The organism is Psychromonas sp. SP041 (assembly GCF_000470315.2).
In the GTDB taxonomy this organism is placed as follows: Bacteria; Pseudomonadota; Gammaproteobacteria; order Enterobacterales; family Psychromonadaceae; genus Psychromonas.
The window spans coordinates 1-52,197 of record NZ_CBRF02000033.1; the positions used below are offsets into that span (position 1 = coordinate 1).

The following is a 52,197-nucleotide window of genomic DNA, read 5'->3' on the forward strand; positions in this document are numbered from 1 at the left end:
CAACAAGTGCTCACACAGATTGTTTGATTAAATTGTTAAAGAGCGTGCCTTTCGGCTAGGCGGCGTATATTACGCGCCTTTCGAACAATGTCAACGTCTTATTTTAACTTAATTTCAAACCGAAGTTTGAATCGTTAAAGCGTTTCTTTTATTCTCAGTCTTAGTTAGTGGCTTGCGCCTCCGTCCTTGTCTGTGCGGCGTATTATAGGGATCGCGAAACTATTCGCAAGCGTTTTATTACTATTAATTACAACAAAAGTACCAAGTGATTAATTAAACAACAATACGAGGGGTTTTCAATCAATAATGGGAGGTTTTAATCGTTTAAAATGAGATCTAGTACGTAGTTAATATCGATATCAACGATCCTTAATCATTCATTAAACATAAATTCGTTAATTTAGAGGTCGTAGATCTTAAATTACTACTGATTATTTATAAAAATCGTTTATTCACCTTTCATAATTTGTAGCCTTTCATTTTTGAAAGGCTACATAGTTATTTGTTGCTCTATTATTTGTAGATCTGTTATTTATTGATCTAAGGTTAATTGGTAAAAACTAACTTTTGCGTAATCCCCTGCTGCAATACCATTATTTGAACATTCTGAAGATCCGACATTACATTGGTTGTAGTTACCTGCCTTAAAGTACATCCAATCATTAGCATAACCTTCGTCGTACTCATTTTCTTGGTAATGTGCTTTTGATAAATCTACTGCAAATGTTTTAACAACTTCATTTGTCTCGCCAATATTCTTTTTGAAGGTTAAATGCATAATGCTTTCTTCGACATTTACATCGTATGAGAATACTTCTCCTAATTTGATACCTTCAACGGGATCATCCGATCCTTTACGAAGATCATAAGCGCCTAGTACATTATGGTAGATATCTTTGCGCTTTGAATAATTATCACCTGTCGCATTTATTTCATATCTCCAATATAGCGAACCATATTCATGTCCAGGTAGTTTACGATAGACAATCTTAAGCGGTTCGTTCTTTGATGCATGTATTTGACCGATAACAGTTGAGAAAGCACCGTTCTTTTTATCATTACCGCTGGTACTTACCCAATCAACCGATAAAGTGGCAGATAACTCACCACCAATTGAACCATAAGTTTCCGCTTTTGGATTAGCAGCTAATGCGAAGTTATTTTTTGGATCTTTATAAGAATCTGCCAACATTGCACGTAATTCACTACGAGCATTTTTACTATTTGGTGTTGTCATCGCTTTATTAGGTGTAGCGAAGACCATTGCCCCTGTACTTTTATCTGTATAGAACCAATCAGGGTGTGAATATGGATTAACTTGATCACCTAGCTCTTGAGCAGAAATCTCCATCACTTTACCTGCACGACCTGGTTTATCGTCTTCCATTGGTATATTGATTTTCCATTTCGTTAAATCAAAGTTTTGAGAGGGTGCTTTAGTAGGATCAAGTTTTGCTATTAATGCGAGAGTATTAGTCGTTGGCGGCATTGCTTTTGACACAACGGCTTCACTTTTGAGATTGTCATTACTTACACAACCAGTCAGAAGACTTGCCACGACGACACCTAAATATAATTTTTTCATTCTATTACCTGCTTCATCTATATTAAGAAAATAATCCAACAGGTAATTTATAATACTATTGTATGATTATTTGTGACCATCTTAGAAAATATCAATAATCTACAGCTAACTCGAAGAACATCATTAAGTTTTGTTAACTAGATAACATTAGACAACCTATTATAGTATTCGCTTTATATAATAGGACTCTATTCCTTCCCAATTGCTTTTAAATTCAGACACAAAAATTGATAATGCTGAGGTAGATAGAATTGAAGTAAATAATGTTGAGATAGATAGGGTTGAGGTAAATAGGGTTTAAGTATATTGATTAGCGGTAAGGATTAAGCCGTCTTTTAATTACAGCTTCATATTGTATTGAGTTGAGTTGAGTTGAGTCACTCTGAATTAAAGCTTATTCAATGAAAAAGAATTTTCCCAAAACAGTAAATAAAATTGAAATTGATTATCTTTAAAAACTAAAAAAGGAGCCTTAGCTCCTTATAATGACTTTATAGAGTCACTTTAATCCTAACTCTTTATTTTTTATAAAGACATAGGTATGCAGTTTGTACTACTACTTTTACATCAAAGCTTGAATTTGCTTCAACTTCAAATGTTTCACCTGCGTTATATGTTTTCCATTCTGTTGTATCAACAAGTTTAACCGTTAAGCTACCGCTAACAACAGTCATGTATTCGTATGCTTCAGTCCCGAATGTGTATTCACCCACTTCCATTACGCCAACTGTTGCAGGTAATGTTGCAGTTTGGAATGCGATCGATTTTACATTACCGTCGAAATATTCATTTGCTTGAAAACTCATTTTAATCCCTTTTTATGTATAAACAGATATAACATTGTGCGGTGATTATGGCGAAGCTAAAATTAAAACTCAAGTAAAGCCTTTTATCTCTTACTTTTATTCCTATGATTCAGTACTTATTCAGGACAAATCAACTTGTCTTTTTTATCCTATTGTAATCAAAGTAACAGGATAAATATTCGCTATGATGCCTATCAACGTTGATGATAATGTTAGTAGATATATTAGCTAAAACTAAAGAGCAGTTTAGATCTAGCGCAACTTACAATAACTATTATTTATGTATTTAAGTTAAGACGTTTTAATAAACGGTGTAAATTAGCTGGATACATACCCAATTGTTTTGCAGTAGTAGATAGTTTCTTATTATTCTCTAGATAGACCTGCTCTACGACTTTATATTGAAATTGATCCATCATTTCTTTTAATGTGCCACCACCCTTCCCAAAATTATCTAACCCATTATGTTGTAACTCAGTAATAACTTGCTCCTGCTTCGTCGGGGATAGTGTTGAAATTGAAACTAATGGAACTTCGCTTTGATGTGACTCTTTTTGAAGATGGAAGTGATTAGGGCGAATACTAATATGTGTTTCATTCGACTCTGATTTTGCAATAACAGCTGCACGATATATGGCATGCTCTAACTCTCTTACATTTCCTTCCCACGCATGCGCATGAAGTAACGGCAAGACGCTATTATCAATTTGGATACTGGCGACGTTAAGCTTATGAGAGCAACGCTCTGCAAAAAAACCAGCTAATAAAATAACATCATCACCACGCTCTCTTAAAGGTGGAACAAAAACAGGAAAGACACTCAAGCGATGATATAAATCAGATCGCATATTGCCTTTTTTTACTTCCTCATGCATTACTCTATTGGTTGCCGCAATGATCCGAACATCGACTTTAATATTACTATCTTCACCAACACGTTGAATATCACCATATTGTAACGCGCGTAATAGTTTTGCTTGTAAAGTTAAAGAGAGCTCACCAATTTCATCTAAAAAAAGCGTACCTTTATTAGCTAACTCAAATTTACCTTTTCGATTGCTGATTGCACCGGTAAAAGCGCCTTTAATATGCCCAAATAATTCACTTTCAGCGACTGACTCTGGTAACGCAGCACAATTTAAATAAACAAATGGCTGTTTACTTCTTTGCGATTGCCTAAAAATAGAGTGAGCCACCAGCTCTTTACCCACACCTGTTTCTCCCATAATTAAAACAGATAAATCAGTCGAAGCTACTGCGTCAATATGAGATTTCAAAGTTAAAATACTTTGAGATTGGCCAATCATATCTTGCTTGCTTAAGTTTAATGACGATGATCTTGATGTATTCGAAGGTAAACTCGAGTTACGCTCAAGTTTTTCCATTAATAATGCAGTGTTTAAACTGTTAGAAGCTAATGCGCTAACCAAGCGTAAATAATCGTTATCAAATTGTTCAAATTGCGTAGGATTAAATGCATCGATAGTCAAAGCCCCAATTAAACGACCTTCGTACAATAAAGGTAGGCCAATACAAGCGTGCACTTCTAAATATCCTTGATGATTTGGAATTAATCCATCATAGGGATCGGGTAAGTCACTATCGCTCGGAAAACGCACTATGTCACCGGCACGTGCAATCGCTTCGAATCGAGGGTGCTGATCAATAACAAAACGACGCCCTAACACATCGGCACTAAGCCCATTAATGGCCAAGGGAATAAAATGCTGATTTTTATATAGAAGGAGCGCTGAAGCATCGCATTTTAATATATTACGCAGCGTTATTAATAAACGTTCAAAGCGATCCTGCTCAGAAATACTCGAGGTAATATCCACTGCAACTTGTAACCATTCATTATTTCTTTTTGTCATTTTATTTTAACTCGCTTTATTTCATTGAAAATATCATGGTCACATAAACCTGATTATGTCAGTCAATTCACTATCGTCATGCTTCGTAGGGCTGCACAAACATTATCATTCAGATAAATTATTATCTTGATGACAAACAATAAATTATCAGAAAGATAAATTAAAATGTTACTGAATTAAAAAAACATTAAATAACAATAGCTTAAAATAAACCATAAATTGGCACGCTGTCTGCAATGTACTTGATAACTTTATATAACTTACTTATTTCAGAGAGAAACCAATATGACAATTCATGTAAAAAATAATATTCACTGGGTCGGGCAACGTGATTGGGAAATCGAGAATTTCCACGGTACTGAATATAAAATGACGAAAGGAACAAGTTATAACAGCTACTTAATTCGAGAAGAAAAAACTGTATTGATAGATACCGTTGATCATCGTTTTAGTCATCAGTTTATTCAAAACCTAGAAATGGAAATTGACCTCGAGAGTATCGACTATATTGTTATTAACCATGCAGAAGAAGATCATGCAGGCGCTTTGTCAGCATTAATGGAACGTATTCCAAACACCCCTATTTATTGCACAAACGCAGCTATTGATTCGATTGTTGGACATCATCATCACCCAGAATGGAATTTTAAAACGATTAAAACCGGCGATAGTCTTGATATTGGTAACGGTAAACAACTTGTTTTTGTTGAAGCGCCGATGCTGCACTGGCCAGATAGCATGATGACTTATATTACAGGTGATGCAGTCTTGTTTAGTAATGATGCTTTTGGGCAACATTACTGCGATGAACGTTTATTTAACGATGAAGTTGATCAAACGGAGTTAATGGATCAATGCCTACGTTATTATGCCAATATTTTAACGCCATTTAGTGCGTTGGTTATTGCCAAAATTAAAGAAGTATTAAGCTTCAATTTACCCGTCGATATGATTGCAACAGCACACGGTATTGTATGGCGTGATAACCCAATTCAAATCATTGAAAAGTACTTAGAATGGGCGGGCGATTACCAAGAAGATCGTATTACTATTTTCTATGACACCATGTCTAACAATACCCGAATGATGGCTGATGCGATTGCACAAGGGATTCACGATATCGCCCCTAAAGTAGCCGTTAAGGTATTTAATATTGCACGCCAAGATAAAAACGACATTCTGTCGAGCCTATTTCGCTCTAAAGGCGTTTTGGTCGGTTCTTCAACAATGAATAATGTCATGATGCCTAAAGTGGCAGGTATGTTAGAAGAGATAACGGGGCTTAAATTTAAACAGAAAAAAGCCGGTGCTTTTGGTAGCTCAGGTTGGAATGGTGGTGCCATTGACCGTATTAATAAACGCTTAATCGAAGCAGGTTTTGAAATGGCAGATAGCCTACATACAAAATGGCGACCAGATGGCAAAGCAATGCGCTTATGTCGTGAACACGGTCAACGTATTGCAAAAGAATGGGCATTAGATCAAAGCAATATACAACCAATGATAACGAATGCAACAGAAAACCAACCAGTAAAAGCAACCACAGCTGAGCAACATCAAGAACATGGGCCAGATTGCCAATGCATGATTTGCACCGTATGTAACTGGATCTACGATCCTAAAATAGGCGAACCAAGTCAAGATGTTGCAGCAGGCACGGTTTGGAATGATGTACCTGAATACTTCCTTTGCCCTGATTGTAACTTAGGTAAAGACGTTTTCATTCCCCACTCTGCCGAAGAGGTTGCATAATGACACTGCCCATTGTGATTATAGGCAGCGGTTTTGCTGCCTATCAATTAGTGAAAGCTTTACGCCGCCAAAATAATGAAATTGATATTTGTATCATAACCGCAGATTCTGGAGATGATTATAATAAGCCAGATTTAAGCCATGTATTTTCCAAGAAGCAATCTGTTGCTGATGTTATCAATACAACTGCAGCTGAATTTGCAGAACAATATAAGGTCCGCTTAATCACGAAAACTCGCGTGAATGAAATTGATGGATTTAATAAGTTTATTATTGCTGGTGAACACAAAATAAGTTATTCGAAACTAGTACTCGCAACTGGTGCGACTCCTTTTATCCCAGCCATTAAAGGTAATGCTGCACAGAGATTATTGACGTTAAATAGCTTACAAGAATTCGCTGCCTGCCAAGAACAAATTACCTCTGCTGAGTCTGTGCTAGTCATTGGAGGCGGCTTAATTGGTGTCGAGATAGCACTAGATCTTGCTAATGCGGGTAAACAAGTCACCTTAGTTGAACCTTCACCACAATTAATGTCCAGACAATTGCCTGAATATGTGGCGCTTGAACTTCAAAAGAACCTTGTACAACATAATATTGAGATTAAAACAGCTTGTACGGTGAGTGCTATTGAGTTGGAGGCAGCATTAGACATCAACGACACAACCACTAAGCATGGTCAAATGTTAGCGCTATTAAGTAATAATGATCATTTACAAGTTGATCAAGTTATTGTTTGTGCAGGGTTAAAACCGAATACGCAGCTTGCAGATCAATCCAATATTAAAACTGAGCATGGTATTTGTGTCGATGCACATTTACAAACTTCTATTAAAGATATTTATTCATTAGGTGATTGTGCGCAATTTGAAGGGTTGGTTCGCGCTTACCTACAACCAATATTGATTAGTGCAAATGCATTAGCCAAAACTTTATTAGATGCACCTTCAGCAGTCAATTTACCTAATATTATGATTAAGGTAAAAACACCGACTTACCCTATTCAAATTGGCGGAGTGACTTGTTCAAATGAAATTAACCGTTGGATATTTGATGTGCAAACAGAGGGGATAATTGCTAAAGCTTACAATGAACAACAAAAGCTAATTGGTTTTGTGGTGACCGCAGAGAAAACAGCACAAGCATTTCCTTTGCTAAGAGAGTTATCGCAGGCTTAGCTTACGATACAGACACGACAAGTTATTAAATAACGATGCGCTGCTGATAAAGAAAAGTTGTTCAGGTTTTCTTTATCAGCAGCGCATCTATTTTCGACTTCATTTATAAATTTTGGCGTTTCACTTATAATTTGAAGATTTACTTATAAAAGGCTCAATATAAATTATTCGCTTTCGGCTTGTAATAATTCAATTTGTTCTTGAGCATCCATCCATAACATTTCAGCTTCTTCTAACTGCTCTTTTACTTCACCTTGCTCTTTTAATAGATCCGTTAATTTCTTTTTATTTTCTTGCTCATAAAGCGAACTGTCACTTAACTGTTCTTCAATCTCAGCCACACGAGCAGAATAAGTATCCATTTGCTTTTCTGCGCTGGTTAACTGCTTTTTAAAAGGCGTTAACTTTTTACGAAATTCCGCTTCTAATCTTTTTTGATCTTTACGGTTTGCACTCACCGAGACCACTTTATCTTCACTTTGAGCCGCTTGCTTCTCAATACGTTGTTGATCAGACAACCATTGATGATAATCATCTAAATCACCAGCAAAGGGTTCTACTTTTTTATCGTGTACTAAATATAGGTCATCGATAGTCGTACGAAGTAAATGGCGATCATGCGATACCACTACCATTGCGCCTTCAAATGCTTGTAAAGCGACGGTCAAAGCATGACGCATTTCTAAATCAAGATGATTGGTTGGTTCATCGAGTAATAGTAAGTTAGGTTTTTGCCACACTAATAATGCTAAAACCAAACGCGCTTTTTCTCCACCAGAAAACGGCGCGACAATATCAAAAGCTTTGTCACCTTGAAAACCAAAACTACCTAAGAAATTACGCAGAGGCAGTTCTTTCTCATCGGGTGCTAAACGCATTAAATGCTGCATTGGGCTTTCGTCTAAATGTAAAAACTCTAATTGATGCTGTGCAAAGTAACCAATTTTTGCATTTGTGTTTATTTCAATCTTGCCTGATTTAGGCTGAAGCTGATTTGACAGTAATTTAACTAAGGTTGATTTACCTGCGCCATTACGCCCTAATAAACCGATACGACTACCAGGGACTAAGTTTAATTTTATTTCATCAAGAATTAATAGATCCTCGTACCCTGCACTCACTTTTTCCAATGTTAATAATGGCATTGGTAGTGCTTCAGGTTCTCGGAATGAAAAACTAAATTGATTATCGAGATGGGCTGGTAAGAGCGCTTCCATCTTTTCAAGTGCTTTAATACGGCTTTGCGCTTGCTTTGCTTTATTGGCTTTATAACGAAAGCGATCAATATAGCTTTGCATATGATCCATTTGCACTTGTTGTTTCTCGTAAGAAGATTGTTGCTGCATTAGTTTTTCAGCGCGTTGACGCTCAAAGCTAGTGTAGTTACCGGTATATTCAAATAATTTATTTTGTTCAATATGAATAATTTTATCGACAATGCTATCAATAAAATCACGGTCATGAGAAATCAGTATTAATGTACCTTGATATTGATGTAACCATTTTTCAAGCCAAATAACCGCATCTAAGTCGAGGTGATTGGTAGGCTCATCCAGTAAAAGTAGATCAGATGGGCAAAGCAGCGCTTGCGCTAAGTTTAAACGCATACGCCAACCACCAGAAAAATCACTAACCGCTCGTCCTTGCGCTTGTTCACTAAAACCTAAACCAGCTAATAACTCGGCAGCGCGAGATTCAATTGTATAACCACCAGCATTATCCAATAAAATATGCATTTCAGCGATTTTAGTACCGTTATCTTCTATTTCAGCCTGTTTTAGTTTTGCTTGTAATGTACGAAATTCAATATCGCCATCAATAACATATTGCAACGCATTGGTATCTAAAGCAGGCGTTTCTTGAGCAACACTCGCTAATCGCCAATGATGTGGAATTGTTAGGTCACCAGCATCCACTTGAGACTCTTGTTTTAATAAAGTAAAGAAGCTCGATTTACCACAACCATTGGCACCGACTAAACCTACTTTTTGTTTTGGATTGATGGTTGCACTGGCATTTTCAAGTAAGGCTTTTCCACCTCGGATAAATTCGATATTAGTTGCAACGATCATAAATTCAGAGTCTCAATGTAAATCAGGTAAATTAAAGCAAGATAATAACGAACTTTACAAACTTGAGCCATAACTACTGAAAATGAGTGCTAATTTGTTTATCATTACGTACTTTTTGTCATTTGTGATTTGTATATGCCTGTATCTAAGAATAAAAAACGCTTCATCGCTGGAGCAGAATGCCCACAATGTAAGACTATTGACAGTATTGCTTTGACACTGGAAAATGCAGTTGAGACTTTAACCTGCGTGTCTTGTGATTACACACAAACACAAACACCTAATCAGGCTAAATCAGCAACACGTCAATTTGAACAAATAATTGGTGTTTTTGATCCCTCAGAACCCGATAAAGAATAGAGAGAAATAACAATGAAAATTGAAAAAAATTCAGTAGTAGCAATCCACTTTGGTGTTGCAGAAGTTGACGGTAATGCCCTTGATAGTACAGAAAACGGTAGCCCTCTTGAATTTATTCAAGGTGCACAATATTTAGTACCTGGTTTAGAGAAAGAATTAGAAGGCAAAGAAGCTGGTTACAAATTTGATGTTAAATTAGAAGCAGAAGAAGCTTACGGTCCTTTCCAAGAAGAATTAGTTCAAGAAGTACCTCGTACTTTATTTGAAGGCGTTGATGAAATTGAAGTCGGTATGTCATTTCAAGCAGAAACTGAGCAAGGTCCTCGTACTGTAGAAGTCACTGGCGTCACTGAAGAAAATGTAAGTATCGATGCAAACCATCCTCTAGCAGGTATGGCATTACAATTTGTAGGTGAAGTTGTATCTGTTCGAGCAGCGACTGATGAAGAAATGTCACATGGTCATATCCATTCAGCTGAAGGCTGTGGGCATTCTCACTAAATTTAATGTCACTTTTGATGATTAATAAGCGTCTTATTAGATAGCCTTTATTAAATCACTTTAAAGTAACATGCAAAAGCCGCCAATCTATCTAGATTGGCGGCTTTTTTATACACTGCAAGATAGTCGATTACGACTTAAATACTCAATATTATACGATTCATACGTCGCGATTATACCGATTATATTAAATAAGTAATCTAAATTTTGCGCAGGAAAAATGATTTAGTTTAAGGCGTAAATTGAGCTAAATGGTTGTTCCATTTGCGAAATTTACAACGAAGAAATAAGTTATTTTAACCAGTAAAATAGATCAGTTAATTAGTGTGATTGGTATTAAATACTGTAACTCACCACCGGCTCAGGTATTGGTAAAACGGCATTAGCATATTTAGCCTGAATCACTGACATCACTTGTTTATAATCAGATATTCCACTCAACTCAACAGATAACGTATCCAACTCATGAGATGAAAGTTTTAATTTACTAGCAAAGAAAAAATGACGTCTTTGGTTAGAGTTCGTTGACTGATCTTGTTGTTGAGAACCTTTATGGTTATCTTGAATTATTTGTGACGATTGGTGGGCCACTTGTTCACGCTCTTGTTGATCTCGCATTTTAGCGTAAGCGTGTGCTTCTTCTGTTTTAGGAATAGCAGATTGTAAATGATTTTCTTGACGCAGCCCCTCGGCAGCTTGTGGAAAAGGGGCTGCTGCAATAGGGGGAAGTTGAACATTTACGTTAACCATAATGGTTTCAGTTAAACGGACACATCGATAAGTGAACCAACCATTTCGTCAGCCGTCATAATTACTTTCACAGAAGCTTGAGCTTGTATTTCTGCTAATTTCATATTAATGACTTCCGCTGTGACAGGCCCAGAAACATAACTGTTCGCAGTTGGCGCTTCAGGCGTTACATTTTGTTCTGTATTTTGGCTTATCGGATTAGCAATACGTTGACTAGACTCAGTCATTTGTTGAGACGCATTATTCAAACCATTAACACCCGATGAGAATGCTGAATTTATTTCCATAAAGGACTCCTAATAAATAATAGCTATTACATTATGGCTATTATTTAAACAAAAATAAAGCTTAACTGTAAAACCTATCACTCAATAAAACCAATTAAAGTCGCTTTAAACAGATTGGATTCGCTGATAAATGGCATGTGAGAAGACCTCTCAAAAATAACCTGTTGATTAGATGGATTTAACTCAAGTAAAGTAGCCGCGTTATCCATTGGCACTAAACTATCTTTTTCACCAAAAATACTTAAACATGGCATTGTTAATTCACTAAACTCCGTTCGTAAATCCACTTCATTTAATAAATCTAAACCTGCAATTAATGCAGATTTTTTCGGCTCAGCCTGATCCACTAATAGGCTTTTGATCGTAGCAATATCAGTTTTAACGGAATCACTGCCCATCGATTGCAAAGACAAAAATCGATTAAGCGTTTTTTTAGGTTGTTTAGTTACCCCTACCTTAAATGCTTCAAATACTTCTTTTTTTACACCAGACCATTGCCCTTGCTCTACAAACTTTAATGATGCACAAACTTGAATTAATTTTTCAACACGTTCGGGGAAATGCGAAGCAACATAAGTTGCTATTAACCCACCTAAAGACCAACCGCACCAAACGGCATTTTGAGGTAACTTAGCTAATAAGGTTTCAGCAATAGAAGCTAAGGAATAATCAGACAATTCAGACTGTTCACCAAATCCAGGTAAATCAACTAAATGCACACAATAATACTGACTTAATTGTTCAATAATAGGCTGCCAAACCGCACTATTAACGCCCCATCCATGTATTAATACAAGATTTTTACCAGAACCGACTGCTTTATATGTTAGTTGCTGATCCACCTGCTCATGATTTTTGTGTTCTATACTCACTATCACCTCACTCAACTATCATTTTATTTAAAGGGCTGATTTGCGATATTTTCTACGACATGTCTATCAACAGAGTCAAAATCTATTTGAAGCTTGTTTACCAAGTCGTTGTCTGTTGTGTCATTTATCGAGTCACCAAGCGCTTATTTGCCAGTTTTGTTATAAGGCTATATTAACAGAGAGGCCTTGTTGTTTACATTGTGGTTGTGGATTAACCAACTCACAAGATTTTTGTGGGGAGTGTTTAAGGCATCCTTTTTATTTCCAACAACTGCACGCTATCGCGAGTTATCAATCCCCTTTTCCAGAATTGATAAAACAATTAAAATATAACAACCAATTATTATATGCGGATTTATTGGGTTTACTACTCGCCAGTAGTATCAAACAACGCTATACAGCTCAGCAACTTCAGGACATTGATTTTCTAATTCCTGTTCCTTTACATATTACAAAACATAGAAAGCGTGGTTTCAATCAAGCACAGCTAATTAGTGATGCCTTAATCAAACACCTACCTTTACCTACAATGATTAATTCCCCACTTATTCGTAATAAGTTTACTCATGCCCAAGAAGGCTTGAATCGAAAGCAACGTACCTCTAATTTAAAGCATGCTTTTTCGCTACATGAACAATCTTCAATGTCGTTAAAAGGGAAATATGTTGTATTAATTGACGACGTAGTGACAACAGGCGCAACTATTAATAGCTTATGTCAGTGTTTATTAGCAGCTGAAGTTAGCAGAATTGATGTGTGGTGTATTTGTCGAACAGAGCTAGGTTAATGGCACTAATACATTGTATTAATGGGAAATATCTCCTATAAAACGCATTAATAATCACTCGAAAAACGATTCTTAATTTTATTATTTATTGCAATTTCACTCTTTGCTTTCTTATTGCATTCAATTCTCGTTATAATGACCTAGTAAATTACTCAAGCATAAAGGTTTAACATGATCGAAATTACTCCAGTTGCACAGGCACACTTCGCAAAATTACTAGAGCCACAAAAAGAAGGCACTAACATCCGTGTGTTTGTTATCAATCCGGGCACACCAAAAGCAGAATGTGGTGTATCTTACTGCCCACCAGAAGCAGTTGAAAGTAGTGATACACGTTTGAGCTTTGAAAGTTTTGATGCATTAATTGATGAAGTTAGTTTGCCATTCTTAGATGATGCATTTGTTGACCTAGTAGAAGAAGACACAGGTACACAACTAACATTAAAAGCACCTAATGCAAAAATGCGCAAAGTAAAATCAGATGCGCCATTATTAGAACGTGTTGAATACGTTATTCAAATACAAATCAACCCACAGTTAGCAAGCCACGGTGGTTTTATTAAGCTCATTGAGATTACTGAAGACAATGTAGCTGTTATTGAATTTGGTGGTGGCTGTAATGGTTGTTCACAAGTTGATTTAACGTTGAAAGAAGGCATTGAGAAAGAGCTACTTGAAGAGTTTTCAGGCGAGCTAAATGCAGTACGTGACGTAACTGAACATGCTCAAGGCGATCACTCTTTCTATAAGTAATCCCTTAGCTTGTTTTAATGCGGTTATTTGATTTATAAATAGCCGCATAATATATTGCTAATACAGACACTAATATCAGTGCAAATATCATCTCTTTTCCTAACGCTACAAATAACACTAAGCAAGTGATACTCGCAATAACAGCCATCCACTTTCCTCTTCCTTTTAATAATACGACACCAGCAATACCCGCGGCTAAATAAATTAAAATAAACAAACCGTTAGCATAAGCAATTAAGTTTTCTAATGGGACATCCAGAGATTGGCTAACCAACAAAACGATACAACAAAGAGTCACTGAAAAACCTAACCCCCAATAAGCAACATTATGTTTATTTACACGACTAAGATTAGAATGAATTTGCTGCTGTTTGGCCATGCTTTGTAATAAACGAGAGAAACCAACAAAGTATAAGCTAATAGAAATAAAACACGTACAGAAGCCCACTAAGTTCACTAGGATATATCCTTTATTACCTAAGCTCGCTTCAACTAAATGTACGACAGAATTAAGATTTTTCTCTTGATCTCCATAAAATCCCATTTGTAATAAACTAAGACTGATCAACCCATAAACAACTAAGGTAATCGTAATACCGATAAAAATAGTTAATGGAAAATCTCGCTCAGGGTGTTCAAAGTCATTTGCAATATGCGTAATAGCTTCAATACCTAAAAAGCACCAAAGGATAAAAGTCGCGGCTAATGCAATATCACTTATATTAAATAGAGTGTCAGGTAACTGTAATGAATGAGTAAATTGAGTATCAATAGAAGAAAACAACAAGGTGCTAACAATAACGACACTGAGTACAGATTGAATAATCGCCGCCGTTTTTAGTCCCAACAGATTAATCATTAATACTAAAGACAAAATGGCAACCGCAATAATCAACCTAAAATCGGTTCCAATCGATATTAGCCCTACTTCTATTAACGCATTCTGTAAAAAATTAGCCGCGGTCATGGTTATTACCGGGGTACCTAAGGCGACCACCCAAATAAATAACCAGCTAACTAATCTTGCACTACGCTCACCAAATGCTTGTTGCACAAAATAAGCAGTACCACCTGCATTGGGATAAAACTTACCTAACTGCGCGAAAGTAAAAACAATCGGTACAATGAGAACACCCATGATTGCCCATGCTAATAAAGACCAACTTCCTGCAATTTGTGCAGCAATGGCAGGAATAATAAATACACCTGAGCCTAATAATGCAGAAACCAGCATAGCAACACCTTGTGCTATCGATAACTTATGTGATGCTAATGCCACTTTTTCACCTATCCGTATGATTTAAAACGTCGTCTTTATAACCTACTTTGATGGCAAATTAAATAAAAGAAAAATCAAGTACACCTCTAAATATAAAAACCACAATAAAATTATTGTATTTAATACCCCTATACAGCAGTTAATTCATAAAAAACGTGCGGTTTGTCAAAATAAAGCGAGCATTTTATACACAAATACAGTAGAATGCGCCTCCCTCGCACACGGATCCATCTAAAGCGAAGCATAATATTCAGAGTAAACCTACTACGCGATTGATTTCGCAATAAATTAATGGACATGTTTAACGACATTTAACTTGTTAAACTGATGTAGGTATAGGCTGAATTTAACGCACATTCGAGTAATGTGCAGCATTTTATAAACTCATGAGGCCACTATGTCAGAGTCAGAAAACACACAAGTAGTAGAAGAAATAGCAGGACCAACCTTTAAAGAATTAAACTTACCAGAAGCATTAGTGCAAGTTGTATCAGAAATGGGTTACGAAACACCATCTCCTATTCAAGCACAATGTATCCCACACCTATTAAGAGGTGAAGATGTTTTAGGTCTAGCTCAAACGGGTACTGGTAAAACAGGCGCATTTGCACTGCCTTTATTAGCAAACATTGATATCAGCAAGAACCACCCACAAGTATTGGTATTAGCACCAACACGTGAATTAGCGATTCAAGTAGCAGAAGCATTTCAATCGTATTCTCGTCACATGCGTGGTTTCCACGTTATGCCTATTTACGGTGGTCAAAGCTACAACATTCAATTCAAGCAATTAACACGTGGTCCACACGTTGTTGTTGGTACTCCTGGTCGTATCATGGACCACTTGAAACGTAAAACATTAGATTTATCAAACCTAAAAACATTAGTACTTGATGAAGCAGATGAAATGTTACGCATGGGTTTCATTGATGATGTTGAAACGATCATGAAAGAAATGCCTGAAAAGCACCAAACTGCGCTTTTCTCAGCAACAATGCCTGATCAAATTAAACGCATTACTAAGCGTTACATGAACAACCCAACAGAAGTTAAGATCAAAGCGAAAACATCTACTGTTTCAAACATTGAACAAAAATGTTGGATCGTACGTGGTGTTAACAAGCTAGATGCATTAACACGTATGTTAGAAACTGAAGAGTTTGATGGCGTAATCATCTTTGCTCGTACTAAAACAGCAACAGTTGAATTAGCAGAACGTTTAGAAGCACGTGGTTACCGCAGTGCAGCACTAAACGGTGATATGAATCAACAAACACGTGAACGTACTATCGCACGCCTTAAATCAGGTGGCTTAGATATCTTAGTAGCAACAGATGTTGCTGCACGTGGTCTAGACGTTGAACGTATTAGCTTAGTAGTTAACTACGACATCCCAACAGATACTGAATCTTATGTTCACCGTATCGGTCGTACTGGTCGTGCTGGCCGTACTGGTAAAGCAATCTTATTTGCAGCACCACGCGAGCGTCGTTTATTACAAGCAATTGAACGTGCTACTCGCCAACCAATTACTATAATGGACTTACCTACACGTGACGAAGTAACACAAACACGTATTAGCAACTTTGAAAAGCAAATTGCAGCCGTTTGTGAAAGCGAAGATCTTACTTTCTACCGTACTTTACTTTCACAAATAGAAAATAATTCAGAAATTGAAGAGCAAGATTTACTAGCAGCGCTTCTATACATGGCACAAAAAGACAAACCATTACAACCTGTTGAAGAAAAGTTTGTAGAGCCGCGTAGCAATGACCGTAACGAACGCAGTGATCGCCCACGTCGTGACCGCAACGACCGTAATGATCGTAATGACCGCCCTCGTGGTGACCGTCCTGACCGTCCACGTAACGATCGCAACGAATCTCGTGGCGATGATAAACCGCGTGGTCGTGGACGTCCTACTGACGTTGAACTTGAAATGTTCCGTTTAGATGTTGGTCGTGAGCACGGTGTTCAAGTTAAAAACATCGTAGGTGCAATTGCAAATGAAGCAAATATCAATAGTCGCTTCATTGGTGATATCCGTCTAAATGACGATCACTCAACAATTGAATTACCAAAAGGTATGCCGGAAAACACATTAGCGCATCTTCGCAGTGTGCAAGTATGTAAACGTCCGTTAAATCTTAAAAAAGTCTAATTTAATTAGACTTTAGATGAAGGAGGCCTCGGCCTCCTTTTTTTATATCTATTATTTAAGCCCTACTACTTTTTTGATGCCACGCTCTACAACACCTGCACTTCAAAACACTATTAAAAACAATGGATATTTATTTCATATAGCTCCCTTCTCTGAACTTTAAACAGAAGAAAATCAAGACTAAAACAATGTAATCGATTATTTTATAAAATAATTTACAACAAAGAAGTGAACGGGTAACTAGCAAAATAGCTGAGATATTTACTGTGATTGATATGGCTACGACTGTATAAACACATCAAAAGACAAAGCATTAATAATCGTCATTAATTGGTTCAATGACTAAGTCATCAAAAGTACACAGGAGTATTGTTCAGCAATAAAAAAGGCCGATAACCTAAGTTACCGACCTGCTAAATATCTTACTAAAAAATTAAGTTTTATTTTTTCTTAACTGGACGCGTCCAACCTTCAACATTACGTTGCTTAGTACGTGACACACATAATGTATTATCAGGTACATCCGTTACAATTGTTGTTCCTGCACCTGTTGTTGCACCATTACCAATCGTCACAGGCGCGATAATTTGGCAATCACTCCCCAAAAACACATCATTACCAATAATGGTTTGATGCTTGTTAACACCATCGTAATTGCATGTGATCACACCAGCACCAATATTAACGCCACTACCCACTTGGCTATCGCCAATATAACTTAAGTGTCCGCATTTAGTGCCAACGCCTAACGTTGATTTTTTCACTTCAACAAAATTACCAATATGCACTTCGTTAGCAATAACAGTATCAGGGCGAAGTCGTGCGAAAGGACCTATCGAAGCGTTTTCACCAATACTGGCACCTTCAATAATAGAGTTTGCTTTAATTTCAGTATTATCAGCAATATCACAGTTCTTTAGAATGCAACCTGCACCAATTTTAACGCCATAACCTAACGTCACTTTACCTTCGATAATAACGTTGATATCGATATCAACATCTTGACCACACGTTAATTCACCACGTAAATCAAAGCGAGTTGGGTCACGTAACATCACGCCATCTAATAATAAATTATTAGCATTTTGTAACTGGAAAGCGCGTTCTAAATTAGCAAGTTGTAAACGGTTATTCACACCTTCAACTTCAAACGTATTTTCAGGCTGAACCGTTTCAATAGAACAACCCGCTTCATGTGCCATTTTAATAATGTCAGTAATATAGTATTCACCAGCCGCATTATCATTAGATAGCGCAGGTAACCAACGGTTTAAATCGTTAGCATTTGCCACAAGAATACCAGTGTTCACTTCTTTAATCGCTAACTGCGCTGAGTTTGAATCTTTCTGTTCAACAATGCCCACGACTTTACCGTCAAGACGTTCTATACGACCATAACCTGTAGGATCGTCTAACGTAATGGTTAACAATCCAATACCACCTTCTGGTTGTACTGCAATTAACTTCTCTAACGTAGTCGCTGATAATAAAGGGACATCACCGTAAACCATTAAGATTTTTTCATCTGCTTTAAAGTGAGGTTGTGCAATTTGCATTGCATGTCCAGTACCCAATTGTTCAGTTTGCTCAATCCAATTTAAGCGATTATCTGCAATATTTTGCTTCATGATGTCGCCACCATGTCCGTAAATTAAGTGGATGTTGTCAGCGCCAATCCCTTTCACAGTATCGATAACATGTTGCACCATCGGCTTATCTGCAATTTTATGTAGCACCTTAGGTAAAAGAGAACGCATACGAGTACCTTTACCAGCAGCAAGAATAACAACACTTAAAGACATAATTGGAACCTTAATATAATTAATATAAAGAAATCAGGTGATCATTTTAACGGAGTTTGTAGCGAGATCGTATAATAAAATAAGCCTTAAAGTACTTTAATGAAAAGCCATTAGTATTATACCTAAATGTAGACACTCTAAAATGAGTACGTTATCAATATTCAAGGAAGTCATTATTTGTTCATTAAGCACCGAATACTATCGAGTAAAATACCCTGAAAAAGGAATTATTCATTCATCGTAAAAGATCATCGTGTTGATGAGTGATAAAAGAAAAAATGCAGCTATTTAATATTATTGTACGACTTTAAATCAATTTTTATTTTCCTGAAAACCTAAAATACAGTATTAAACAACAAATCAAAATTGTGACATTGACATTAAAATTGCACCAAAATAGTGAAGTTGCACTTTTTTGGTGCTTACAATGTGATCTATAGGCGATTTTTAGGCCTATTTTTAATTGCCTCGGTTTCAATCTTATTTAAGTATAGAAAAATCATCCTTTAATATTTTAATATTTAAGTATGACATTAAGTAAAAATTGTTTAATTTAAAAGGAATTTTCATGCAATTAAAAACACAACTTAAATATACAGCTGCAATTGTTGCAGCTGTATTATCAATGTCCACAATATCACTAGCTAACGCCGCCTCAGTGAGCATCTCTAATCCAGGCTTTGAAAGTAGCTTTGATAACTGGGAAGACACTGAGCCTTCAGCTATTTCAAGCGATGAATACACAGGTTCAAAAGCAGCTAAAATCACAGGATCTTCTGGTAAATTTCAACAAGATATAACCGTAGATACCAATACTGATTACCAATTAACGGCTTATATTTCAGGCCATGGTAAAATTGGCGCAACGATAGATGACACTAGTTACACAAGTAGCAGCAGTGGCAATGATGATTACGAGTTAGTAACTCTTTCTTTTAATTCTGGCTCAAAAACTTCTGTGACTATTTTTGGTAGTTACGATGGTGATGAAGGTCGCTTTGATGACTTTGCATTAGAAAGTACTGGTACTTCGACTAGTAGTGGTACCAGTTCAAATAGTGATGAATTAGAAATTGATAATGCATTTGATGATGGTACGAGTCACTCTAATTACCCTCCTGAAAATGCTATAGATGAGAGTACAGCTTGGACATCGCGCTGGGCTGCTGAAGCAGGTGGTGATGCCGTTAATTTAACAATGCAATTGAAAGAAAACAGCGATGTAACTAAGGTTGGTATTGCATGGGGGCAAGGCGAGTCTCGCACACATACCTTTGAAATTTATGCACGTTCAGGCACAAGCGGTAGCTGGACAAAAGTGTTTGATGATGTCAGTAGTGGTAGTAGTACAGATTTAGAAGTATATGACGTGACTGATATATCAGCACAACAAATTCGGGTTAAAGCACAACAAAATAGTGCTGGCAGCGATTGGATGAATATTACCGAAGTTAAAATTTACGGCGGTGACGCAGTTGAAAGTGAAGAAACTGAAGAAGAAGTAACTGAGGAGGAAGTTGTTTCTACCGGTAGTTGCAATATCGACATGTCTATTTGGGGTTACACTACAGGCGACGGTACTTCGATGAATGACGTTGACGATATCCAAGACTTAGTTGATAACAAAACATTAGGCTCTAACGGTGAAGAAGAAATTATATTTAACAATGGCTGTGTAACATTTACTGTTGCAAATGATGCAGCAAGTTCAGGTGGTTCTACATACCCACGTTCTGAATTACGAGAACTAATGGCGCGTTATACAGACGGTGGTGATGCCAATGTCAAAGGTATCACTAAAAATAACTGGGTAACAAGTGAAGCCTCTTCATCTAACCAATCTGATGCGGGCGGTGTTGACGGCAACTTAAAAGCCACTTTAATTGTTAACACAGTATCTGTGGATGCAACAAGTGAAGATCAAATTGGTCGTATCATTGTTGGTCAAATCCATGGAGAAGATCATGAACCAGTTAAAATTTACTACCGCAAACTACCAGAGCACGATAAAGGTTCTGTGTTCTTTACTGTAGATGATTCAAGCGGAGATCCGGGTGATCGCATTAATATCATCGGTTTCACTGATAAAAATGATACAGATGAAGATGCAAGTGGTGACCCAGTTGAACCTTCAAATGGTATTGCATTAGGTGATGAGTGGAGTTATGAAATTGACCTTTCTGGTGACCAATTACAAGTTACTGTATGGCTTGACGGTTACACGTACACAACTGAAGATTCAATTACCTACACTAAAACTCGCTCTAAACAGTTGATCCGCAATTCAAGTGATACTAGCGCCATTACGATTGATGACTTCTATGCTTCAGATTACATGTACTTTAAGGCTGGTCTTTATAACCAAAATAAAACAGGAACAGATTCACCTGATTATGCTTCGGTTACCTTTAAAGTGATTGATGTAGATCACTAGTCTAAACCATTAGTTAATAACAATTAATAACTTGTAAAATAGACTTAAGCAGCCCAATGGGCTGCTTTTTTTAATATTGATAGAGCAAGAGCAATAAATATCCACATTAATCAAACATTAAAAATAAAGATATTAGAAATATTATATAACCTCATTTTTTAGACAATAATTTAAAATTATTGTTAATCGTATTAGCGAATAAAGAAGCTCAAATCCCTATGCTATGTACATCAATTAAACAGCAGCCATTATAAAAATCATTTACTAAAAATGAATAATTTTGAACCACCTATTTAAAATATTTTATCTCATTTTATAAAGGCTCTATTAATAATCCTAAGTTTTACTATAAAAAATGACTGCTTTTTTGCATAATAATTTATAAACATAAATTCACCTCTAAATAATGGACTGCCTCATGAAACAAAAAATACTACAAGAGATGTGTGTTTTAGCAGACATCAATATAGAAAATGAAATTGAACGCCGTATTAGTTTTATTAAAAGCACACTAAAAAAAGCATATTGCAAAACATTAGTATTAGGTATCAGTGGTGGTGTTGACTCAAGTACAGCTGGGCGACTATGTCAGCTATCGATAGACCAATTAAATCAAGAAGAAAGCACTAACGACTATCAATTTGTCGCGGTACGCTTGCCTTATGCAGTTCAGAAAGATGAAGATGAAGCACAACTAGCCGTTAGTTTTATTAAACCAACAAACTGCATCACCGTTAATGTACAAACTGGCGCAGATGGTATTCATGAAACAACCGTCGCCGCGTTACAAAACAGCGAAGTAAAATTGGCTGGGAATGCTAACTTTGATTTTGTAAAAGGTAATGTGAAAGCGCGAATGCGTATGATTGCACAATATGAAATTGCTGGGTTAACTGGTGGCTTGGTTGTTGGAACCGATCACAGTGCAGAAAACATTACCGGTTTCTATACTAAACATGGTGATGGTGCCTGTGATTTAGCGCCTTTATTTGGCTTGAATAAACGTCAAGTAAGATCACTTGCTAAGCATTTAGGCGCACCTAGCCTATTAGTCGAAAAAGCACCGACAGCAGATTTAGAAGAGGATCAGCCACAGCTTGAAGACGAAATTGCATTAGGCATGACTTACGATCAGATTGATGATTTCTTAGAAGGCAAAGAAGTTGCAAAAGAGATTGAAGATAAACTCATTGCTATTTATCTACGTACTCAACATAAACGCCAACCTATTCCGACAATTTACGACTAATAAAAACCACTTTAACGCTAAATAGTTCATCATATATAGTCGCTGATATTAGCCATTATCAGCACACCGATCATAACTTACCTTGATGATTTGATAAAAATTAAGCAATCAAGGTAAGTTTCTGCACTTTTTCCTCCGCAAACCATCAAATAACTAGCCTTAATCACGCCTCTAATGATAGATTCTCTATTAGGTTAATGATTAACCGTTTTATTTAAACTATCAAATTTAAGGAAATATAGACCATGAAAAAAGTGGGTTTAGTTGGTTGGCGCGGTATGGTTGGATCTGTTCTTATGCAAAGAATGCGTGAAGAGAATGATTTTGCAACGATTGAGCCTGTATTTTTCACCACCTCACAAGTTGGTCTAGCTTCTCCAGATATTGGTAAAAAAACCGAAACCTTAAAAGATGCCTCTTCAATTGAAGATCTAGCAAAAATGGATATCATCATTACTTGTCAAGGTGGTGATTACACTAACTCTGTTTACCCAGCATTACGTGCAAGCGGTTGGAATGGTTACTGGATTGATGCAGCCTCTTCATTACGTATGAAAGACGACAGCATCATCGTATTAGACCCTGTCAACAAAGATGTGATTCAACAAGGTTTAGCTGACGGCGTAAAAACTTACGTTGGCGGTAACTGTACCGTTTCACTCATGTTATTAGCATTAGGTGGTTTATTCGAAGCAGACTTAATTGAGTGGGTTTCTCCGCACACTTACCAAGCAGCGTCAGGCGCTGGTGCACGTAATATGCGTGAATTGATTAGCCAAATGGGTGCAATTGAATCATCAGTAGCGGATGAGTTAGCAGATCCAGCTTCTGCTATTTTAGAAATAGATAAAAAAGTTGCTGAATTCATTCGTAGTGATGCATTACCAACTGAACAATTTGGTGCACCATTAGCTGGTAGCTTGATTCCATGGATTGATGTACCAATGCCTTCTGGTCAATCTAAAGAAGAGTGGAAAGCACAAGTTGAAGCAAACAAAATCTTAGGTACATCTGATAACCAAACGCCAATTGACGGTTTATGTGTGCGAATTGGTGCAATGCGTTGTCATAGCCAAGCAATCACAATGAAACTGAAAAAAGATGTATCAGTGGCTGAAATTGAAAAGATCTTAGCTTCTCACAATGAGTGGGTTAAAGTGATTCCAAATGAACGTGAAGCAACGGTTTCTGAGCTTTCTCCTGCAAAAGTAACCGGTACATTAAGCATTCCTGTTGGTCGTATCCGTAAACTAGCAATGGGACCTGAATATATCAGTGCATTCACTGTTGGTGACCAACTACTATGGGGTGCAGCTGAGCCACTTCGTCGTATGTTGAACATCTTACAAGACGCTTAATTTGCATTAGCTTTATCGTTTAAATTAAAAAAGGCCTCGAATGAGGCCTTTTTTATATCTAGCGTTTAAAAACAGAGTTATACCAATGGAATTAAATAAGTGATCAGAGATTGCGCAGGAAAAATTAACACTAATAAGGCGTGAGTTGTAGGAGATAGTTGTTCTCACTTCAAAACTCACAACGCAGTTAGGGGGGATTTTAACCAGCAAGAATGATCACCTTATTAATTCTTTTGGTATTAATACCAATCTAAGTAATTATCTAGTCATTTATTTATCCAGATTGGTATAAACGCTTAAAGAAACGAGATGTTATTCGCCTTTCTTACTGCGTGATAACAAGTCCATAGCCGCTTCTTTTACCGCTTTACCTTGATAAAGCACGTAATAGATTTGTTCACAAATCGGCATTTCAATATTAACGCGTTTAGCAAGGTTATAAACTTCTTCAGTATTACGGTAGCCTTCAACCACTTGGCCAATTTCAACCTGTGCTTCATCAATACCTTTACCAGAGCCTAATGCTAAACCAAAACGACGATTACGAGATTGATTATCTGTACAAGTTAAGACTAAATCACCTAAACCTGCCATGCCCATAAATGAAGCTTCAGTAGCACCTAAAGCAACACCTAAGCGCGTTAACTCCGCTAAACCACGCGTGATTAACGCAGTACGCGCATTTGCACCAAAACCTAAGCCATCGGCTAAACCTGCACCAATAGCAATCACGTTTTTAACAGCGCCACCTAATTGTACGGCAGTGAAGTCTTCCGAAATATAGGTTCTAAAATTACTATTATTATGGAAAAGGTCAGCAATATGTTGGGTAAAGTGAGTATCTGTACCCGCCACAGCAACGGCTGTAGGCAAGCCTTTAGCGACTTCCATCGCGAAAGTAGGACCTGATAAAACAGCAAGAGGGTAATGGTCACCCACGATATCTCTCGCTACTTCTTGTAATAAACGGCCTGTTTCAGCTTCTAACCCTTTTGTTGCCCAAGCAATACGATGCTCTGGACGTAATAAAGGTTTAACTTGAGATAATACCAAACCAAATACATGGCTAGGCACCACCAACAAAATAGTATCTGTTGCGGCAATACATTTTGCTAAATCACTTTCAGGCTGGAGACGTTCAGGAAATGTGACTCCTGGTAGAAATGCTTTGTTTTCACGATCGGTTTGTAGGCGTTTAATGTGGTCATCTGAGTGACCCCAAATTAACGTGTTATGTCCGTTACGAGCCAATGATACAGCAAGAGCAGAGCCGTATGACCCTGCTCCTAATACTGTAATGGCAGTTTTTTCAGCCATTAGATTACCTATTTAAGAAAAGACTTAATTAAGAGTTTAGTGTTTCTACTTCAGCTTGCTTACTCGCCATTGCTTGCTGGAATAAAGCATCAAAGTTTACAGGCGCTAAGTTTAACTGTGGGAAAGTACCACGTGTTACTAAGCTAGAAACGGCTTCACGAGCGTATGGGAATAAGATGTTTGGACAAAATGCATTTAAGCAATGAGCAAGTTGTGGACCTTCAAGGTCTGAAACAGAGAAAATACCTGCTTGTTGTACTTCACATAAGAACGCAACTTCACCTTCAACACTAGCCGTTGCTGTTAGTGATAATGTCACTTCGTATACACCTTCTTCTAATTTCTTAGATTGTGTATCGATGTCCATTTTCACTTCTGGAGCCCATTCTTTTTTGAAGATTTCTGGTGAATTTGGGCATTCAAAAGAGATATCTTTAACATAAACACGTTGGATGTTGAATTCTACTTGTTTTTCTTGTTGTTCTGGCATGATCTTCCCTTAATCGTTAAAAATATTTAATCGTAGTAAATTAGCTTAATAGTTTATCAAGTTCGTTAGCACGCTCTAGTGCGTATAACTCGTCACAACCGCCTATCGGCTTATCATTAATGATAATTTGCGGAACTGTTGTGCCACCCGTAATTTTAGTCATATTAGGGCGAAGAGAACGATCTGATACATCAATTTCTTGATACTCAACTTCTTTGCTGTCTAATAATTGCTTTGCACGCATGCAATATGGGCAATACGGTGTCGTATAAATAGTGATAGTAGCCATAATATAATTACTTCTTAGTTGTTGGTAAGTTTGCAGCCGTCCAGCCACTCATACCTGAAAAAAGATTATTTACTTGCTCAAATCCAGCATTAGCTAATTTATCGCCTGCGCCGCCTGAACGAGTACCTGTTGCACATACAACTATAATGGGGGTCTGTTTGTCATTTTCAATAGCAGCAAACTTTCCTTCATCAATTTGTGACACAGTTATGTTTTTAGCATTAACAATGTGCCCTTTTTTAAACTCTTCAGCAGAACGAACGTCAACAACAATCGCATCTTTTTTGTTAATTAGTAACGTCGCTTCCTGAGGATTAATGTTGTTTGTTTTACTTAACTTAGCTTTTACTACGCTATGAATTAACATTGCGGCAATCACTACCCAAGCAATCGCAAGCATTGGGTTATTAGTAACAAAATCAATATACTCTTGCATAACTTTTTTCTTCTTCTATAAGGATAAATTCGAGTCTGAGTATACCCTGTGGAAAACAGAATATCAGCCTTGAGATTTAGAATAATAAATGAAAATGTCTTTTTTTTGTCTATTTCAACTTGCTTTGATCTCACACTAGGCTTTTTCAGTGACAAGCCGCACAAATGTTGTAAAATCAACAGCAGATAATTTGAACAATAAAGAGGTTTAATATGACAACTCCTAAGAAACCATTAGTACTGTTAATTCTAGATGGATGGGGCTACCGTCCTGATATGCCAGATAACGCAGTATCAAATGCAAAAACACCTGTTCTAGACCAACTATGTAAAGATTATGCAAATAGTCTTATTTCAGCTTCGGGTATGGATGTCGGTTTACCAGATGGTCAAATGGGTAACTCAGAAGTGGGCCATACTAATATTGGTGCGGGTCGTACTGTTTACCAAAACTTAACTAAAGTGACTAAATCTATTGCTGACGGTGATTTTTTTGAAAATGCTACCTTTGTTGATGCGATAGATAAAGCCGTTGCAGCTGATAAAGCAGTTCACATCATGGGCCTAGCTTCACCTGGTGGCGTTCACTCACACGATGACCATATTTTAGCGGCCATTGAACTAGCAGCAAAACGTGGCGCGAAAAAAGTTTTCGTTCATGCATTCTTAGATGGCCGTGATACGCCACCTCGTAGTGCAGCGGGTACACTCGCTAAATTCGAAGAAAAATATAAAGAAGTCGGTGTCGGTCGTACGGTTTCATTAATCGGTCGTTACTTTGCAATGGATCGTGACAATCGTTGGGATCGTGTTGAGCAAGCTTACAGCTTATTAACAGAAGCGAAATCAGACCACACAGCAGAAAGTGCATTAGACGGTCTTGAAAATGCTTACGCTCGTGACGAAAATGATGAATTTGTAAAAGCGACAGTGATTGGCGAAGCTGCACCAATGTCAGATGGCGATGCGGTATTATTCTTAAACTTCCGTGCTGACCGAGCGCGTGAAATTACTTACACATTTACTGATGAAAAATTCAGTGGCTTTGAGCGTGCCGTAACGCCTAAGCTTAACTTTGTAACGCTAACTGAATATGCAGCAAATATTACTGCACCAGCGGCTTACCCAAGTGAAGAATTAACCAACACACTTGGTGAGTGGTTATCGAAAGAAGACAAAACACAATTACGTATTTCTGAAACTGAAAAATACGCACATGTAACTTTCTTCTTTAACGGCGGCGTTGAAGATGAGTTCCCAGGTGAGCACCGTACATTAATCAGCTCTCCAGCAGTAGCAACTTATGACCTACAACCAGAAATGAGTTCTGTTGAATTAACAGAGAAACTAGTAAGCGCAATCAAAAGTAGCGAATACGATGTGATTATTTGTAACTATCCGAATGGCGATATGGTTGGTCATACAGGTATTTATGAAGCAGCGGTAAAAGCATGTGAAGCGGTTGATGCTTGTATTGGTGAAATTGTAGGTGCATTAAAAGAAGTCGGCGGCGAATGTTTAATCACTGCTGACCACGGTAATGCAGAGCAAATGGTTGACCCTGAAACAGGTGGCATCCATACAGCACATACTAACTTACCAGTGCCGTTCATCTATGTTGGTCGTGAAGCAACTATCGCTGAAGGCGGTCGTTTGTGTGATATCGCACCAACGATGTTATCGTTAATGGAGATGAAAATCCCAGAGCAGATGACAGGTAAGCCTTTAATTACTCTTAAGTAATTAACTTACTTTTAGATGCTCTATGTTTAATAGAGCATCTAAATTCCCCGTTTCACCCGAAGATGAGCTATATTCAACTTAATTTTCACTTAATCACAACAATTTTTTCTTTCATCTAATACAATAGTCCTTTAATCTGAATTATTTTTAACTAACTTTTCTAAAGTTTATTAGTCATATTTTGAAAGTGCTTAATTGATAACTTACTATAGCTAAGTTAATAAATAGCTTAATTCAAAATATTGTTTCCGTTTATAAGGTCGAAAATTACAGTGATATTTAATCTACTTTCTTTAAATAAGCTAGGGCGCATAAGCCAATTAATCTGTATCCCCTTTCTGATAGCAACTTTATTTAATGCTCAAGCTTCAGCAGCTAATCTGAATAATTTGCAACAGCAAATAAAAGAAAGCAAACAAACTAAAGCACAAAAACAAAAACAACAAAGGTTATTAGAAGAAGCGCTTTCTGATAGTGAGCAAGCAATCGCTAATGTCTCTCAACAAGTAAACCAAACCAAAAAAACCATCGAAGAAAAACGTGCTGCCTTAATCTCGTTAAAAAAGAGCACAGAACAACTTGAAGAAGATAAAATAAAACAACAATCATTATTACAGCAGCAGTTAGTCAGTGCTTATATGACAGGTCAAAATGACCTTATCAAACTCATGCTAAATCAAGAAGATCTAAGCAGAATCGTTCGCGCGAAAAGCTATTATCAATACCTCAATGAAGCACGTTTAGACAGTATAGAATCGTTACATTCCACACAGCAAAAACTGATAAGCAATGAAAAAGAGCAGAAAGCCACACTCATTGCATTAGAAAAAATGTATCAAGATCAGAAAGAAAGACAAGAAACAGTGAGCACTCAAAAAAATAAACGAGACAAAGCACTGAAGTCATTAAGAAAAGATATTAATTATCAAAATAAAAAACTAGCAGAGCTCGGAGATTCAGAAAAAGCATTACGTGAACGTCTTAAAAAAGCAGCTGCAGAACGTAAAATAAAAGAATTAGCAGCAGCCAAAGCACGAGTTGCTAAAGAACTTGAAGATAAAAAGAAAGCAAAAACAAAATTTTTGTCGAAAACAAAACAGAAAACCTTCTCTAAACTGGCTAGCCAAAAAGGCAAATTACAATGGCCTATCCGCGGTAGTGTTTTACATCGTTTTGGCAGTTCACGCAGTCGCAGCAGCCAAGTAAAATGGAAAGGGATTGCAATAGCCGCCAATGAAGGTGAAAAAGTCAGAGCCGTTGCAACGGGACGTGTTTTATTTGCAGGTTATTTTAAAGGTTACGGAATGGTCATCGCACTTGACCATAGTGATAATTACATCACGCTATATGGTTACAACCAAACATTGTTACAGAAAGCCGGAGATGTAGTGCTACAAGGTGATGCGATTGCATTAGCTGGGCACAGTGGCGGACAAGACAGAACAAGCTTGTATTTCGAGTTAAGCCATAAAGGCAAAGCAGAAGATCCTTTACGCTGGTTAACGAGAAAAAAATAAGTGTTAAAATTTATTAAAGTGATGAGTAACGCGCTTATCTGCTTTTACCTATTTACAGTTTCTATTAATACAGTAGCAGCTGCAACAATAGGTAAAATTGCAATTATCATTGATGACATGGGATATAACCGCCATAACCAGTCATTTTCTAAACTCCCTAATCCGGTCACTTTTGCGATTTTGCCCTTCACACCCTACTCGAAAAAAATTGCTAACGCGGCTCACCAGCAACATAGAGAAGTCATATTGCATATCCCTATGCAAGCTCAATCCCATAATCACTTATTGGGGAAAGGCGCATTAATGGAGCAAATGACTAAGCAACATTTTCAACATGTATTAAGCCAAGGTTTAGCCGATATTCCTTATGCCATTGGTGTTAATAACCACATGGGCAGTAAACTGACCGAAGAAAACATTCCCATGCAATGGACAATGGAGCTGTTGTCTAAACGTGGTTTATTCTTTGTTGATAGCCTCACGACTTCACACAGTGTTGCAGAAAGTAATGCCGTGGCAGCAGGGTTACCAGCCTTAAAAAGACATATATTTTTAGATAATGTTCGCACTCCAGCGGCAATGGACAAACAGTTTCAACAAGCCATTGAGCATAGCCAAAAAGCACCCTATACCATCCTTATTGGTCACCCTTATTCTGAAACATTACAGTACTTATCACAGCGTTTAGGGGCACCTAATAAAGATTTTCAACTGATTAAATTAAGCCAGCTTATCCCTGAAAAGCAACGTGTCATCTTAGAAGATAAAAAAGTACAATATCAACGAACAAAACAATTTAACCCGCTTTACCCAATAACAAACATCGAAAAAATTCAATAATATAATAGTGAGTACTGTATGCGATTATCCGTTTTCATTGCCAACACCGTATCGACACAACTGGTTATAGATTTACAAAAGATCTACGCAAGTTACTTCCCTGAAGCATCATTAACAGAGCAAGCCCTTACAGAGCTGATAACCCAATCATCATCTCGACTTTATATGACGATGTTTAACGAACGTCATATTGGTGCGGTTAATGTGCAAATAAACGCAACTCAAGCAACCTTGTCGCAATTAACGATTAGAGATCTAACTCGTCGTCGTGGTGTCGGTAAAAACCTGTTAAAGCAACTAGAGAAGTCTTTAACGGCAGAAGGCATGACTGATATTGAATACAACTTGAAAGAAGTAGCAGAAGTTGAATTGTTAGCAACACAAGCATTTTTATCAGATAGCGGATATCAACTGAATAACCATATCGCCACTAAAAAACTGTTATAAAAAAACTAAAAAAGCCCATAAAAAACCACACAATTGTGTGGTTTTTATTAACAAATATCATGAATAAATTGTGATGACTTATTGGCCCGCTTCAGGGAAATCTCGTAACATCATATTTAAAATACCTTTCATTCTAGTTGAACCAGACTCAACTCTATCTTTCTCTAAATCAACAAAGCCTTGTACCGCTGAACGCCAGTAAATAGTCTTTTGTTGATTATCTAATACCGTTAATAACAGAGAACCTTTTTCATAACGAGGGTCACTCGCTTTAGCACGTCTTAAACCGGGCAATAAACCAAAACGCTCTTGAACAGTTCGATCAGCAATGGCATCTTCTAACGCAAATAAAAAGCCAACAACTACATTCGCTTGTTTAGGATCTGCTTTATATTCATAGCCTTTAGTACTTAAATAAGCTTTTATTTGATCGCGTATATAGCTTTTAAACTCTTGTTGGTTTTGTCCTGCAACACTCGATAAAACTTGATTGTATTCTTCACTCCAACTGTAAGTAGTAAAAGCAGGTAATACCTTAGAAGGTTTACCGCTACTGACAATCATTAAACGTTGCGTTTCAGTCTTTTCTTGTACTTCTTTTACAGGTGTTGTTTGTGTACTACAACCAACAAGGGTAAGTTGCATACCGACTAATACGAATAAAAAATACCATTTTTTCATCTTATGACCTTATTCTTCGTTAACAAATGACGCTGCTTTTTGCATCACTTCAATACCTGAACCTGGTATATGACCATTTTCACTTAAATGACGTCGCCATGCACGCGCACCAGGTAACCCTTGAAATAACCCTAACATATGTCGAGCAACACGATTCAAATGTACACCATCAGTTAACTGTGACTCAATATAAGGGTACATTTTTTCTAATACTTCAAAGCGTGTTAATGGCATTTTATCACAACCAAATAGCTGTTGGTCAACACCACTTAATAAGTATGGGTTCGCGTAAACCTCTCTTCCTAACATCACTCCATCAACATACTGTAAATGAGTTTCGCATTCAGAAAGTGTTTTAATGCCACCATTAATCGCAATCGTTAACTCAGGGAAGTCTCGCTTTAATTGATAAACACGTTCGTAATCTAAAGGTGGAACATCACGATTTTGTTTAGGGCTTAAACCACTTAACCACGCTTTACGTGCATGTACAATAAACGTATCACAACCTTGCGATTTTACTTTTTCAACAAAGTCACATAAAAACTCATAAGAATCTAAATCATCAATACCAATACGTGTTTTCACTGTAACAGGTAAACCACTAGCGTCTTTCATCGCTTTAACCGCATCACCAACTAACGCCCCTTCCGCCATTAAACAGGCACCAAAACGTCCATTTTGAACACGATCTGAAGGGCAACCTACGTTCAAGTTAATCTCATCAAAACCACGAACAGCAGCTGCTTTTGCAGCCTGTGCTAAATCTAACGGAGCAGAGCCCCCTAATTGTAAACAAACCGGATGTTCAGCATTATCCATCTGTAAATAATCGCCTTTCCCATACAAAATAGCACCTGTCGTCACCATCTCGCTGTACAACAAAGTATTTTTACTCATCAAACGATGAAAGTAACGGCAGTATTGATCAGTCCAATCAAGCATTGGAGCAATAGAAAAACGGTTTGTAGGGAAATTTTGCATAAAACACCAAGATTAAAATGAAAGACGATCAATAAGCCAAATCAGAGTGCTAACCCGTCCACATTAAAAATGGGATAACGACTAACCTTCAACTGGCATTTCAAAAGAAGAATTATAACAGAAAATCATTACTTAAAAATGCCATTTAACAACTGTTTAAAGCTATCAAAAGATGACCAACACAATCATCAATAAGTAAGGTGCAAGGAGCAAAAGCGCTTCTTTCAATAATCACTAGTCACATAATTAATAAACTAAAGGATGAAAAACACAGCTAAATAAACAGCCTTTCAAAGATATAAAATACACTTTAATGCGCATAAAAATGTATTAACTTGCTTTTTTATGCGCATTAAAGTGTAATAATACAAATAATATGGGGTAAGGTGTAAAGGTGTCTATATGAAAAGATCACGCATAAACAGATTAATTGAGTGGAAAGAAAAGGAAACACGTAAACCTTTATTAATCGATGGCGCTCGTCAAACAGGTAAAACTTACCTTCTACAACGTTTATTCGGTAAGTACTTTGATAATGTAGTGCGTATCGACTTTCTTGAATCACCTGAAATGGCAGACGCTTTTGCAGACTCATTAACACCTGAAGATATTATTTCCAATATTGAACTGCTCACCAATAAAGCATTTAACCCTAACACTGACCTATTGATTCTAGATGAAATTGGCGAATGCCAAAGAGCCGTTACCTCTCTGAAGTACTTTGCAGAAAAAGCACCGACCATGTATGTCGCGGCCAGTAGTTCTAACATCGGGCTATTAAACTCATTCCCAGTAGGAAAAGTTGAACAATACAACTTACGCCCTTTAACATTTTACGAATTTTTACTCGCTTCGGGTGAAACACCGTTAATTAAAGCATTTGAAAAAAACACAAACTCATTGCCTGTACATAATAAGTTATTCGACAAATTAACAGACTATTACTTCACAGGCGGTATGCCAGAAGCCGTTGATACTTGGTTTTCATTAAAAGACCAAAGTATTTTGGATCGCGTCCAAGCAGTAGAAAATATCCATAAAAACCTTATCACAGGCTATACCCGAGACTTTGGTAAGTACTCAGGTAAAGTCGATACTGGACTCATTGAATCCGTCTTTAACAACGTCCCTTCACAACTCGCCGCAGTGATAGATGAGTCCGTAAAACGCTTCAAATTTAAAGAAGTACATGAACGAAAGTCTCGCTATAGCGACTTTGAAAGTGCCATCACTTGGTTAGATAAATGCAGCTTAATTTTAAAGAATTACCCAACAGAAGGTACACCTCGTAGCCCTTTAGCGGCCTATCAAAAAGACAATAAAATAAAACTGTTCTTATTTGATGTAGGGTTATTGAATAACATGTTAGGAATAAGCTACAAGGAAATTAAGCAACAAGACTCTGAGTATAAAGGCTATATTGCAGAAAATTTTGTACAACAAGAGTTTGCCGCTCAAGAATTAGATCCTACATTTTCATGGGGAGATGCACGAGCTGAGATAGAATTTATAGCAACCGATCAACAGGGACGCATTATCCCGATCGAAGTTAAAAGTGGTAAACGTACACGAGCTAAGTCTTTACAGTCCTATATCAACAAATGCCAACCACATAAAACAATCAAACTAACAGGTACGCAAAGTTCTTCTGCATTAGAAAAAGAGCAACTCGTTTTACCACTTTATTATGCGCAGTATGTTGTTACTCAGCATTTGAAATCGACCGAATAAGTTATTTAAATATGCAGAATAGTTGGTCCAGTATATTAAGAGTTCACAGTTAAAGTTAAGCGACGCAATGAAGATTAATTTTTTATTGTATAAGGTTTTACATCTAAATTGTATCTAATTATTAAGTCGCTTTCGCCCCCATTGCGACTTACAAACTGATATTGTTAACATCCACAAAAAATAATCCAGTAAGAAATAAAATAGAATCATTTGACTATTTCCCCTTGAAAAATAGCCTAGATAGGAATTATATAATAATCACAAAAAATTGCATATCTATGACAATTATTCACTTATTTTCAAGCTAGATATTGATTAACTATTACTTTTCGGTGCCTTGTGTTTATTTAATGATGAAGTAGTTATTTGTTTAAGAAAAAATAGGTGTTTAACATAATAGATATTTCATGCATCTTTTGATTATGACCATGAGAAAATATAGGTTTCATCATAATAGAACTAAATTTCAGATGGAAACGCCTCATAAAAGCTCGTTAAAGCCACTCTAATCAATTTTTATTTATTATTAGAATTTCGCCTCTCGGCACTCCTACATAGCTAAAATGAATAACACAGTTTGTTAAGCTGCTAAAATATAGTGATTCGAGCGGAAGGTATTGGTATGATTTTACGTAGAAAGTGTTTATTAGTGATCTTTGGCAATAATCTATTTAAGAGGCTGCTAATTCGGTTACCTGATAGGTACTTATAGAAAGATGAGAGTAGGTGTTCCATTAGACTGGAACACCTATAATATTTTAATTACAAAACTAGAAGGTTTTAAATGATCGCAATAAAAATAAGCTCTTTAATGCACGACATAATTGTCGCAATTGTAAGCGAGTTCGTAATCATTAATTTTAGTGATCATGCATTGAACTGGCTTGAGTACTTAGCAAGGTTTATCAGCATGTAGGAGTGCTCATAAACTAACTAATATAAGGGTTTGAAGTAGGATTCAGGCCCCTATATTTATAAAATATTATAGTGTTTTAACTTATTTAATCAATAATTTTCCATATCTTTTTGTTCTTTTATTTCCAAATTTTTTCTTCTCATCATTGCAAAAACAGTATTGTCTCCTGATTTTGTTAGCTGCGTTTCTTTTTCCTATTATTTAGAACTTGCTTCCAACGAGAGCATATATCCCATTCTAGTTTTGTTGGTACATAAATTTAAAAAATATAGATAATAATTTACTATAACACCCGTTAAACGCAGAAATTCCAACTATCTAAATGATAACTTTTTTGTCTTTTCCTAAGGCGCTATATACCCCTTAGCGCCCTAGAAAATTAAAAAATTGTCGTGAATATACTTAAATAAGAAACATAAGATAGATTTAGATATTAGCTTTGAAGTTAGAGATTAATGCAGCCAATTGGAGTGATAACTAAAACCCGATCCGCCTAGTACACCTTTTAGCTTTAGATTATTTAGACTATTTAGACTATTTAGACTAAAATCTAAAAATAATCGTACGCTTATAGCCCCCCCCCCCCCCAAAAAAAAACAACAGAATGGCAATCTAGTGATTATCATTTAATCTGAAATATAATCAGCCATAAATGAAAAAACTCTCTTATACAGAGTACAAGAGAGTTTCATTATAAAGCCCTAATATCAGCTAAGTGTTTGCTTTTCGGTTTACTTCTGGAGTTACTTTTCTTTTTATTTAACCGTAGCCTTCGGTTTATCTAACTCTGTAAATAACCCTTTCACCAAGCTAACACAACCAAGCAGTAAAATGATAGTAAAGGGAAGTGCTGCGATAATAGTGATAGATTGCAGTGCTTGAATAGACTGGGTTCCACCAATCCACAACATCACCATGGCGATCAAGCCAGATATAACAGCCCATACTATTTTCTGTTTCATCGGCACCTCTAACTTACCACCCGCTGTCATGCTATCGATAACGATAGAGCCAGAGTCTAAAGTTGTCACAAAGAAAACGACAATCAGTACCACTGCGATCACTGATAAAATATCACCAATCGGGTAAGCGTCTAACATATAAAAGAGGCTTAGTGATACATCGCTAATACCTTGCTCTGCGCCTAACAAACCAACCTTATCAATGATTTGCTCAATCGCTACACCACCAAATACTGACATCCAAAGTGTTGTCACTACAGTAGGGATAACCAACACGCAAACAAGGAACTCACGGATCGTACGACCTTTAGAAATACGTGCAACAAACATCCCGAAGAAAGGTGCATAAGCAACCCACCACGCCCAATAAAATACAGTCCATCCATGCAACCATGTTGTATCATCACGGCCCGAAGCTTGGCTTAAAGGTATTATATTTTTCACATAACCAACCACAGCTGTAGCCAAAGAATCCAGTACAGTTGTGAAATTCAATGCAGCAATTAACCCAAGGAATATAAAGGCAATAACCATATTGAGATTACTTAATAACTTAACACCTCCGTTCATACCACGCGTGACAGACAGAATAGCTAAGCCCATAATCAACACAATAATAGACTGCTGAAGATAAATACTATTTTCAACACCAAACACATGGCTAATACCGCTAGCTGCTTGCGTGCCGCCTAAACCAAGTGACGTTGCTAAACCAAATAAGGTCACTAATACGGTCATGATATCAATAATATCACCCGTGATTCCCCACACTCTGTCACCTAAAATAGGGTAAAAAACAGAACGCATTGAGAGTGGTAAGCCTTTGTTATATACAAAATAAGCTAAACAAAGTGCGGTCATGCCATAGATAGCCCAAGCGTGTAGCCCCCAATGGAAAGCCGTAGCGCCTAATGCAAGTTCACGAGCTTCTGGCGTAAAGGCTTCAACGTTTAATGGAGTCCCATACCAGTTGGTGAAGAATGCGGTAGGCTCTGCCACCCCCCAGAAAATTAATCCAATGCCCATGCCAGCAGCAAACAACATTGAAATCCATGACATTGTTGAATAATCAGTCTTGGCGTTATCTCCGCCCAGTCTAATTTTACCTAAAGGTGAAAATGCAATGACAACGGCAAACAGCAGTAACGCGTTTGCTCCCCACATAAAGAGGAAGTCGAAATTAGAAAGTACAGCCCCTTTAATTGAATCAATACCTGCTTTTGCAACGGCAGGATCTAGCATTAATAATGTGACTATAAAAAGAATAGATAAGCCAACGGAAACCGTAAAAACGGTGTTATGGACATCGAAGCCCCATTTATTGATGTTATCCTGACCAACTTGGTAGTCAGTGGAATCAATACTATATTTGTTCGATTTAAATTTCATAAACGACGGTGTTTATCTATTCGCATTAATGAATAGAAAAACCTACTCCATATTTAATTAATATTTTATTAACTAGTTCATACCATAAAAACGATGGTCAAACTGTGCCTATTAAGATGAGTTTAGGCATCATGCTAAGCTCAAGTGGCGCACTCTACCATAAAAGTATGTATTAACAGATGCTAACTATCTTCCTGAGTAAAATAGCAAAATAGATAGATAAATTAAAAGAAGAAAAATTTAAAAAGGTAAATAACAAGAAGTATATAAATAGAAGAAATAATACCAATCTAAGTAATTATCTAGTCATTTATACTTGTTAAAATGAATGCTAACTTCGTTGTTGATTTTATAATGAGAATAACGAGTTACTGCAATCAACGCCTTGCTAGCATTCATTTTTCCTAATGCTTAAATAGACCATTTATTTATCCAGATTGGGATAATTAATCACGTTTTACGCTCATATTTGTTACGTTAGCTTTACACGCAAAATGAGCTTAAAAACAATGTTTAACTTGTCATCGTCTGTCGGGGAGTTAATTAAAAGATGTTGGTTAGTGTGATTGTATATACCCGTTACCATTCAAGGTACAAAATTCAGCAAGCGGTGAAATAATTCTAGGCAGAAAGAAGAAAATCTAATGGGTATGAATAGCATAATCAATATAAGCATCCGTCATCGAAAAATTGATGACGAGTGCTTATATTAACCTAATGCTTTATGCGCTAACGGTTTGGCTAGTACCTTTATCTGTATTGCCTAATGCAGGATCATCCTTGTCACGACGTCGACGTTGTAGTCGAATAATCAGAGCAAGCAATAATAATGCAGGTATAAAGAACCATTGTTTAGCAGGTCGTACTACAGGCACACCTACATCTACAATAATTTGGTCGAAGTCAAAGCCAACTTTCTCAGCCGTACTATCAAAGCCAATACCATCGACCATGATTGAACCATCGCTCTGAGGAAGTAACTCTAAGCCATAGTTTTCGACGCGTTCTTCACCTGTTGCGCCTTCGCCTACTTCCATCAACATAGTTAATGTGACTGGGTCACCAACGTCATTTTGACCGTTCACTAAAATACGAAGTTCAGTACCTGGCTCTACTTCTGACATAACGTTCACAAGCTCAGTACCAGGTCGTTCATCATAAGGTGGAATAACGTAATCTAACCAGAATCCAGGACGGAATAGAGTGAATGCAATAATTAATAACGCAAAAGACTCCCATAGTTTTGATTTAGCAACAAAGTAACCTTGGGTTCCGGCTGTAAATATCAACATTGCCATGGTGGCGATAATAAATATTGCGATCCCCTCCATAAAGGTCACATCCATTAATAACAAGTCTGTATTAAAGATGAACAAGAAAGGCAGTAATGCGGTCCTTAATGAATAAAAGAAGGCAATAAAGCCAGTCTTAATTGGATCGCCACCAGAGACGGCGGCCGCCGCAAAGGAAGCTAAGCCCACCGGCGGTGTTACATCCGCCATAATACCGAAATAGAACACAAACATGTGCACTGCAATAAGCGGCACTATTAAGCCATTTTGTTGCGCTAAACTAACAATAACCGGCGCTAATAAAGAAGATACAACAATATAGTTAGCCGTTGTTGGTAAACCCATACCTAGAATTAAACTAAGGATGCCAGTCCATAACAGCATCAACATAATATGGCCCATGGAGAGAAACTCAACCAGAGCAGCTAACTTCAGGCCAATACCTGTTTGCGACACAGCACCAACAATAATACCTGCAGCAGCCGTTGCGATTGCAATACCAATCATGTTTCTTGCACCAGTAATTAAACCGTCTACTAGCTCACTAAAACCTTGTTTAACCATGCCTGATGTTGATTTTTTACGGAAAAATGCAAATAGATGACGCTGTGTTAATAGAATAAATAACATCAATGCTGTTGCATAAAAGGCTGAGAGCCCTGGCGATTTACGCTCGATCATTAGACACCAGATCAACACAACAACAGGTAATAAGAAGTGCAAACCTGATTTAACCGTTGGTCCAACTTCTGGCAGGCTTAATACTGGAGAGTTTGGATCATCCATCACGAGATCTGGATAAGCAGAACTGATTTTCGCTAACACGACATAAGTGACAAGCACCAATGCAGCGACAGTCCAAAACATAAAGTCAGGTGCAACAAAAGATTTTAATATGCTAATTAAAAAGAATAAACCAAAGGCACCAATGACCATATTACCCAACACGATTGCACCGGTAGAGATGGTTTTAGCTAGCTTGTCTTTGCTTGCTTTGGCTTTCAAACTTTTCAAAATAAAGTATTGAATGGCAATGACTACCAACACACTACCCAGTCTTGCTGCAGGTGTTGCTAACGCGTCATAAAGCTCTGAAAGATAAAAAGCGCCACCAGCCAGTGCAATAATAGGCAACAATGTCATCGCCCATGAAATCAATACGTCTTTCGCTGTTTTGCCTGTGTCTTCGCGCGTTAGACCTTGCATATTCAGTTTAACCGCTTCTAAATGCACGATATAAACTAACGCAATATAAGAAATAATCGCAGGTAAGAAGGCATGCTTTACAACATCAAAGTAAGGGATATTAACGTATTCCACCATTAAGAAAGCGGCTGCTCCCATTACTGGTGGCATAATTTGGCCATTTACCGATGAAGCAACTTCAACCGCCCCTGCTTTTTCGGCAGAGAATCCAACACGTTTCATCATTGGAATAGTAAACGTACCTGTTGTTACTACATTGGCAATAGACGACCCTGAAATAAGCCCTGTCATACCCGACGCAACCACCGCTGCTTTTGCTGGGCCACCACGAAGATGCCCCATCAAAGAAAAGGCAACTTTAATAAAGTAATTACCTGCACCAGCGCGGTCTAATAATGCACCAAATAATACAAATAAGAACACTAGATCGGTTGAAACGCCTAATGCAATACCAAATACACCTTCAGAAAATAACCATTGGTGATCCATCACGCCACCGAATGATGACCCTTTCCAAGCAATCAGCTCAGGTGCATAAGGTCCTAGAAATGTATAACCAAGGAATATCATCGCAACAATCATTAAGGGCAGGCCTAATGCACGCCTTGTTGCTTCTAAAAGTGTCAACATACCAATAATAGCAACACCAATATCAAATGGTTTGGGTGCACTTGGACGATCGCTCAAACGCATGCCAAATAGGCTATCAACAATCATTGAGTCAGCAATCAGTGGATAAAGCGCACAAAGGCAGGCAATAATCGCCAATGCCCAATCGACCATCGGTATTTGATTTCGAGATGACGCTTTAAAGGCAGGATAAGAAAGAAAAGCTAAGAAGATAGCAAACCCTAAATGAATCGATCTCGCTTCGCCACTTGAAAATACGCCCCAGCCAAATGTAAAAGGCAAAGGGGAAGCAATCCAGATTTGAAACAATGACCACACTAGTGCAACACCAGTCATCAGTTTTACTATTGAATTGTTGGTTGGATTTCGCCCACCAGTATCGGTAGAAGCAACAAGATCCTGCAGTTCCTCGTCGTTCATTAACGTTTTTTCAGTCATCAGAAATTTCCTATTGGTACGCATATAGCTACGATTTTAAAATTAAATCACTCTACGTAATGCGTGTTTGATGCTTTTAGATTGTCTATATGTATACCTAAGCTACTTCGAATACTACTTCGAAATAAAGTAGCTTGGGTATATTTTTATTAGAAAATGGTGCTATTAAAATTTTTGCTTCAAAACAATACAGCGGAAGTATCGCTACTTCCGCTGTATTTAATTTACTGGGAAATTACATCCAGCCTTTTTCTTTGTAGTAACGAATTGCGCCGTCATGAAGAGGTGCAGATAGATTTTTCGTGATCATATCGATCTCTTTTAGGTGTGCAAACGCTGGGTGCATTTTTTTGAAACGCTTAAAGTTTTCAAATACTGCTTTAACCATTTGGTAAACAGTTTCTTCATCTGTTTTAGTTGAGCTAACAAACGTTGCAGCAACACCAAAAGTAGCAGTATCTGTATCTGTACCATTGTACATGCCAGCAGGAATGCTAGTCATTGCGTAATATGGGTTATCAGCCGCTAGTTTTTTAGCAACTGCATTATCAACAGGAATTAAGATAGCATCACAAGACGTTGTTGCTTCTTTAATTGAACCGTTAGGATGACCAGCAGTGAAAATAATCGCATCTACTTTTCCGTCACATAACGCAGCAGCTTGTTCTGATGATTTAAGTTCTGAAGCAACTGCAAAGTCGCTCATTTCCCAACCCATCTTAGCCATCAATACTTCCATTGTGCCACGTTGGCCTGAACCTGGGTTACCTACGTTTACTTTTTTGCCTTTTAGATCATCAAACGTTTTAATGCCTGAATCACTACGAGCAACAACGGTAAACGGTTCTGCATGTACTGAGAAAACAGCGCGTAGTTCTTTAAATGCGCCATCAGGGAATTGATCAGGTGCTGTACCGTTGTAAGCATGGAACTGCCAATCTGATTGAGCAACACCCATATCTAGATCGCCAGATTTAAGACCATTGATGTTAGTAACTGAACCACCTGTTTTATGTGTACAGTTGATTTCGTGCTCAGCTGTACCTCTGTTAACTAGACGACAAATAGCACCACCAACCTGATAATAAACACCAGTTTGACCGCCAGTTCCAATAACAACGTGCTTCGTTTCTGCAAAAGCAGATGTTGTCATTAACGTTGCGCCTACAGCAGCAGCCATAGCTAATTTTTTAATAAACATATTTAACTTCCTTTTAAGTTTTATTTCAGTGCTACTTTCCTATATAGACAAGCAAGAATCAAGCCTGCGAGTTAAAATATGTGGTCTCTCAAACACTTAGTTATCTCGTTGCTTTAAAATCAAACATACTGACTGTTATTCAATCACTTAACGTGTATTTTTTTGGTGCGTTTGTTACTTTTTTGCAACAAAATAGCACAATATTTTTTAACTATTAATTTCATTTTTGAGAGTTTAGAATTTTAATTGATGAGTATCGAAACTGTCGAACAATATTAACCTTAATTAAACATTATAATTTGCGTTAATAAAACCCAGTAACTTACCTTAATAAAACCTTTAATCTTTCCATCATTTTTCATAAATACAACTTGCTTAAGCGATGGTTAAAAGATTAACTGTGCTCAATTAAATACAAAAACTCTAGGAGAAAACTCAGTGCTGAATGACACTAATTTACCATCAATAAAAGCTTTACGAACTTTTGTTGCAGTGGCAGATAATATGAGTTTCTCTAAAGCCGCACAGGCACTATTTGTTAGCCAAGGTGCTGTCAGTAAAAACATTTCAACGTTAGAAAAGCAATTAGGGCAACCACTTTTTAACAGACGTTTAAATGGAATAGAATTAACGAGTGCAGGTGAACAATATTTACCTAAAATAGTTGAGGCACTGGAGATTATTCAATACACAACAGAGAGTTTAGTATTGATAGATCAAGTTGAAGAAGTGCTTTCGCTGAATGTGACCCCTTCATTTGCAAGCTTATGGCTCATTCCTAAAATCGAACAATTTTATGAGTTGAATAATAATATTCGAGTCAGAATAAAAACCGGCGATGGCATTATAAAGAAAACCAATGGAGAAAGTGATATCGCAGTGCGTTGCCTTGCTGCATCGACACATTATGAAAACGCGACATTGCTAAGAAAAGAAAAACTCGTTTTAGTCGCCTCTCCTAAATTACTTGAAAAAAGCCCGATAACAACCCTTGAAGATATTCAGCATCATGCCTCTATTTTTCATATTACTCGTCCGCAACTCTGGGAGCAATTTAAAAAACAACAAGGTTTAATCTATAACAGCATTTACAGTTGCACAGGGTTTGAACATTTTTATATGTCACTAGAAGCCGCTAAGGGTGGGTTAGGTTTAGCCCTATTACCCGATTTCATGGTTAATACATTAATAGAAAATAATGAATTGGTAAATCCTCTTAACATGTCGATGGAAACAAATTATGCGTATTATGTTTTTGTGCCTAGTTATCGATTATCTTCAAGAAAAATTTATGAGTTTAAGAAATGGGTAACAGAAAGTTTAGGTGATGACAGTGCGCAATAAGTCCCTTGTAGATGATAAGAAAAAAGAGAGCAGGTTATAAACCTGCGCTCACACTAACTAACTAACTAACTAACTAATTAACTAAGCAAAGTCTCTCGGAAGCTTTTGGCATTATGTAAGTTGATATTCAATAACCCTGTTACCGCTTTAATATCTAAGACTTGTTGAGCATTACTTTTTGCCATCAGCCCGTGACTATCAAAGTGATTATTCTCAAACCCTACTCGAACATCTCCTCCCATTAACATCGCACTGATCAAACACTTTTGTTCTTCAGGGCCAAAAGCACAGGTCGTCCAACGTGTATTTCCCGTTAACAATTGATCACTAAGAAATGGCGCTAAATCAGCTGGCGTGGATCTCAGTTGTTTATGGTAACGGCCTAGTACTAATAAAATATGATGATTTTTATTAGGCAATATTCCTTGCTTAATCAATGAAAAGTAACGCTGAACATCTTCCACTGAATAAAGAATATATTGCGCAATAATGCCATTGTCATTTACCCAATGAAAAAACGTTTCTGCGACTGATAAATATGAATCGTCAGGCACCAATTCTTTAAGTGCAAAAGAAGCGGCTTCAGGCACTGTTTCACGAATTAATTGCATCTGATGTGGCGGTTGATATTGACCTACGGCTTCGGTTGTTAATTGAACAATAATACTGTCGCCAACGGCTGTTTTAACCGCTTCGAAGGTTGATAAATTGTCATCAATTTCGAGAGAATGTAAGCCATTTCTATCTCTTGCATGTAGATGAACCATTGCTGCACCAGCATCTCTACAAGCAATGACATCATTAACGATCTCTTCAATAGTCACAGGCAAAGCGGGGTGATCTAATTGTGTTTTTCTTGCGCCATTGGGAGCGACTATGATCGCAGATTTCTGGCTGTTCTCATGCAGGTCTACATCTAGTGTTGCATCTGATTTTTGTCGTTCTGCCATTATTTTGTCCAACCATTTGCAGCTTCAATTAAAGACATTTTTAATTTACTCACTAACTCATCTAATTGTTCATCATTAATAATAAACGGCGGAGCAAGTAATATATGATGCCCTTCTCGGCCATTAATGGTGCCCGCCATTGGATAACACATTAATCCATTTTTCATGGCTAGCTGCTTAACTACTTTATTGGCTTCAGTGGTCGCTGGTAAAGGTGTTTTAGTTAATTTATCTGCCACTAATTCAACACCAATAAATAACCCTCTCCCTCTTACATCACCGACATAATCTAAAGGCAATAAAGCTTCTTTTAATTTACGTTGTAGCTTCTCGCCTTGGCTAACCACTTTCTCTAATAGATTTTCTGAGAGAATCGTTTTAATGGTGGCTAACGCAGAAGCACAAGCAACTGGATGTGCCATAAAAGTATGCCCATGCTGAAAGAAACCACTACCATTGGCCATTGCATCGTAAATTTTATTGCTCACCACAACGGCACCAATTGGCTGGTAACCTGCGCCAAGTCCTTTCGCAATCGTTACTAGGTCTGGCACAATATCATCTTGCTCAAAGGCGTAAAAAGTCCCCGTACGGCCAATGCCACACATCACTTCATCAAGAATTAACAAGACATCATATTTATCGCAGATCTCGCGAATACGTTTAAAATAACCGGCTGTAGCAGGTAGTGCGCCAGCTGTTGCGCCAACAACAGGCTCAGCAACAAATGCCATCACATTTTCAGCACCCATTGCTAATATTTTACTTTCTAGCTCATCGGCAACACGATATGAATAGGCTAATTCAGTTTCATTTTCTCGTTGGTCGCGATAGGCATAACAAGGAGAGATATGCTCAACTTCTGCCAATAAAGGCCTAAAATTTTCTTTTCTCCATTCATTACCACCAACTGCAAGCGCACCTAACGTATTACCGTGGTAACTTTGACGTCTCGCAATGAATTGCGTTTTTTGTGGTTTACCTATTTCAACAAAATACTGACGCGCCATCTTCAAGGCAGACTCCACCGCTTCAGACCCACCACTCACAAAATAAACATGATCAAGATTATCAGGCGCTAAGTCTGTTAGTAACGTTGCGAGTTCCTCACTTGGCTGGTTAGTAAAAAATCCAGTATGAGCGAAAGGAATAGCTTCAACTTGCTCAATAATGGCTTTTTTAACCGCTGCATGGCTGTGACCTAAATTAGACACCGCAGCCCCACCGCAACCATCCAAATATTTTTTACCTTCTGTATCAAATAAATAGATGCCATCACCTGAAGAGACAATAGGAAGTTCAGCATGGCAGTGACGATGGAATAAATGAGTCATTTTAATAAACCTTATGTGGTACCAAACCGACTGATTAATTCATTAATAAATAATGCGTTAGTAATCAATAGATTTAGTGTGATCGTCGAATGAATAAGAATAGATATTCATCCTTTTCTATTCATTTTACAAAGGAATTAAAATTGAGGGGTATGAGCAAGAGGAATATCCTTACTCATATTAAACATAACATAAAAGCGATAAGGCTTTAGCTATAAAGCAGACTTTGCAAGATACGATGCCATCTCTTTTTGTGGCACCATGCCACCGCCAGTAGCCCAGACAAGATGGGTGACATTTCTCATTTTGACGTCATCAAAACCAAGACGCTGTTTATATTCTTTATTTTGTGTAACGATAATCGGTCCAATCACGCCAGCTAATGCTGAAGGCTCTAATTGAATATTTTCTAATTGGTTCATATCACCTAAGTGACGATACATACGCTGATCTGAAATAGTGTAATAACCATCTAATAATCGCTGCATTGCTCTGCCAACAAAACCAGAAGCACGCCCTACCGCCAGTCCATCTGCAGCGGTAATATTATCTATTCCAATATCTTGCACTGAAATAGCATCTTGTAATCCAGTATGTACACCTAATATCATACAAGGTGAGTGTGTCGGTTCTGCAAAGATACAATGCACGTTATCACCAAAAGCCATTTTCAAACCAAAAGCAACTCCGCCGGGTCCACCACCGACACCACAAGGTAAATAAACAAATAACGGATGCTGCGAATCAACGAGAACCTCCATATCCTCAAACTGTTGCTTTAAACGTTCGCCAGCGACAGCGTAACCAAGGAACAGTGTTTGTGAATTTTCATCGTCAATAAAGAAACAATTAGCATCGCTTTCTGCTTCTTTACGCCCTTGTTCAACGGCAACACCATAATCTTGTTGATATTCCACTACATTCACACCATGGGCACGAAGCTTATCTTTTTTCCATTGGCGTGCATCAGCTGACATATGGACAGACACTGAAAAGCCTAATTGAGCACTCATGATGCCAATGGACATGCCTAAATTACCCGTCGAGCCTACAGCAATGCGATATTGGCTGAAGAATTCTTTAAACTCATTTTGACTGAGCTTACTGTAATCATCTGACTCTTTTAATAATCCTGCTTTTATTGCTAACTTTTCAGCGTGAGTGAGTACTTCATAAATACCACCACGCGCTTTAATTGAACCTGATATAGGCAAGTGACTGTCTTTTTTCAACATCAATTGGCCTTGAATAATAGCCCCATATTCTTGCTCTAATTTGGCTTTCATTTTAGGAATGTAAATAACATCTGATTCAATAATCCCATTAGATGCAGCGGTTTCAGGAAATGCGATTGCTAGATAAGCAGCAAATCGATTAAGCCTATCACTCGCGCTTTTGATATCACTTGCACCCAATCCAACATAAGGTAAACCTTCAACTAAACTGGTCACCTTTGGATTAAACCAATTGATTTCTTTCAGGTTAATTAAATCATTTAATAACGGAAACTTACTGATTAACATTTCTAGATTGAACTTATTCATGTCGATACCTTCTTATCAATGACAAAAAATGATTAACGTTGTTAATTACTCTAATTAGCTCAAAAATACCTATAAAAGGTAAAAATGAATAAAAAACTAAAATAAATAATGCAAATTTAAGCAACTGAAGGTAGTTTATTTTAAGTAGTTGACTACTCGGTCAGCTTCGATAACGCTAATATTATTAAATTTTATCTTTAATGTTGGATTTTAACTAACCTGTCATCTTGCGTGTGTAAATTCATCTCGCGAGATAACACTATCTAATTTAATAAAATCGAAGTAAATAAGAATTAATAACTATAAAATAATAAAAGCATATTAAAAACATAAGGGAAAACAATGTTAAACAAAAAAGTAAACGGTATTACTTGTGCCTTACTAGCAGCAGGCATTTTATCTGGATGTAATAGTGATAGCACTGACAGTACGGACATAGAAGTCCAAGAAAAAGTAACATTTACGATATTACACACTAATGATAACCACGGTCGTTTTTGGCAAAATGATGACGGCGAGTACGGTATGGCAGCCCGTAAAACGTTAATCGACACAATCCGTGCAGAAGTAGAAGCGGAAGGTGGTGTTGCATTAGTATTATCAGGTGGCGACGTTAATACAGGTGTACCAGAATCTGACTTACAAGATGCGATACCTGATTTTATCGGTATGAATAGAATTGCATACGATGCAATGGCTGTCGGGAACCATGAATTTGATAACCCGTTACAGACATTAGAAATGCAAAGAGATTTAGCTAACTTCCCAATGCTTTCTGCCAATATTTATAATGCAGATGGCAGTCGCTATTTTGCTCCTTCTAAAACATTTGATATTAATGGTGTTAGTTTAGCCTTAATTGGTTTCACGACAGATGACACAGCGAAACTATCAAACCCAGAATTTATTGGAGATCTAACCTTTACTGATCCTCAAGATGAAGCGCCGGCATTAATCAATGAACTTAGAGCTGATGGTGCTGATATCGTAATGGCCGTAACACACATGGGTCACTATGCAGATGCAGCAAATGGTAGTAATGCGCCAGGTGATGTTGCACTAGCGCGTTCATTATCTGATGGACAACTTGACGCTATTATCGGTGGTCACTCTCAAAATCCTGTATGTATGGAGCCTGGCGATAATACTGCTTACGCTGACTTTAATCCAGGTAATGCTTGTGTACCTGATCAACAAAATGGCACTTACATCATGCAAGCTCATGAATGGGGTAAATACGTTGGTCGTGCTGACTTCACATACGAAAATGGTGAATTAACGTTAGATAGCTATGCATTAATTCCAGTTAACTTAAAAGAAGAAGTCATAATACTTGATGAGAATGGTGAACCTGTACTTGATGAAGAGGGTGAAGCAACAACTGAACTAGTATTTATTCAAGACGAAATCACGCCAGATCCATCTCTATTAACAGAGCTAGCATTTTACCAAGAGCAAGGTGAAGACAGCTTAGATGAAACTCTAGCAACGTTAACTGGCGATCTAAATGGTGAACGAGACGATGTTCGTAGTTCGCAAACTAACATGGGTCGTTTAATTGCTATCGCACAAAGTGACCGTGTTAATGCTGACTTTGGTGTAATGAACTCTGGTGGCGTACGTGCATCTATTGCTGAAGGCGATATTACTTACCGCGACGTATTAACTGTACAACCCTTTGGTAATACAGTGACATTAGCAACCATGACCGGTGCAGAAGTTAAAGATTACTTAGGTACTGTCGCAACGTTCACACAAGGTGCAGGTGCTTACGCGCAAATCACTGATGTGGTAATGGATGTAAATTGTACCGCTGGGTCTGTAGATATCATTAGTATTGGTGACAAAGACTTCTCTGAAACAGATGAATACACTTTCTCTATCCCAAGCTTTAATGCAGCAGGTGGTGATGGTTACCCTGAATTAGAAGTGATCGACGAAGGTACTGTTGATGCTGATGCATTGCAAGCTTTCTTTGTATCACAAGGTAATATTATCGCATCTGAATATGATGCAGACGGTGATATCACTTACATTAACTCAACAAGTTCTGAAGGTTGTGTTGCAGAGTAGGCCATTTAACTTGCTTAATGTATAAAGTTATTATCGAGTTAAATCGATAATAAACAAAAAGCCTCAATTTTAATAAAATTGAGGCTTTTTAACTTATAAAGTCTTAACTTCTTAACTTCTTAACTTCTTAACTTCTTAACTTATAAAGTCTTTCAAATACCATCACAAGTTACAATAACAACCCGATGCGTCACTTAAGATTAAATCCGAACGATAACCTTTGGCATAATTGTTCATCACTGTTTCAACATATCCGTTAGATTCAGTACAGGCTAAACCAATTGAATAAGGACCCAAATAGAGTAAATCTTGTGTATCACTCACAATCATTATGGAAGGTGTTGAAGGGATAATAGTTGAGAGGTTTGCTGGTAAATTGACATTAATAACCTTAAAACCCGTTAACCCCGCTTGTTCATTAATCTCTTTTTTATGTGCTTCAGAATATTGTGTACAAGAACAATGGTCACTAGTGAAATGAATGATCGTATCACTTAGATCGACATTGTTAAGTTGCCCTATTTTTCTCAACTCCTGCATCACAAAAACACTATTTTGACCTGTTAGCTTTTCTTCTGGATCGTAACTGACTAAACGGCTACTAATAAAATAAATAGCCGCAGTAACAGTAAGCACAAGCCACAAAATAAAAACAGTATAGTGAACGCGTGTTACTTTTTTATTTGAATCTTGCAATGCTTGATTCTAATAAGGTTACTGAATGAGAGATCTTATCTGCTTCTTGCGCAAGCATATCCACTTTTTTAGTATCATCCTTACTTAATGAGCTCACTTTCTCTGTGCTTTGTGCAATATCATTGGTCGCTACTGATTGCTCTTCAACAGCCGATGCAACTGAATGCGCTATATCGCTAGATAATGACACTAGCGCTGAAGCATTAATGATTTCTTTATTCGCTTGGCCTGCGACAGAAATAACAATATCAACGGCATCAATACATTGAACCATTGATTGAGTAGATGATTGCGAATGATTCACAAGCTGCACTAATGTTTCATTGACTTGTTTTGTACTGTCTTTGGTTCGATTAGCAAGCGCCCTTACTTCGTCTGCTACCACGGCAAACCCACGGCCTTGTTCGCCGGCTCTAGCGGCTTCTATCGCAGCATTAAGCGCTAATAAGTTAGTTTGATCTGCAATACTGGTTATTTCAGATAAAACCTTGGCAATCACGTCACTGGCATTAGCTAACGCTGTTATTTCAGTACTAGTTTTATTCAATGCACCAGTCAATTGATCATTTTTCAGATTTATTTCTTCAATGTATTGATTGGCTTTTTGCGTTGAAGACGTAGCATCTCTCATTTTGAGGCTTAATTCATTGGTATCTTTTGCGATTGAAGCGACTGTTACCGACATTTCTTCAACGGAAGAAGCAATATTTTCCGTTTCTGCTTGTCTATAATTTGCAGATATTTCAAGTTCAGTCTTTGCTGAAACCAAATTATTAGCGTTAACAATAAAATCATTAGTTTGATTTTTAACACCTGCCACGACATTATCGAGCACAGTTAAAAGTTCATTAAAACCACTCAACACAAGATTACCATTAGCATTAACACGCACTTTTAAATCCAGTGAATCTTCATTCTCTGTTAATATTTTTGTGACTCGTGCTAACTCTTTACCCACTTGGCTATCGTCATATAATATTTTTGCAATATACCCCGCAATAATCGCCTCTACTACAGCATAGATAGCGTGAATAATCACAGTCGAAAAATACAATCTATCCAAATCAAAAATATAGACGCCAGATCCATTCACTTGCATAAAATAGAAAGAGAGATGGTGCACCGCAATTAGCAAAGCAGCTGAAATGAAGACTTTCCAGTCGCTAAAAATAATTAGAATGGCCATTAATATAAATATTTCAAAGTGGGCTTCTATCAAGCCATTCATTTGATGTATATGTAAACAAGCAAAAATCATCGCCGCTAATGCAGAAGCATGTTTTGTTAGTGTTGCGTTAGGTGCACTTTGCATTAGCCATAACGGCATTAGCATCGCTGGTAAACCTATTAATATTGCTTCAATAAAAGTTCCATAGATGAATGCAAGTCCTATTGACTCAACAAACAATAATACGAGAACACTGGAAAATGCTTTATTTACTTTATTCATTACTTACCTTTGCATATCTCAATAAAAATATGCATTTAACTAAAATGCTCAAAAAGGAAGCAGATGATACGGCATTAAATATGATCTAGATCATTAAATCGCCAAAAAATACCTAAATATGATTAAATTAATATAGAAGTGATAATTTTTTAGGAATGATTTATTGAGTACTAAGATGGATTTTGAAGGGTGTAATGAAGAAAGCATTTATAAAGATCAATAAAAACAAGTAAATAAAGATTTTTAGATATGACTAATATGAAAAAACCTACCTTGCGAGGTCAATGCCGTTCGGTTAAGAGATTTTAGGTTTATATCTTAACGGATATCTAGATGGAATATAGAGCACTGAACGTGAAAACGTTCGGTGTTTTCTTTTTTTGGGTAAAATAAAATGCTTAACATCTTCTCGCATAAGTTGAAGTTTTTTCGGAATAG

At 37.2% G+C, this 52,197-nt stretch carries 40 protein-coding genes; 17 read left to right on the forward strand and 23 right to left on the reverse strand.

From position 1 onward, the window contains the following. Positions 1-532: 532 nt before the first annotated feature. The 3 genes from SP041_RS16010 to norR all read right to left on the reverse strand — a co-directional run bounded on the left by SP041_RS16010 (position 533) and on the right by norR (position 4,265). Positions 533-1,585 carry a polysaccharide lyase family 7 protein gene (locus tag SP041_RS16010; RefSeq protein ID WP_025563591.1) on the reverse strand — a complete coding sequence of 351 codons (1,053 nt, stop codon included), beginning with the start codon at positions 1,583-1,585 and terminating at the stop codon, positions 533-535. 518 nt (positions 1,586-2,103) lie between these two features. Beyond that, positions 2,104-2,391, reverse strand: coding sequence for a pyrimidine/purine nucleoside phosphorylase (locus tag SP041_RS16015; protein WP_025563590.1), 288 nt, complete (start codon positions 2,389-2,391; stop codon positions 2,104-2,106). 278 nt (positions 2,392-2,669) lie between these two features. Next, positions 2,670-4,265: a nitric oxide reductase transcriptional regulator NorR gene (gene norR / locus SP041_RS16020; RefSeq protein WP_025563589.1), complete on the reverse strand. Its 1,596-nt coding sequence runs from the start codon at positions 4,263-4,265 to the stop codon at positions 2,670-2,672. 285 nt (positions 4,266-4,550) lie between these two features. On the opposite strand from norR, the gene norV reads away from it, so the two are divergent. Both norV and norW read left to right on the forward strand, forming a co-directional pair. Then, entirely contained in the window at positions 4,551-6,017 is a 1,467-nt protein-coding gene (norV, locus tag SP041_RS16025) for an anaerobic nitric oxide reductase flavorubredoxin (RefSeq protein ID WP_025563588.1), read from the forward strand. Continuing rightward, a complete protein-coding gene (gene norW / locus SP041_RS16030) occupies positions 6,017-7,195 on the forward strand; it encodes an NADH:flavorubredoxin reductase NorW (protein WP_025563587.1) in 1,179 nt (392 codons plus the stop codon). The genes norV and norW overlap by 1 nt, the downstream gene beginning before the upstream one ends. A gap of 164 nt (positions 7,196-7,359) precedes the next feature. Here the strand turns inward: norW and SP041_RS16035 are convergent, their stop codons facing one another. Continuing rightward, a complete protein-coding gene (locus tag SP041_RS16035) occupies positions 7,360-9,267 on the reverse strand; it encodes an ABC transporter ATP-binding protein (protein ID WP_025563586.1) in 1,908 nt (635 codons plus the stop codon). A gap of 135 nt (positions 9,268-9,402) precedes the next feature. On the opposite strand from SP041_RS16035, the gene SP041_RS16040 reads away from it, so the two are divergent. After that, complete coding sequence (locus tag SP041_RS16040) at positions 9,403-9,627, forward strand: YheV family putative zinc ribbon protein (protein WP_025563585.1); 225 nt, start codon at positions 9,403-9,405, stop codon at positions 9,625-9,627. Positions 9,628-9,639: 12 nt separating this feature from the next. After that, the gene (locus tag SP041_RS16045; protein WP_025563584.1) at positions 9,640-10,128 is read left to right on the forward strand and encodes a peptidylprolyl isomerase; all 489 of its coding nucleotides are present in this window, start codon (positions 9,640-9,642) and stop codon (positions 10,126-10,128) included. A gap of 336 nt (positions 10,129-10,464) precedes the next feature. On the opposite strand, the gene SP041_RS16050 is transcribed toward SP041_RS16045, so the two are convergent. From SP041_RS16050 to bioH, 3 genes are all read right to left on the reverse strand, one after another. Then, a complete protein-coding gene (locus SP041_RS16050; RefSeq protein ID WP_025565005.1) occupies positions 10,465-10,878 on the reverse strand; it encodes a hypothetical protein in 414 nt (137 codons plus the stop codon). An 11-nt stretch (positions 10,879-10,889) separates the two neighbouring features. Continuing rightward, positions 10,890-11,165 carry a hypothetical protein gene (locus SP041_RS16055; protein ID WP_025565004.1) on the reverse strand — a complete coding sequence of 92 codons (276 nt, stop codon included), beginning with the start codon at positions 11,163-11,165 and terminating at the stop codon, positions 10,890-10,892. A gap of 77 nt (positions 11,166-11,242) precedes the next feature. After that, positions 11,243-12,037, reverse strand: coding sequence for a pimeloyl-ACP methyl ester esterase BioH (bioH, locus tag SP041_RS16060; RefSeq protein ID WP_051368583.1), 795 nt, complete (start codon positions 12,035-12,037; stop codon positions 11,243-11,245). Between the two features lie 40 nt (positions 12,038-12,077). Between bioH and SP041_RS16065 the strand changes: the two genes are divergently transcribed. Both SP041_RS16065 and nfuA read left to right on the forward strand, forming a co-directional pair. Further along, positions 12,078-12,824, forward strand: coding sequence for a ComF family protein (locus SP041_RS16065; protein WP_240791485.1), 747 nt, complete (start codon positions 12,078-12,080; stop codon positions 12,822-12,824). Between the two features lie 171 nt (positions 12,825-12,995). Continuing rightward, positions 12,996-13,577 (forward strand): Fe-S biogenesis protein NfuA, encoded by a 582-nt coding sequence (gene nfuA / locus SP041_RS16070; protein ID WP_025565001.1) that lies wholly within the window; start codon positions 12,996-12,998, stop codon positions 13,575-13,577. Between the two features lie 4 nt (positions 13,578-13,581). Here the strand turns inward: nfuA and yjeH are convergent, their stop codons facing one another. Then, positions 13,582-14,856 carry an L-methionine/branched-chain amino acid transporter gene (gene yjeH / locus SP041_RS16075; RefSeq protein ID WP_025565000.1) on the reverse strand — a complete coding sequence of 425 codons (1,275 nt, stop codon included), beginning with the start codon at positions 14,854-14,856 and terminating at the stop codon, positions 13,582-13,584. A gap of 397 nt (positions 14,857-15,253) precedes the next feature. On the opposite strand from yjeH, the gene SP041_RS16080 reads away from it, so the two are divergent. Then, positions 15,254-17,017 (forward strand): DEAD/DEAH box helicase, encoded by a 1,764-nt coding sequence (locus tag SP041_RS16080; protein WP_025564999.1) that lies wholly within the window; start codon positions 15,254-15,256, stop codon positions 17,015-17,017. Between the two features lie 440 nt (positions 17,018-17,457). On the opposite strand, the gene glmU is transcribed toward SP041_RS16080, so the two are convergent. After that, positions 17,458-18,819, reverse strand: a complete 1,362-nt coding sequence (gene glmU, locus SP041_RS16085) for a bifunctional UDP-N-acetylglucosamine diphosphorylase/glucosamine-1-phosphate N-acetyltransferase GlmU (protein ID WP_025564998.1) — start codon at positions 18,817-18,819, stop codon at positions 17,458-17,460. Between the two features lie 568 nt (positions 18,820-19,387). Between glmU and SP041_RS16090 the strand changes: the two genes are divergently transcribed. The 3 genes from SP041_RS16090 (at position 19,388) to asd (ending at position 23,860) form a co-directional block, all read left to right on the forward strand. Next, positions 19,388-21,253, forward strand: coding sequence for a polysaccharide lyase family 7 protein (locus tag SP041_RS16090; RefSeq protein WP_025564997.1), 1,866 nt, complete (start codon positions 19,388-19,390; stop codon positions 21,251-21,253). Positions 21,254-21,671: 418 nt separating this feature from the next. Further along, complete coding sequence (gene nadE, locus SP041_RS16095; protein ID WP_025564996.1) at positions 21,672-22,502, forward strand: ammonia-dependent NAD(+) synthetase; 831 nt, start codon at positions 21,672-21,674, stop codon at positions 22,500-22,502. A 245-nt stretch (positions 22,503-22,747) separates the two neighbouring features. Beyond that, on the forward strand, positions 22,748-23,860 hold the full coding sequence (gene asd / locus SP041_RS16100; RefSeq protein WP_025564995.1) for an aspartate-semialdehyde dehydrogenase: 1,113 nt from the start codon (positions 22,748-22,750) through the stop codon (positions 23,858-23,860). A gap of 312 nt (positions 23,861-24,172) precedes the next feature. Here the strand turns inward: asd and gpsA are convergent, their stop codons facing one another. The 4 genes from gpsA to SP041_RS16120 are packed head-to-tail and all read right to left on the reverse strand — an operon-like array spanning position 24,173 to position 26,392. After that, positions 24,173-25,177 (reverse strand): NAD(P)H-dependent glycerol-3-phosphate dehydrogenase, encoded by a 1,005-nt coding sequence (gpsA, locus tag SP041_RS16105; RefSeq protein ID WP_025563748.1) that lies wholly within the window; start codon positions 25,175-25,177, stop codon positions 24,173-24,175. A 28-nt stretch (positions 25,178-25,205) separates the two neighbouring features. Beyond that, a complete protein-coding gene (secB, locus tag SP041_RS16110) occupies positions 25,206-25,667 on the reverse strand; it encodes a protein-export chaperone SecB (RefSeq protein WP_025563746.1) in 462 nt (153 codons plus the stop codon). A 40-nt stretch (positions 25,668-25,707) separates the two neighbouring features. Next, a complete protein-coding gene (grxC, locus tag SP041_RS16115) occupies positions 25,708-25,956 on the reverse strand; it encodes a glutaredoxin 3 (protein WP_025563744.1) in 249 nt (82 codons plus the stop codon). 7 nt (positions 25,957-25,963) lie between these two features. Beyond that, positions 25,964-26,392, reverse strand: a complete 429-nt coding sequence (locus SP041_RS16120) for a rhodanese-like domain-containing protein (RefSeq protein ID WP_025563742.1) — start codon at positions 26,390-26,392, stop codon at positions 25,964-25,966. Between the two features lie 212 nt (positions 26,393-26,604). On the opposite strand from SP041_RS16120, the gene gpmM reads away from it, so the two are divergent. The 4 genes from gpmM to panM all read left to right on the forward strand — a co-directional run bounded on the left by gpmM (position 26,605) and on the right by panM (position 30,938). Next, complete coding sequence (gene gpmM / locus SP041_RS16125) at positions 26,605-28,134, forward strand: 2,3-bisphosphoglycerate-independent phosphoglycerate mutase (protein ID WP_025563740.1); 1,530 nt, start codon at positions 26,605-26,607, stop codon at positions 28,132-28,134. 272 nt (positions 28,135-28,406) lie between these two features. Then, entirely contained in the window at positions 28,407-29,651 is a 1,245-nt protein-coding gene (locus tag SP041_RS16130) for a peptidoglycan DD-metalloendopeptidase family protein (protein ID WP_025563738.1), read from the forward strand. Then, on the forward strand, positions 29,652-30,491 hold the full coding sequence (locus SP041_RS16135) for a divergent polysaccharide deacetylase family protein (protein WP_025563736.1): 840 nt from the start codon (positions 29,652-29,654) through the stop codon (positions 30,489-30,491). A gap of 18 nt (positions 30,492-30,509) precedes the next feature. Next, complete coding sequence (panM, locus tag SP041_RS16140; protein WP_025563734.1) at positions 30,510-30,938, forward strand: aspartate 1-decarboxylase autocleavage activator PanM; 429 nt, start codon at positions 30,510-30,512, stop codon at positions 30,936-30,938. Between the two features lie 78 nt (positions 30,939-31,016). Here the strand turns inward: panM and SP041_RS16145 are convergent, their stop codons facing one another. Both SP041_RS16145 and dusA read right to left on the reverse strand, forming a co-directional pair. After that, the gene (locus SP041_RS16145; RefSeq protein WP_025563732.1) at positions 31,017-31,619 is read right to left on the reverse strand and encodes a DUF4136 domain-containing protein; all 603 of its coding nucleotides are present in this window, start codon (positions 31,617-31,619) and stop codon (positions 31,017-31,019) included. A gap of 9 nt (positions 31,620-31,628) precedes the next feature. Further along, the gene (gene dusA / locus SP041_RS16150) at positions 31,629-32,603 is read right to left on the reverse strand and encodes a tRNA dihydrouridine(20/20a) synthase DusA (protein WP_025563730.1); all 975 of its coding nucleotides are present in this window, start codon (positions 32,601-32,603) and stop codon (positions 31,629-31,631) included. Positions 32,604-33,005: 402 nt separating this feature from the next. Here dusA and SP041_RS16155 point away from each other — a divergent pair, with 402 nt between their 5' ends. Continuing rightward, entirely contained in the window at positions 33,006-34,334 is a 1,329-nt protein-coding gene (locus SP041_RS16155; protein ID WP_025563729.1) for an AAA family ATPase, read from the forward strand. Positions 34,335-36,005: 1,671 nt separating this feature from the next. Here SP041_RS16155 and SP041_RS16160 read toward each other — a convergent pair. From SP041_RS16160 to SP041_RS16175, 3 genes are all read right to left on the reverse strand, one after another. Further along, positions 36,006-37,601, reverse strand: coding sequence for a BCCT family transporter (locus SP041_RS16160; protein ID WP_025563728.1), 1,596 nt, complete (start codon positions 37,599-37,601; stop codon positions 36,006-36,008). 722 nt (positions 37,602-38,323) lie between these two features. Next, complete coding sequence (locus tag SP041_RS21070; RefSeq protein ID WP_037048532.1) at positions 38,324-41,167, reverse strand: TRAP transporter permease; 2,844 nt, start codon at positions 41,165-41,167, stop codon at positions 38,324-38,326. A gap of 235 nt (positions 41,168-41,402) precedes the next feature. Beyond that, positions 41,403-42,368, reverse strand: coding sequence for a TAXI family TRAP transporter solute-binding subunit (locus SP041_RS16175; RefSeq protein ID WP_025563724.1), 966 nt, complete (start codon positions 42,366-42,368; stop codon positions 41,403-41,405). A 438-nt stretch (positions 42,369-42,806) separates the two neighbouring features. Between SP041_RS16175 and SP041_RS16180 the strand changes: the two genes are divergently transcribed. After that, positions 42,807-43,712, forward strand: coding sequence for a LysR substrate-binding domain-containing protein (locus SP041_RS16180; RefSeq protein WP_025563722.1), 906 nt, complete (start codon positions 42,807-42,809; stop codon positions 43,710-43,712). 77 nt (positions 43,713-43,789) lie between these two features. Here the strand turns inward: SP041_RS16180 and SP041_RS16185 are convergent, their stop codons facing one another. The 3 genes from SP041_RS16185 to SP041_RS16195 all read right to left on the reverse strand — a co-directional run bounded on the left by SP041_RS16185 (position 43,790) and on the right by SP041_RS16195 (position 47,540). Further along, positions 43,790-44,662: a 3-keto-5-aminohexanoate cleavage protein gene (locus tag SP041_RS16185; protein ID WP_025563718.1), complete on the reverse strand. Its 873-nt coding sequence runs from the start codon at positions 44,660-44,662 to the stop codon at positions 43,790-43,792. Further along, positions 44,662-45,996 carry an aspartate aminotransferase family protein gene (locus SP041_RS16190; protein ID WP_025563716.1) on the reverse strand — a complete coding sequence of 445 codons (1,335 nt, stop codon included), beginning with the start codon at positions 45,994-45,996 and terminating at the stop codon, positions 44,662-44,664. The genes SP041_RS16185 and SP041_RS16190 overlap by 1 nt, the downstream gene beginning before the upstream one ends. Before the next feature lie 212 nt (positions 45,997-46,208). Beyond that, the gene (locus SP041_RS16195; RefSeq protein WP_025563714.1) at positions 46,209-47,540 is read right to left on the reverse strand and encodes a D-serine ammonia-lyase; all 1,332 of its coding nucleotides are present in this window, start codon (positions 47,538-47,540) and stop codon (positions 46,209-46,211) included. Positions 47,541-47,882: 342 nt separating this feature from the next. Here SP041_RS16195 and ushA point away from each other — a divergent pair, with 342 nt between their 5' ends. Next, the gene (gene ushA / locus SP041_RS16200) at positions 47,883-49,613 is read left to right on the forward strand and encodes a bifunctional UDP-sugar hydrolase/5'-nucleotidase UshA (protein WP_025563712.1); all 1,731 of its coding nucleotides are present in this window, start codon (positions 47,883-47,885) and stop codon (positions 49,611-49,613) included. Between the two features lie 162 nt (positions 49,614-49,775). Here the strand turns inward: ushA and SP041_RS16205 are convergent, their stop codons facing one another. Continuing rightward, on the reverse strand, positions 49,776-50,309 hold the full coding sequence (locus SP041_RS16205; RefSeq protein WP_137297928.1) for a DUF6436 domain-containing protein: 534 nt from the start codon (positions 50,307-50,309) through the stop codon (positions 49,776-49,778). Continuing rightward, positions 50,293-51,759, reverse strand: coding sequence for a methyl-accepting chemotaxis protein (locus SP041_RS16210; RefSeq protein ID WP_025565913.1), 1,467 nt, complete (start codon positions 51,757-51,759; stop codon positions 50,293-50,295). Before SP041_RS16210 ends, SP041_RS16205 begins: the two co-directional genes overlap by 17 nt. Positions 51,760-52,197 lie beyond the last annotated feature (438 nt).

Excerpts from the sequence above, each read along its gene's own strand:
- SP041_RS16010 (WP_025563591.1), bottom strand. The coding sequence starts at position 1,585 with ATGAAAAAATTATATTTAGGTGTCGTCGTGGCAAGTCTTCTGACTGGT.
- SP041_RS16120 (WP_025563742.1), bottom strand. The coding sequence starts at position 26,392 with ATGCAAGAGTATATTGATTTTGTTACTAATAACCCAATGCTTGCGATT.
- SP041_RS16035 (WP_025563586.1), bottom strand. The coding sequence starts at position 9,267 with ATGATCGTTGCAACTAATATCGAATTTATCCGAGGTGGAAAAGCCTTA.
- nadE (WP_025564996.1), top strand. The coding sequence starts at position 21,672 with ATGAAACAAAAAATACTACAAGAGATGTGTGTTTTAGCAGACATCAAT.
- SP041_RS16080 (WP_025564999.1), top strand. The coding sequence starts at position 15,254 with ATGTCAGAGTCAGAAAACACACAAGTAGTAGAAGAAATAGCAGGACCA.
- secB (WP_025563746.1), bottom strand. The coding sequence starts at position 25,667 with ATGCCAGAACAACAAGAAAAACAAGTAGAATTCAACATCCAACGTGTT.
- dusA (WP_025563730.1), bottom strand. The coding sequence starts at position 32,603 with ATGCAAAATTTCCCTACAAACCGTTTTTCTATTGCTCCAATGCTTGAT.
- SP041_RS16210 (WP_025565913.1), bottom strand. The coding sequence starts at position 51,759 with ATGAATAAAGTAAATAAAGCATTTTCCAGTGTTCTCGTATTATTGTTT.
- SP041_RS16190 (WP_025563716.1), bottom strand. The coding sequence starts at position 45,996 with ATGACTCATTTATTCCATCGTCACTGCCATGCTGAACTTCCTATTGTC.
- norV (WP_025563588.1), top strand. The coding sequence starts at position 4,551 with ATGACAATTCATGTAAAAAATAATATTCACTGGGTCGGGCAACGTGAT.
- SP041_RS16160 (WP_025563728.1), bottom strand. The coding sequence starts at position 37,601 with ATGAAATTTAAATCGAACAAATATAGTATTGATTCCACTGACTACCAA.
- ushA (WP_025563712.1), top strand. The coding sequence starts at position 47,883 with ATGTTAAACAAAAAAGTAAACGGTATTACTTGTGCCTTACTAGCAGCA.
- SP041_RS16050 (WP_025565005.1), bottom strand. The coding sequence starts at position 10,878 with ATGGTTAACGTAAATGTTCAACTTCCCCCTATTGCAGCAGCCCCTTTT.
- SP041_RS16175 (WP_025563724.1), bottom strand. The coding sequence starts at position 42,368 with ATGTTTATTAAAAAATTAGCTATGGCTGCTGCTGTAGGCGCAACGTTA.
- SP041_RS16195 (WP_025563714.1), bottom strand. The coding sequence starts at position 47,540 with ATGAATAAGTTCAATCTAGAAATGTTAATCAGTAAGTTTCCGTTATTA.
- SP041_RS21070 (WP_037048532.1), bottom strand. The coding sequence starts at position 41,167 with ATGACTGAAAAAACGTTAATGAACGACGAGGAACTGCAGGATCTTGTT.
- panM (WP_025563734.1), top strand. The coding sequence starts at position 30,510 with ATGCGATTATCCGTTTTCATTGCCAACACCGTATCGACACAACTGGTT.
- SP041_RS16155 (WP_025563729.1), top strand. The coding sequence starts at position 33,006 with ATGAAAAGATCACGCATAAACAGATTAATTGAGTGGAAAGAAAAGGAA.
- SP041_RS16015 (WP_025563590.1), bottom strand. The coding sequence starts at position 2,391 with ATGAGTTTTCAAGCAAATGAATATTTCGACGGTAATGTAAAATCGATC.
- SP041_RS16045 (WP_025563584.1), top strand. The coding sequence starts at position 9,640 with ATGAAAATTGAAAAAAATTCAGTAGTAGCAATCCACTTTGGTGTTGCA.
- grxC (WP_025563744.1), bottom strand. The coding sequence starts at position 25,956 with ATGGCTACTATCACTATTTATACGACACCGTATTGCCCATATTGCATG.
- asd (WP_025564995.1), top strand. The coding sequence starts at position 22,748 with ATGAAAAAAGTGGGTTTAGTTGGTTGGCGCGGTATGGTTGGATCTGTT.
- gpmM (WP_025563740.1), top strand. The coding sequence starts at position 26,605 with ATGACAACTCCTAAGAAACCATTAGTACTGTTAATTCTAGATGGATGG.
- nfuA (WP_025565001.1), top strand. The coding sequence starts at position 12,996 with ATGATCGAAATTACTCCAGTTGCACAGGCACACTTCGCAAAATTACTA.
- norW (WP_025563587.1), top strand. The coding sequence starts at position 6,017 with ATGACACTGCCCATTGTGATTATAGGCAGCGGTTTTGCTGCCTATCAA.
- SP041_RS16055 (WP_025565004.1), bottom strand. The coding sequence starts at position 11,165 with ATGGAAATAAATTCAGCATTCTCATCGGGTGTTAATGGTTTGAATAAT.
- norR (WP_025563589.1), bottom strand. The coding sequence starts at position 4,265 with ATGACAAAAAGAAATAATGAATGGTTACAAGTTGCAGTGGATATTACC.
- glmU (WP_025564998.1), bottom strand. The coding sequence starts at position 18,819 with ATGTCTTTAAGTGTTGTTATTCTTGCTGCTGGTAAAGGTACTCGTATG.
- SP041_RS16090 (WP_025564997.1), top strand. The coding sequence starts at position 19,388 with ATGCAATTAAAAACACAACTTAAATATACAGCTGCAATTGTTGCAGCT.
- gpsA (WP_025563748.1), bottom strand. The coding sequence starts at position 25,177 with ATGGCTGAAAAAACTGCCATTACAGTATTAGGAGCAGGGTCATACGGC.
- SP041_RS16185 (WP_025563718.1), bottom strand. The coding sequence starts at position 44,662 with ATGGCAGAACGACAAAAATCAGATGCAACACTAGATGTAGACCTGCAT.
- SP041_RS16040 (WP_025563585.1), top strand. The coding sequence starts at position 9,403 with ATGCCTGTATCTAAGAATAAAAAACGCTTCATCGCTGGAGCAGAATGC.
- SP041_RS16145 (WP_025563732.1), bottom strand. The coding sequence starts at position 31,619 with ATGAAAAAATGGTATTTTTTATTCGTATTAGTCGGTATGCAACTTACC.